This is a genomic window from Microbacterium shimangi, from assembly GCF_043556445.1.
Lineage (GTDB): Bacteria > Actinomycetota > Actinomycetes > Actinomycetales > Microbacteriaceae > Microbacterium.
Window position 1 is genome coordinate 1 of the sequence record NZ_JBIGII010000006.1, and the last position, 56,920, is coordinate 56,920.

General features: G+C 69.2%; 51 protein-coding genes and 2 tRNA genes (1 of these 53 cut by a window edge). 40 read left to right on the forward strand and 13 right to left on the reverse strand.

Going from position 1 to position 56,920, the window contains the following annotated elements; all coding sequences use genetic code 11:
- The first annotated feature begins 74 nt into the window (after positions 1 to 74).
- Positions 75 to 2,075, forward strand: a complete 2,001-nt coding sequence (locus tag ACFXQA_RS12915; RefSeq protein WP_394520281.1) for an alpha-galactosidase — start codon at positions 75 to 77, stop codon at positions 2,073 to 2,075.
- Between the two features lie 3 nt (positions 2,076 to 2,078).
- Here ACFXQA_RS12915 and ACFXQA_RS12920 read toward each other — a convergent pair whose 3' ends face one another.
- Positions 2,079 to 3,449 (reverse strand): cryptochrome/photolyase family protein, encoded by a 1,371-nt coding sequence (locus ACFXQA_RS12920; protein WP_394520282.1) that lies wholly within the window; start codon positions 3,447 to 3,449, stop codon positions 2,079 to 2,081.
- A 314-nt stretch (positions 3,450 to 3,763) separates the two neighbouring features.
- Complete coding sequence (locus tag ACFXQA_RS12925; RefSeq protein ID WP_394520283.1) at positions 3,764 to 4,984, reverse strand: diacylglycerol/lipid kinase family protein; 1,221 nt, start codon at positions 4,982 to 4,984, stop codon at positions 3,764 to 3,766.
- Between the two features lie 96 nt (positions 4,985 to 5,080).
- Between ACFXQA_RS12925 and serS the strand changes: the two genes are divergently transcribed.
- The 6 genes from serS to ACFXQA_RS12955 all read left to right on the forward strand — a co-directional run bounded on the left by serS (position 5,081) and on the right by ACFXQA_RS12955 (position 10,096).
- Positions 5,081 to 6,361, forward strand: coding sequence for a serine--tRNA ligase (gene serS / locus ACFXQA_RS12930; protein WP_394520284.1), 1,281 nt, complete (start codon positions 5,081 to 5,083; stop codon positions 6,359 to 6,361).
- Positions 6,362 to 6,453: 92 nt separating this feature from the next.
- A complete protein-coding gene (locus tag ACFXQA_RS12935; protein WP_394520394.1) occupies positions 6,454 to 7,245 on the forward strand; it encodes an HAD family hydrolase in 792 nt (263 codons plus the stop codon).
- Between the two features lie 123 nt (positions 7,246 to 7,368).
- Positions 7,369 to 7,453 (forward strand) — tRNA-Ser (locus tag ACFXQA_RS12940).
- Positions 7,454 to 7,517: 64 nt separating this feature from the next.
- Positions 7,518 to 8,789, forward strand: coding sequence for an LCP family protein (locus ACFXQA_RS12945; protein WP_394520285.1), 1,272 nt, complete (start codon positions 7,518 to 7,520; stop codon positions 8,787 to 8,789).
- A 199-nt stretch (positions 8,790 to 8,988) separates the two neighbouring features.
- A tRNA-Ser gene (locus ACFXQA_RS12950) sits at positions 8,989 to 9,080 on the forward strand.
- Positions 9,081 to 9,202: 122 nt separating this feature from the next.
- A complete protein-coding gene (locus tag ACFXQA_RS12955; RefSeq protein WP_394520286.1) occupies positions 9,203 to 10,096 on the forward strand; it encodes a DUF808 domain-containing protein in 894 nt (297 codons plus the stop codon).
- A gap of 89 nt (positions 10,097 to 10,185) precedes the next feature.
- Here ACFXQA_RS12955 and hxlA read toward each other — a convergent pair whose 3' ends face one another.
- Positions 10,186 to 10,812 carry a 3-hexulose-6-phosphate synthase gene (gene hxlA / locus ACFXQA_RS12960; protein ID WP_394520287.1) on the reverse strand — a complete coding sequence of 209 codons (627 nt, stop codon included), beginning with the start codon at positions 10,810 to 10,812 and terminating at the stop codon, positions 10,186 to 10,188.
- A gap of 40 nt (positions 10,813 to 10,852) precedes the next feature.
- Positions 10,853 to 11,431 carry a 6-phospho-3-hexuloisomerase gene (hxlB, locus tag ACFXQA_RS12965; RefSeq protein WP_394520288.1) on the reverse strand — a complete coding sequence of 193 codons (579 nt, stop codon included), beginning with the start codon at positions 11,429 to 11,431 and terminating at the stop codon, positions 10,853 to 10,855.
- Between the two features lie 100 nt (positions 11,432 to 11,531).
- On the opposite strand from hxlB, the gene ACFXQA_RS12970 reads away from it, so the two are divergent.
- From ACFXQA_RS12970 to ACFXQA_RS12995, 6 genes are all read left to right on the forward strand, one after another.
- The gene (locus tag ACFXQA_RS12970) at positions 11,532 to 12,356 is read left to right on the forward strand and encodes a helix-turn-helix transcriptional regulator (RefSeq protein WP_394520289.1); all 825 of its coding nucleotides are present in this window, start codon (positions 11,532 to 11,534) and stop codon (positions 12,354 to 12,356) included.
- Between the two features lie 63 nt (positions 12,357 to 12,419).
- Entirely contained in the window at positions 12,420 to 13,562 is a 1,143-nt protein-coding gene (locus ACFXQA_RS12975; RefSeq protein ID WP_394520290.1) for a 3-oxoacyl-[acyl-carrier-protein] synthase III C-terminal domain-containing protein, read from the forward strand.
- Positions 13,559 to 14,260, forward strand: a complete 702-nt coding sequence (locus ACFXQA_RS12980; RefSeq protein WP_394520291.1) for an iron-containing redox enzyme family protein — start codon at positions 13,559 to 13,561, stop codon at positions 14,258 to 14,260. The genes ACFXQA_RS12975 and ACFXQA_RS12980 overlap by 4 nt, the downstream gene beginning before the upstream one ends.
- A 1-nt stretch (position 14,261) precedes the next feature.
- Positions 14,262 to 15,086: a DUF6999 family protein gene (locus ACFXQA_RS12985; RefSeq protein WP_394520292.1), complete on the forward strand. Its 825-nt coding sequence runs from the start codon at positions 14,262 to 14,264 to the stop codon at positions 15,084 to 15,086.
- A 346-nt stretch (positions 15,087 to 15,432) separates the two neighbouring features.
- A complete protein-coding gene (locus ACFXQA_RS12990; RefSeq protein ID WP_394520293.1) occupies positions 15,433 to 17,037 on the forward strand; it encodes a ThuA domain-containing protein in 1,605 nt (534 codons plus the stop codon).
- Between the two features lie 98 nt (positions 17,038 to 17,135).
- Positions 17,136 to 18,242 carry a hypothetical protein gene (locus tag ACFXQA_RS12995; protein WP_394520294.1) on the forward strand — a complete coding sequence of 369 codons (1,107 nt, stop codon included), beginning with the start codon at positions 17,136 to 17,138 and terminating at the stop codon, positions 18,240 to 18,242.
- A 6-nt stretch (positions 18,243 to 18,248) separates the two neighbouring features.
- Here the strand turns inward: ACFXQA_RS12995 and ACFXQA_RS13000 are convergent, their stop codons facing one another.
- Positions 18,249 to 19,016, reverse strand: coding sequence for a class II glutamine amidotransferase (locus ACFXQA_RS13000; protein WP_481825246.1), 768 nt, complete (start codon positions 19,014 to 19,016; stop codon positions 18,249 to 18,251).
- A gap of 74 nt (positions 19,017 to 19,090) precedes the next feature.
- Here ACFXQA_RS13000 and ACFXQA_RS13005 point away from each other — a divergent pair, with 74 nt between their 5' ends.
- The 5 genes from ACFXQA_RS13005 to ACFXQA_RS13025 are packed head-to-tail and all read left to right on the forward strand — an operon-like array spanning position 19,091 to position 25,493.
- Complete coding sequence (locus tag ACFXQA_RS13005) at positions 19,091 to 20,353, forward strand: aminotransferase class V-fold PLP-dependent enzyme (protein ID WP_394520296.1); 1,263 nt, start codon at positions 19,091 to 19,093, stop codon at positions 20,351 to 20,353.
- Positions 20,350 to 21,444: an N-methyl-L-tryptophan oxidase gene (gene solA / locus ACFXQA_RS13010; RefSeq protein ID WP_394520297.1), complete on the forward strand. Its 1,095-nt coding sequence runs from the start codon at positions 20,350 to 20,352 to the stop codon at positions 21,442 to 21,444. Before ACFXQA_RS13005 ends, solA begins: the two co-directional genes overlap by 4 nt.
- Position 21,445: 1 nt before the next feature.
- Positions 21,446 to 22,954, forward strand: a complete 1,509-nt coding sequence (locus tag ACFXQA_RS13015; RefSeq protein WP_394520298.1) for a gamma-glutamyltransferase — start codon at positions 21,446 to 21,448, stop codon at positions 22,952 to 22,954.
- 17 nt (positions 22,955 to 22,971) lie between these two features.
- Positions 22,972 to 24,987: a primary-amine oxidase gene (locus ACFXQA_RS13020; RefSeq protein WP_394520299.1), complete on the forward strand. Its 2,016-nt coding sequence runs from the start codon at positions 22,972 to 22,974 to the stop codon at positions 24,985 to 24,987.
- Positions 24,987 to 25,493 (forward strand): hypothetical protein, encoded by a 507-nt coding sequence (locus ACFXQA_RS13025; protein WP_394520300.1) that lies wholly within the window; start codon positions 24,987 to 24,989, stop codon positions 25,491 to 25,493. Before ACFXQA_RS13020 ends, ACFXQA_RS13025 begins: the two co-directional genes overlap by 1 nt.
- 9 nt (positions 25,494 to 25,502) lie before the next feature.
- On the opposite strand, the gene ACFXQA_RS13030 is transcribed toward ACFXQA_RS13025, so the two are convergent.
- Together ACFXQA_RS13030 and ACFXQA_RS13035 are read right to left on the reverse strand one after the other, a co-directional pair.
- The gene (locus tag ACFXQA_RS13030) at positions 25,503 to 26,852 is read right to left on the reverse strand and encodes an HNH endonuclease signature motif containing protein (RefSeq protein ID WP_394520301.1); all 1,350 of its coding nucleotides are present in this window, start codon (positions 26,850 to 26,852) and stop codon (positions 25,503 to 25,505) included.
- Positions 26,853 to 26,933: 81 nt separating this feature from the next.
- On the reverse strand, positions 26,934 to 27,647 hold the full coding sequence (locus tag ACFXQA_RS13035; RefSeq protein ID WP_394520302.1) for a GntR family transcriptional regulator: 714 nt from the start codon (positions 27,645 to 27,647) through the stop codon (positions 26,934 to 26,936).
- A gap of 141 nt (positions 27,648 to 27,788) precedes the next feature.
- Here ACFXQA_RS13035 and ACFXQA_RS13040 point away from each other — a divergent pair, with 141 nt between their 5' ends.
- From ACFXQA_RS13040 to ACFXQA_RS13080, 9 genes are read left to right on the forward strand one after another with little or no spacing between them, the layout of a single operon-like run.
- Positions 27,789 to 28,733, forward strand: a complete 945-nt coding sequence (locus ACFXQA_RS13040; RefSeq protein ID WP_394520303.1) for a PDR/VanB family oxidoreductase — start codon at positions 27,789 to 27,791, stop codon at positions 28,731 to 28,733.
- A 41-nt stretch (positions 28,734 to 28,774) separates the two neighbouring features.
- Complete coding sequence (locus tag ACFXQA_RS13045) at positions 28,775 to 30,112, forward strand: Rieske 2Fe-2S domain-containing protein (protein WP_394520304.1); 1,338 nt, start codon at positions 28,775 to 28,777, stop codon at positions 30,110 to 30,112.
- Positions 30,105 to 31,634: a glutamine synthetase family protein gene (locus tag ACFXQA_RS13050; RefSeq protein ID WP_394520305.1), complete on the forward strand. Its 1,530-nt coding sequence runs from the start codon at positions 30,105 to 30,107 to the stop codon at positions 31,632 to 31,634. The genes ACFXQA_RS13045 and ACFXQA_RS13050 overlap by 8 nt, the downstream gene beginning before the upstream one ends.
- A 24-nt stretch (positions 31,635 to 31,658) precedes the next feature.
- The gene (locus ACFXQA_RS13055; protein WP_394520306.1) at positions 31,659 to 33,116 is read left to right on the forward strand and encodes an aldehyde dehydrogenase family protein; all 1,458 of its coding nucleotides are present in this window, start codon (positions 31,659 to 31,661) and stop codon (positions 33,114 to 33,116) included.
- A 26-nt stretch (positions 33,117 to 33,142) separates the two neighbouring features.
- Positions 33,143 to 34,156, forward strand: a complete 1,014-nt coding sequence (locus ACFXQA_RS13060) for a phosphotriesterase family protein (RefSeq protein WP_394520307.1) — start codon at positions 33,143 to 33,145, stop codon at positions 34,154 to 34,156.
- A gap of 3 nt (positions 34,157 to 34,159) precedes the next feature.
- Positions 34,160 to 35,176 carry a phosphotriesterase family protein gene (locus ACFXQA_RS13065; RefSeq protein WP_394520308.1) on the forward strand — a complete coding sequence of 339 codons (1,017 nt, stop codon included), beginning with the start codon at positions 34,160 to 34,162 and terminating at the stop codon, positions 35,174 to 35,176.
- Positions 35,173 to 35,826 (forward strand): cysteine hydrolase family protein, encoded by a 654-nt coding sequence (locus ACFXQA_RS13070; RefSeq protein ID WP_394520309.1) that lies wholly within the window; start codon positions 35,173 to 35,175, stop codon positions 35,824 to 35,826. The genes ACFXQA_RS13065 and ACFXQA_RS13070 overlap by 4 nt, the downstream gene beginning before the upstream one ends.
- Entirely contained in the window at positions 35,823 to 37,343 is a 1,521-nt protein-coding gene (locus tag ACFXQA_RS13075; RefSeq protein WP_394520310.1) for a GMC family oxidoreductase, read from the forward strand. The genes ACFXQA_RS13070 and ACFXQA_RS13075 overlap by 4 nt, the downstream gene beginning before the upstream one ends.
- Positions 37,340 to 38,752: an amidase family protein gene (locus tag ACFXQA_RS13080; protein ID WP_394520311.1), complete on the forward strand. Its 1,413-nt coding sequence runs from the start codon at positions 37,340 to 37,342 to the stop codon at positions 38,750 to 38,752. The genes ACFXQA_RS13075 and ACFXQA_RS13080 overlap by 4 nt, the downstream gene beginning before the upstream one ends.
- A 54-nt stretch (positions 38,753 to 38,806) precedes the next feature.
- Here the strand turns inward: ACFXQA_RS13080 and ACFXQA_RS13085 are convergent, their stop codons facing one another.
- Positions 38,807 to 39,868, reverse strand: a complete 1,062-nt coding sequence (locus ACFXQA_RS13085) for an extracellular solute-binding protein (RefSeq protein WP_394520312.1) — start codon at positions 39,866 to 39,868, stop codon at positions 38,807 to 38,809.
- A 105-nt stretch (positions 39,869 to 39,973) separates the two neighbouring features.
- Here ACFXQA_RS13085 and ACFXQA_RS13090 point away from each other — a divergent pair, with 105 nt between their 5' ends.
- The 8 genes from ACFXQA_RS13090 (at position 39,974) to ACFXQA_RS13125 (ending at position 48,772) form a co-directional block, all read left to right on the forward strand.
- Positions 39,974 to 41,155, forward strand: a complete 1,182-nt coding sequence (locus tag ACFXQA_RS13090) for a M24 family metallopeptidase (RefSeq protein WP_394520313.1) — start codon at positions 39,974 to 39,976, stop codon at positions 41,153 to 41,155.
- A 38-nt stretch (positions 41,156 to 41,193) separates the two neighbouring features.
- The gene (locus tag ACFXQA_RS13095) at positions 41,194 to 42,528 is read left to right on the forward strand and encodes an amidohydrolase (RefSeq protein ID WP_394520314.1); all 1,335 of its coding nucleotides are present in this window, start codon (positions 41,194 to 41,196) and stop codon (positions 42,526 to 42,528) included.
- On the forward strand, positions 42,525 to 43,958 hold the full coding sequence (locus ACFXQA_RS13100; protein ID WP_394520315.1) for an amidase: 1,434 nt from the start codon (positions 42,525 to 42,527) through the stop codon (positions 43,956 to 43,958). Before ACFXQA_RS13095 ends, ACFXQA_RS13100 begins: the two co-directional genes overlap by 4 nt.
- A gap of 12 nt (positions 43,959 to 43,970) precedes the next feature.
- Positions 43,971 to 44,570: a hypothetical protein gene (locus ACFXQA_RS13105; protein ID WP_394520316.1), complete on the forward strand. Its 600-nt coding sequence runs from the start codon at positions 43,971 to 43,973 to the stop codon at positions 44,568 to 44,570.
- Positions 44,571 to 44,695: 125 nt separating this feature from the next.
- A complete protein-coding gene (locus ACFXQA_RS13110) occupies positions 44,696 to 45,778 on the forward strand; it encodes an extracellular solute-binding protein (RefSeq protein WP_394520317.1) in 1,083 nt (360 codons plus the stop codon).
- Between the two features lie 183 nt (positions 45,779 to 45,961).
- Positions 45,962 to 46,840 (forward strand): ABC transporter permease, encoded by an 879-nt coding sequence (locus ACFXQA_RS13115; protein ID WP_394520318.1) that lies wholly within the window; start codon positions 45,962 to 45,964, stop codon positions 46,838 to 46,840.
- A 4-nt stretch (positions 46,841 to 46,844) separates the two neighbouring features.
- Positions 46,845 to 47,717 carry an ABC transporter permease gene (locus tag ACFXQA_RS13120; protein ID WP_394520319.1) on the forward strand — a complete coding sequence of 291 codons (873 nt, stop codon included), beginning with the start codon at positions 46,845 to 46,847 and terminating at the stop codon, positions 47,715 to 47,717.
- Complete coding sequence (locus tag ACFXQA_RS13125; RefSeq protein WP_394520320.1) at positions 47,714 to 48,772, forward strand: ABC transporter ATP-binding protein; 1,059 nt, start codon at positions 47,714 to 47,716, stop codon at positions 48,770 to 48,772. The genes ACFXQA_RS13120 and ACFXQA_RS13125 overlap by 4 nt, the downstream gene beginning before the upstream one ends.
- Positions 48,773 to 48,774: 2 nt before the next feature.
- Here the strand turns inward: ACFXQA_RS13125 and ACFXQA_RS13130 are convergent, their stop codons facing one another.
- Positions 48,775 to 49,782, reverse strand: a complete 1,008-nt coding sequence (locus ACFXQA_RS13130; protein ID WP_394520321.1) for a phosphotriesterase family protein — start codon at positions 49,780 to 49,782, stop codon at positions 48,775 to 48,777.
- Positions 49,783 to 49,855: 73 nt separating this feature from the next.
- Here ACFXQA_RS13130 and ACFXQA_RS13135 point away from each other — a divergent pair, with 73 nt between their 5' ends.
- Together ACFXQA_RS13135 and ACFXQA_RS13140 are read left to right on the forward strand one after the other, a co-directional pair.
- Positions 49,856 to 50,623, forward strand: coding sequence for an amidohydrolase family protein (locus ACFXQA_RS13135; RefSeq protein ID WP_394520322.1), 768 nt, complete (start codon positions 49,856 to 49,858; stop codon positions 50,621 to 50,623).
- Positions 50,620 to 51,054 (forward strand): cytidine/deoxycytidylate deaminase family protein, encoded by a 435-nt coding sequence (locus ACFXQA_RS13140; protein WP_394520323.1) that lies wholly within the window; start codon positions 50,620 to 50,622, stop codon positions 51,052 to 51,054. Before ACFXQA_RS13135 ends, ACFXQA_RS13140 begins: the two co-directional genes overlap by 4 nt.
- 61 nt (positions 51,055 to 51,115) lie before the next feature.
- Here ACFXQA_RS13140 and ACFXQA_RS13145 read toward each other — a convergent pair whose 3' ends face one another.
- Entirely contained in the window at positions 51,116 to 52,393 is a 1,278-nt protein-coding gene (locus tag ACFXQA_RS13145) for an MFS transporter (RefSeq protein ID WP_394520324.1), read from the reverse strand.
- Entirely contained in the window at positions 52,369 to 52,866 is a 498-nt protein-coding gene (locus tag ACFXQA_RS13150; protein WP_394520325.1) for a RidA family protein, read from the reverse strand. The genes ACFXQA_RS13145 and ACFXQA_RS13150 overlap by 25 nt, the downstream gene beginning before the upstream one ends.
- 71 nt (positions 52,867 to 52,937) lie before the next feature.
- On the opposite strand from ACFXQA_RS13150, the gene ACFXQA_RS13155 reads away from it, so the two are divergent.
- Entirely contained in the window at positions 52,938 to 53,447 is a 510-nt protein-coding gene (locus tag ACFXQA_RS13155) for a RidA family protein (protein ID WP_394520326.1), read from the forward strand.
- Positions 53,444 to 54,355, forward strand: coding sequence for an amidohydrolase family protein (locus tag ACFXQA_RS13160; protein ID WP_394520327.1), 912 nt, complete (start codon positions 53,444 to 53,446; stop codon positions 54,353 to 54,355). The genes ACFXQA_RS13155 and ACFXQA_RS13160 overlap by 4 nt, the downstream gene beginning before the upstream one ends.
- 103 nt (positions 54,356 to 54,458) lie before the next feature.
- Here ACFXQA_RS13160 and ACFXQA_RS13165 read toward each other — a convergent pair whose 3' ends face one another.
- A complete protein-coding gene (locus ACFXQA_RS13165) occupies positions 54,459 to 55,544 on the reverse strand; it encodes an LLM class flavin-dependent oxidoreductase (protein WP_394520328.1) in 1,086 nt (361 codons plus the stop codon).
- 6 nt (positions 55,545 to 55,550) lie between these two features.
- The gene (locus ACFXQA_RS13170; RefSeq protein WP_394520329.1) at positions 55,551 to 55,910 is read right to left on the reverse strand and encodes a cupin domain-containing protein; all 360 of its coding nucleotides are present in this window, start codon (positions 55,908 to 55,910) and stop codon (positions 55,551 to 55,553) included.
- Positions 55,911 to 55,933: 23 nt separating this feature from the next.
- Between ACFXQA_RS13170 and ACFXQA_RS13175 the strand changes: the two genes are divergently transcribed.
- Positions 55,934 to 56,920, forward strand: partial view of a phosphotriesterase family protein gene (locus ACFXQA_RS13175; RefSeq protein ID WP_394520330.1) — the 5' portion only. The gene runs 60 nt beyond the window's last position; only the first 987 of its 1,047 coding nucleotides appear in the window; its start codon is at positions 55,934 to 55,936; the stop codon falls past the right edge of the window.

Consider the following 56,920-nt stretch of genomic DNA (forward strand, 5'->3'; position numbering starts at 1 on the left):
AAGGAAGCCCCTTCTCCCCCCCCCCCCCCCTTCCCCTCCCCCCCCCCCCCCCCCCCCCTCCCCCCACCACGGGGGTGCCTTGTCTCCTCCACTGGGGTTCCGACCTCGGCGACCTCTCGCAAGACGAGCTGGTCTCGCTGGCCGACGCGCTCGTCCCCGCCGTCGGGCCGAGTTCGATCGACACTCCGCTGCGGCTGAGCCTGCTTCCCGCGCTCGCCGACGGCTGGTCGGGACGCCCCGCGCTGGGCCTGCCCCGCTCCGGCGCTCGCGCACACCTTCTCTCTGTCCGGCGCGACGGCTCTCGCCTCGAGATCAGCTCCCGAGCGGGCGACGCCACCATCACCTCCTCCCTCGTGCTGACCCCCGAGGGAGTCCTCCTGGTGCGGCATGAGCTGCGCAACGACGGCTCTTCTGTCCTGCCGCTCACGTCGGCCGGTGTCGTGCTCCCGCTTCCTGACCGCACGGTCGAGGTGCTCGACTTCACCGGTCGATGGGCGCGCGAACGTTGGCCGCAGCGCCTACGCCCCGGGCACGGCACCTGGCTGCGCGAGTCGCGCCACGGCCGGGGCGGCCACGACGACGCCTTTCTCTTCGCCGCGGGCACGCCCGACTTCGGCTTCCGCTCGGGCGAGGTCTGGGCGACCCACGTCGCGTGGAGCGGCGACACCGCTTCGTGGTTCGAGCGCACGGCCCTCGGCCGCACCGTCATCGGCGGCGGCGAGCGTCTCGGGCTCGTCGAGCTGGCGCCGGGCGAGAGCTACACGACGCCGACCGTCGTCGGTGCGTGGTCGGGCGACGGACTCGACGGCGTCTCGGATCGCCTCCACCCCTGGGTTCGCTCGTGGTCGACGATCCGAAAGGCCCGTCCGCTCACCCTCAACACGTGGGAGGCGGTCTACTTCGACCAGTCCCTCGAGCGGCTCACCCCGCTGATCGACCGCGCCGCCGAGGTCGGCGTCGAGCGTTTCGTCCTCGACGACGGCTGGTTCCGCGGTCGCACCGACGACCGCCGCGCCCTCGGCGACTGGACCGTCGACCTCCGCACCTGGCCCGACGACCTCACCCCGCTCATAGAGCGCGTGAGGTCGGCAGGCATGGAGTTCGGCCTGTGGGTCGAGCCCGAGATGGTCAGCCTCGACTCCGACCTCGCACGCCAGCACCCGGAATGGATGCTGACTCCCGCCGACGGCGTGACGTGGCGCTGGCAGCACGTGCTCGACCTCTCGCAGCCGGCCGTGCGCGCCTACCTCTTCGAGCGCCTCGATGCGCTGCTGACCCAGCATCCGATCGCCTTCCTCAAGTGGGACCACAACCGCGACCTCCTCGTCGAGGACTCCCACGCCCAGGTCGTCGCGGTGTATGCGCTCATCGACGACCTCCGTGCGGCGCACCCGGGCGTCGAGATCGAGTCGTGCGCGTCGGGCGGGGCGCGCATCGATCTCGAGATGCTCCGTCGAACCGATCGGGTCTGGGCGAGCGACACGAACGACCCGCTCGAGCGGCAGGCCGTGCAGCGGTGGACCGGGGTGCTCGTGCCGCCCGAGTACGTCGGCTCGCATCTGGGCGACGCGCACGCGCACACGACGGGTCGAGCGTCTTCGCTGTCGTTCCGCCTCGCCACGGCGCTCTTCGCGAGCGCGGGCATCGAGTGGGATCTCACGCGCGCGACCGAAGCCGAGCTCGCTGCGGTACGCACCTGGGCCGACCGCTACCGGCAGTATCGCGGGTTACTCCACTCGGGTCGCACGGTGCGCGCCGACATGCCCGAGCCCGGCGTGCTGGTGCACGGCGTCGTCTCGCTCGACGCGCGGGAGGCGGTCGCGGCGTACGTCGTGACGGACGGCGCTCACGCAGCGCTCCCGCCGCGGTTCGTGCTCCCGGGCCTCGACCCGGCACTGCGCTACCGCGTCGAGGCCATCGATCTGGGTGCTGCCCCGCTGGTCCTGCAGGATGCGCCGCCGCCGTGGCTGGCCGAGGGCGCCGTGCTCTCCGGCGCCGTGCTCTCGGGCGTCGGGCTGCCGATGCCACTGCTGCTTCCCGGCAACGCGCTCGTGCTCTCGCTCGTCGCCGAGTGAGCCTCAGCGCGCGCGCTTGACCTCTTCGTAGGCGGCGAGGGCCTGCCGACGCGAGTCGCCCAGGTCGACCAGCGGTTTCGGCGCGTCACCGTCGAGGTATTCCGGAGCCCAGCGCCGCACGTACTCGTCGTGCTTGTCGAACTTCTGGCGCTGCAGCTCGGGATTGAAGATGCGGAAGTAGGGCGCAGCATCCGCCCCCGATCCTGCGACCCACTGCCAGTTGAACGGATTGCTCGCGCCGTCGGCGTCGACGAGGGTGTCCCAGAACCATCGTTCGCCCTCGCGCCAGTCGATGAGCAGGTTCTTGATGAGGTACGACGCCGTCACCATGCGCACGCGGTTGTGCATGGCTCCGGAGTGCCAGAGTTCGCGCATACCGGCGTCGACGAGAGCGACGCCGGTGCGCCCCTGCTGCCACGCCGCGAGGTGCTCTCGATCGAGATCGGGCCAGGGGAACGCGTCGAAGGCGCTCCGCAGGTTCTTCGTCGCCAGCTCGGGGAAGTGGTAGAGCGTATGGGCGGCGAACTCGCGCCAGCCGACCTCGGAGAGGAAGCGGGAGGCGGATGCTGCGTGCGCACCCGTGCCGCGGTGCTTCACTGTTTCGTGCCAGACCTGGTACGGGCTGACCTCGCCCCATCGGAGGTGAGGCGACAAGTGGGAGGTCGACTCGCCGGCCGGCTCGTCACGCGAACGGTCGTAGTCGCCGAGATCCTCGTCGAGGAAGCCCTTCAGCCGCCGGAGTGCGGCCGGTTCTCCGGGCTCCCAGGCGTCGCGCAAACCGCCGGCCCAGTCGGGCTTCGTGGGCAGCAGCTCCCACGCGTCGAGGTCGTCGGAGTCGGGCAGGGTCTTCGGCGAGGAGATCTCGCGCGGCTCCGGCAGGGGCGCGCGCGGTGCGGGCATGTTCTGGCAGGCGCGCCAGAAGGGCGTGAAGACCGAGAACGGGGTGCCCGATCCGGTCTGGACCGTCCAGGGCTCGAAGAGGAGCGACGCGGCGAACGAGGCGACCTCGACGTCGTCCTCGCGGAGGGCGGACTTGAGGCCCGCGTCGATCTCCCGCTCGGCTCCGCCGTAACGGCGGTTCCAGAAGACGGCGCCCGCCGCAGCATCCGCCACCACCGCCGGCACGACGTCGGCGGCGCGGCCCCGTCGAAGGAGGAGTGCGCCACCCCGTTCGCGCAGGCGCTCGCCCAGAGAGGTCAGACTGCCGTGCAGCCACCACTGCGCCGCACCTCCGAGCGCCCGCATGCCGTCGGCGTCGCCCTCGAGCACGTAGAGGCCGATGATCGGCTCGCCGCGGTCGATCGCCGCGCGCAGAGCCGGGTTGTCGGCGATCCTCAGGTCGTCGCGGAACCAGACGATCGAGGGACTCACCATCCCGCCACGTTATCGACCCGGATCTGCCGCGTTCGCGGGCTTGACACCCGGAGCCGCTGCGCCGTGCTGGTCGGGTCGTGCTCTGGGAACTCGCCGAAGTCGCCCAACCCCGGGCGTGTCCCACTTTCCGCAACCCGGAGGCGGGATCCTTGCCGAATTCGGGACATGGCCTGAAGCATGTCCCACTTTCCGCAACTCTGGGGTGGAATCGTTGCGGAATTCGGGACATGGCCTGGGGTGTGTCCCACTTTCCGCAACATTAGGGCGGAATTCTTGCGGAATTCGGGACATGGCGGGTACCCGGGCGGGGTCCTCTACAGCTTCGAGGTGTCGTGGCCCTTCGGCACGACGATCTTCAGGCCGCCCGCCACGATGCGGCAGTGGATGCGGGTGGCCTCGCCGAATTCGTCGCCGTCGAGCTCGACGGGCTGCGCGGGCATCGTCGCCGTCTCGATCTCGCGGCCGCGCAGGTAGCGCACCGAGGTGTCGCGGCCGCGTCGCTCGAGCACGCGTCGGCCGGCGCGGAAGCGGCGGAGGACGGAGTTGTCCCACGCGACCTTCCGCCAGACGCCCAGCCAGCCGAAGGGGCCGGTGGGCTGGATGATCGCGACGTCCATGAGGCCGTCCCCGATCGAGGCGCCCGGGATGAGCTCGATCCCCGCCGGCAGCGTGCCGCAGTTGGCGAACAGGATGCTCTGGATCTTGGCGCCGTGCAGGCGGTGGTCGTCGAGCTGGTACATGATGCGGAACGGCTTGGCGTTCACCAGCGATCGCGCGGCACCGTCGACGTACGCGACCCAGCCGACGGTCCTCTTCAACTGGGCGCTCGTGTTCGCGATCATGGCCGCGTCGAGCCCCATGCCCGCCATCACCACGAAGCCGTGCTCTTCGGTGCTGCCGTCGGGGCGGCGCAGGCGCGCGACCCCCGCGTCGGTGGAGTGGATGTCGCCGTGGAACGTGGCCCGGATCATCGCGTCGGGGTCGGCGAGCGGCAGGTTGAGGTTTCGGGCCAGCAGGTTGCCGGTTCCGCTCGGCACGATCGACAGGGGCATACCCGTGTCGGTGAGGGCTTCGGCGACCGCGCGTACGGTGCCGTCGCCGCCCGCGACGAGGATCGCGTCGACCCCGCCGACGACTGCGCCGCGGGTGGCGTCACCGCCGAGGTCGTCGACGGTCGTCTCGAAGAAGAGCGGGGCATCCCACCCCGCCTCGGCCGACAGCCGCGAGACGCGGGAGCGAAGTGTCGCCGGCACCACCTTGGTGGGGTTGTAGACGAGGGCCGCGCGCTTTCCGGTGCGCTCGGGGGCGGCCATCGACGTCGTCTCGCCGTCCGCGTCGACGCGGCGGGCTTCGCCTCGGGGCGCGGCCGCGCTGTCGGGTGCGACGTCGTCGGACTGGCGGATGACGTCGTCCGGCGCCGCGGCCTCGAGGGGATCGGGCGCGTCGGTGTCGGCGCCCCGCGGTCCGGGAGCCCCTTCGGATCCGTGCGCGGCGCTCTCGTGGTCGGCGGGCGGATCGAGGGGTGCGGCGGGCATGGCTACCACCATAGGGGGGCTCAAACGGAACCCCGTCGGTGGCCCCACGCGCCGACCGGCGGCGAGGGGGCCGCCCGCGGACTCTAGACTGATCGCGTGATCGACGTGACCCTGCTTCGTGAGGATCCTGAGCTCGTCAAGCGCTCCCAGATCGCCCGAGGGGAGTCTGCCGAGAGCGTCGACGACGCCCTGGCGGCCGACCGATCGCGCCGTGCCGCGATCACGACCTTCGAAGAACTGCGCGCGGCCCAGAACGCGCACGGCAAGCGCGTCGCCCAGGCGCCGAAAGAGGAGAAGGCCGCCCTCGTGGCCGAGGCCAAGGAGCTCAGCGAGCGCGTGAAGGCGGCGCAGCACGCGGTGACCGAGGCCGAAGCATCCGCGGATCTGGCCCTGTCGAAGATCGAGAACATCGTCATCGACGGCGTGCCCGCGGGAGGCGAGGCCAACTTCGTGACGCTGCGCACCCACGGCGACGTGCCGACCTACGACTTCGAGCCGCTCGACCACCTCGCCCTCGGTGAGAAGCTCGGCGCCATCGACATGGAGCGAGGCACGAAGGTCTCGGGCAGCCGCTTCTACTTCCTCACAGGCATCGGCGCGCGTCTCGAGCTCGCGCTCATGACCCTCGCCCTCGATCGTGCGCTCACCGCCGGCTTCACCCCGATGATCCCGCCGACGCTCGTGCGTCCGGAGGTCATGCGCGGCACCGGGTTCCTCGGGCAGCACAACGACGAGGTCTACCACCTCGCCGAAGACGACCTCTACCTCGTCGGCACCAGCGAGGTTCCCCTCGCCGGGTACCACATGGACGAGATCCTCGACTTCGAGCGCGGACCCAAGCGCTACGCCGGCTGGTCGACCTGCTACCGCCGCGAGGCGGGGTCGTACGGCAAAGACACGCGCGGCATCATCCGCGTGCACCAGTTCAACAAGCTCGAGATGTTCGTCTACACCGAGCCCGAGAAAGCCGAGGCCGAGCACCTGCGCCTCGTCGAGATGCAGGAGCGGATGCTGCAAGACCTCGGGCTCGCGTACCGCGTGATCGACGTGGCCGCCGGCGACCTCGGTTCGAGCGCGGCGCGCAAGTACGACATCGAGGCGTGGGTGCCGACGCAGGACGCCTACCGCGAGCTCACCTCGACCTCGAACTGCACGACGTACCAGGCGCGACGCCTCAACACCCGGTACCGGTCGTCGGTCGAAGACGGCGGCACCGGCAAGACGCAGCCGGTCGCCACGCTGAACGGCACCCTGGCCACCACCCGGTGGATCGTCGCGCTGCTGGAGACGCACCAGCGTGCCGACGGAACGGTGGCCGTGCCCGAAGTGCTCCGCCCCTACCTCGGCGGCCTCGAAGTGATCGAGCCGGTCGCGTGACCCTCCCAGAAACGGGCAGCGTCGACGTCGTGCAGCAGGAAGACGCCGCCGAGCTCGTCGAAGACCTCGCAGAAGACGGCCTCGTCGAGCGGATGCTGATCGCGCTCGACGTCGACGGAACGGTCATCCTCGAAGACGAGTCGCTCTCGCCGGGCGTCGTGGAGGCGGTCGAATACGCGCGGGAGCGCGGACACGAGGTGATGCTCGCCACGGGTCGCAGCTGGGACAGCACCCATACGATCATGGACCGCCTGGGCATCTGGCCCGAGTACGCGGTCTGCTCGAACGGCGCCATCGTCATGAAGCGTGTCGGCGAGGGCACGGCTGCGGGGTACGAGCGCGCGCACACCGAGACGTTCGACGCGTCAGAGGTGTTGTCGTTGTTGCGGGAGCACCTGACCGACGCGCGGTACATGGTCGAGCTGCCCGACGGCTCGCGGCTGTACACCGAGTACCTCGAGGACTGGAACCTCCGGGGCGCCGGCCACGTCAGCTTCGAAGAACTCACCCACCAGCCGGTCTGCCGCGTGGTGGTGGTCTCACCCGGCAAGACCGACGAAGACTTCGTCGACCTCGTCGCCCGTATCGGGCTGAACCAGGTCTCGTACGCGATCGGCTGGACCGCCTGGCTCGACATCGCCCCGATGGGCGTCGACAAGTCCACCGCCCTCGAACTCGTGCGCGGGTGGCTCGACATCGAGCCCGAGCACGTCCTCGTCATGGGTGACGGACGCAACGACATCGGAATGATGCAGTGGGCGGTCAAGCAGGGCGGTCGGGCCATCGCCATGCAGCAGGGGCCGGCCGAAGTGCACGAGGCCGCGAGCGAAGTCGGCCTCTCGGTCAGTGAGGGCGGCGTCGCCGCGATCCTGCGCACCCTGTAGGGCCGACGCAGCACCCGCTCGTTTGGCGTGTCTATCAGGGCTTGTCCAGACGCGTTGGCCACAATGGCCCGCAGGGACTCGGGTAGACTCCTCGATCGTCGTGTGCTGTTGGGCACGTCATCGGGAGGGTTGTCCGAGCGGCCGATGGACCTGGTCTTGAAAACCAGTGGGCAGAGATGTCCCGTGGGTTCGAATCCCACACCCTCCGCACAGCTGATGCACTCTCCGCCGCACCTGGGGTCGGCGGGCCTGACCCGCCCGAGAGGATCCGAGTGAGTTCGATCAAAGCCCCCCGTGGCCGCCGCCCGGTGGCACGTCACGGACGCCTCACGTCGCCGCACCCGTTCGCGCAGCTGATGAAGATGCTCGGCGTGGCCATGGCGGTCGTGCTCGTCGCGGGCCTCGGCGTCGGCGGTTTCGTGCTCTACGACCTCACGTCGAACTTCACCGCAGACGCCACTGAGCTCGAGGGCCAAGAAGCGGCACCGCCCGACATCGGCGCGATCGAGGGCGGCGTGAACCTCTTCATCGCCGGCACCGACAAGTGCGAGCCCGAGTACGCCGACATCTTCGGCGATCGGTGCACCGGCCCCGACGCGGGCGGCGAACTCAACGACGTCAACATGCTCGTCCACATCTCGGACGAGCCGCGACGCGTTACGGTCATCTCGTTTCCGCGCGACCTGATGGTGCCGATCCCCTCATGCACCGACGAACACGGCACCACCACGTCGGCGATGAGCAAGCAGCAGATCAACTCGACGTTCACCTACGGCGGCCTCTCGTGCACGGTGAAGACCGTGTCGGAGCTGAGCGGGCAGAACATCCCGTTCGCCGCGACCGTGACCTGGGGCGGCGTCATCGAGATCACCAACGCGGTCGGCGGTGTCGACGTGTGCGTCTCCGGCGGCATTCGCGACCGTTACACCGGTCTCGACCTCACTCCCGGGATGCACACCATCCAGGGCGTCGAGGCACTGCAGTTCCTGCGTACCCGGCACGGTGTCGGCGACGGGGGAGACCTCGGCCGCATTTCGAACCAGCAGCAGTACATGTCGCGGCTGGTGAAGAAGCTCGTGAGTGAGCAGGTGCTCTCGAACCCGGCGACCCTCTACAAGCTCGCGTCGACCGCGCTCAGCAGCATCGATCCGTCGACGTCGCTCACCAATCCGCTGACGCTCGCGCAGATCGGGCTCGCCGTGAAAGACGTGCCGTTCGACGAGATCACGTTCATCCAGTACCCGACCCTCGCCGACCCCGCCGACGCGAACCGGGTGGTGCCCAACAAGACGGCCGCGGCGGCGCTGTGGGCCGCCCTCGAGTCGAACCAGCCGCTGGAGCTCACGGGCGATGCGAGCCAGGGCGACGGCGTCGTGCTGGTGGAACCCACCGACGCGCCGACCGAAGCCGCGCCTGCCCCTACCGAAGCCGCGACCGAGACTCCCGCACCTTCTGAAACCGCCGTCGCCCTCCCCGAGTCGATCTCGGGCGTGACGGCGGCGCAAGAGACCTGCTCGAACGGCAACCTGACCGGCATCGGCTGAGTCGCGCCGCCGCGGCGGCGGTTGCGGAGGCGAAATCAGTTTCGGAGGGCTGGTGCGCAGCATCCGCTCCTCCGAACGTGAATTCTCCTCCGAAACCGGTGACCGGATGCTGCCCCCCACCCGAAAGCGCGGGTTCGAGCAGACCGGCGGTACCGGTTAGGATGGGTGAGCGCGTCCGTCGTTTCGACGTCGGATGCCTGGAGACGTCGCATAGTCCGGCCTAGTGCACCACCCTGCTAAGGTGGAGTCCCCTTACGGGGACCGAGAGTTCAAATCTCTCCGTCTCCGCCATTCTTCGGCTGTTTCGACGCCTTCTTGCGTTCAGTTGTTCATGGCATGGTGGGATCTGGTCGGCCGGTGGCCGGTGCAGTGTGAGCGAGCGAAGAGAGCTCGCATGACAGGGAGAACGCACAATGTCAGTCGGACTGCTCGCCGTCGTTGACGACATCTTGACCGCGGCTCTCAAGGCCAGCGCGAAGACCGCGGGGGTCGTCATCGACGACGCCGCGGTGACGCCCCAGTACGTGCAGGGGATCACACCGGCTCGCGAGCTGCCGGTCGTCTGGAAGATCGCCCTCGGCAGTCTCGTCAACAAGTTCGTCATCATCATCCCGATCGCGCTGCTCCTGTCGGCCTTCGCGCCGTGGGTGCTGCCATTCCTGCTCATCATCGGTGGCGGCTTCTTGTGCTTCGAGGGCGCCGAGAAGGTTCTCGAGTGGTTCGGTGTGCACCACGAGAAGGCCGACGACGGTCCTCGTGACGAGAAGAAGCTCGTTCTCGGCGCGGTCCGTACCGACCTGATCCTCAGCACCGAGATCATGCTCATCGCCCTCGCGAGCCTCGATCCCGACTTCGGCATCTGGATGACGCTCGGTGCGCTGGCCGTCATCGGCCTGGCAATGACGACGCTCGTCTACGGCGCCGTCGCCCTGCTCGTGAAGATCGACGACGTCGGCCTGCGACTCATGAAGAGCCCGGCGCGGCAGATTCGACGCACCGGTGCGCGCATCGTCGCGGCCATGCCGGCCGTCTTCCGGGTCATCAGCATCGTCGGCACGGTCGCGATGCTGTGGGTCGGAGGCCACCTCGTGATCGAGAACCTCCATGAGACGTTCTGGGCGGGTCCGTACGATGTCGTCCACGCCGTCACGCACACCATCGAAGCGGCGGGGCCCGTCATCATCTGGATCGTCGACACGGCGATGTCGGCCGTCTTCGGCCTCGCGCTCGGACTCATCATCGTCGCCATCGTCATGGGCATCTCGCGTGTCGTCTCGCGCAAGCAGCCCGTCGACGCCGCGCACTGACGTCTGACTCGCCGACCCGGGCGTGCACCCAGGAAACACGGAGAAAGCCCTGACCCGCAGTGCGGATCAGGGCTTTCTCACGCGATGACTCAGGCGGTGACGGCGGCCCTGAGCGCCGCTGCGGCCGCCGAGACGTCGTCGGCACCGTAGATGGCACCGCCGGCGACGGCGATCTGCGCTCCGGAGGCCTGAACGGCGGCGATCGAGTCGACGTTCACGCCGCCCGCGACCGAGAAGGGCACGCCCGAGGCGCGACCTGCGGTCAGCAGACCGTCGAGGGTGTAGCCCTCCTGAGCCTGCTCGTCGAGGCCCGAGTGCATCTCGACGAATTCGGCGCCGAGGGCGACGACCTCTTTGGCGCGAGCGGCCTTGTCTGCGACGCCGATGAGGTCGACCACGATGCCCTTGCCGTGCTTCGTGGCGGCCTTGACGGCTCCGACGATGGTGCTGTCATCGGCGACGCCGAGCACCGTGACGAGGTCGGCGCCGGCGGCGAAGGCGATATCGGCCTCGAGCTCGCCCGCATCCATCGTCTTCATGTCGGCGAACACGATCTTGTCGGGGTGAGCTTCTTTCATCGCGGTGACGACCGAGAGGCCTGCGCTCTTGATCAGCGGAGTGCCGAGCTCGAGGATGTCGACCGAGTCGGCCGCTGCTGCGGCGAGTTCGAGAGCGGCCTCAGTGGTGAGGGTGTCCATGGCGAACTGGATCTTCATGTTCCTGCTTTCGTTGGGCGGGGCCGGGAAGGCTCCAGGGTCATTCGAGGTTGGCGTGGCGGGGCCACATGTCGTCGGCGCTCTGCCCGCTCCGCTTCCACAGCACGTGGAAGAGGGAATCGCCCAGGAGGACGACGATCTGCTCGAACAGGCCGCCGGCGTATTGCGCGGATGCTGCGCCCGAGCGATCGAGCTTGTCTGCCGCCGGAGCGATCACGGCCACGTCGGCGGCGGCCGCCAGCGGCGAGTCGGGGGCGGTCGTGATCGCGACGACGGTGCCACCGACCTCGCGCGTGGTCGTCGCGGCGCGGACGATGCCGGCGGTCGTGCCCGATCCGCTCGCGGTCAACAGGAGATCGCCGGTCTCGATGGCGGGGGTCGTGGTGTCGCCGACCACGAAGACGGTCTTGCCGAGATGCATGAGGCGCATCGCGGTCATCCGCAACGCCAGGCCTGATCGGCCGGCGCCGAAGACGAAGACGCGGTCAGCCGCGGCGATCGCGTCGACCATCGCGGCGAGCTGATCCTGCTGGGTTTCGGCGAGGAGGCCGAGGGTGCGCGACACCTCGTCGTCGAGCTGCCGCAGGGTCGCGTCCAAGGATTCAGGAGTCGGAGTCACGCTTCGATCCTCCGCGTGTGCCCGCGCTGGCGCCCCCCGCTGAACGGCGAGACCTACTAGCCGTTCGGGTAGCGCTAGCCGCGCGGGTAGTGTGAGGCCGGTGCCTCAGCATCCGCCCTCTCCGGTCGACACCCGCGCCCGTGTGTCCGATCGCGCCCGCGCCCTCGCCGAGCAATCCGATCGGCATGCGGTGACGTTGGAAGCGTTGCTCGCGGCGTTGCGTTCGCCGCGACTCGATGATCGGGCCGCCCGCCACGCGGCGATCGACGTCGCCGCCAACGCCCTCGTCCAGCTGCGCACCGCCGCGGACGAACGTCAGCACGACCTGCTCGAGCCGGTGGTGGGCGCCTTCGCGCGCGTGAAGAGCGACCTGCGCCCGCTCGTGCGGTTCGGCGACCTCGATGTGCAGTTCATCGAACCGCCCGCGAACGGCCGCGCGCTCCCGGGCGACGTCGCGCAGGCGGCGCGAGCCATCGTGCGCAACGCCGTCCTCGCCTCGATCGGAGACGCCGCGGCGAAGCGGGTACGCATCCAGTGGGACTGCGACGGGCTCAATCTCCTCATCGGCATCCGCGACGATGGCGACGGCCAGTTGCGCGCCCACGACGACGCGCTACGCCCGATCGCCGAGCACGTCTCGGCTCTGGATGGGCACATGCACGTCGCGTCCACCCCCGGGTGGGGAACCGACGTCGAGATCTCGATCCCGCTCGATCCGGCGCCGGTGCCCTCGCCCGTCGACGACCTCACGACGCTCAGCGACCGCGAGCGCGAAGTGCTGCGCGAGGTCGCCGCCGGTGCGCGAAACGCCGAGATCGCACAGACGGTGGGCATCAGCCCGCACACGGTGAAGTTCCACGTCTCGAAGCTGTTGCGCAAGACCGGGACACGAAACCGCGCCGAGCTGGCCGCGTTGCTGCGCTGAGGCAGACGGACGGCTGTCCACACGGGGTCGGACGGCGCCACCGCCTGGCCTAGTCTCGTTCCCATGGGGTCGACGGCGAACGCGTATCTCACGGGGTTCGGCAGCTACCTTCCCGGGGATCCGGTCGACAACGCCGGCATCGTCGCGAGGCTCGGGGGAGACGACCCGGTCACCGAGCGCATCCGTCGCCGAATCCTCGACTCGAACGGCATAAAGCAGCGCCACTACGCGCTCGACGAGCACGGTGAGCCGACCGAGCTGAACGAGGAACTCGCCGTCAAGGCGCTGCGCGGCGCACTCGATGACCGGGGGATCGCGGCATCCGATCTGCGGATGCTGGCCACGGCGACGACGATGGGCGACGTCCTCGTGCCGGGTTTCGCCTCGATGGTGCACGGCCGGCTGGGCGGCGGGCCGATGCAGTTGCTCTCGGCGTCGGGCGTGTGTGCGTCGAGTCTCGCGGCGCTCGATGCCGTGGTGAGCAAGATCCGGCTCGGCGACCATCCGCGCGGCGCCGTCGTCGGTTCGGAACTACCGAGCCGGAGCCTCCGTCAGCGTCGGTACGAGGGAATCCGCGCGGGCATGGACGCGCACTTTCTGCGGTGGATGCTGTCGGACGGCGCGGGTGCCGTCGTCGTCGAGTTCCAGCCGCACCCGTCCAAGCCGTCGTTGCGCGTCGACTGGGTGCGTCAGGTCTCGCTCGCCCACGAGAACGACGTGTGCATGCGGGCGGGCATGGACGGGACCGAACCCGCGGTCGGTAAGACGTGGCAAGACGTCGGCATCGCCGAGGCGGAGGCTGTCGGCATGTTCCTCCTGCGGCAAGACGTCAGCGTGCTCGACGACCTGGCGCGGACGGGGATCCGGCAGTTCGAAGAGCTCGTCGACATCGGGCTCGTCGATGTCCGCCATCTCGACCACGTCGTCTGTCACTACAGCACGAACATGTTCCGCGACGTCGCGTTCGAGGCGCTGCGCCGCCGCATCCCGACCCTCGACACCGACCGCTGGTACTCGAACCTCGAGACCCGCGGCAACACCGGGTCGGCGAGCATCTTCATCGCCCTCGAAGAGGCCTGGAGCACCGGACGCTTCGCCCCCGGCGAGACGGTGCTGCTCGCGGTGCCCGAGTCGGGCCGATTCTCGTTCGCTTTCGCCCACCTCACCGTGGTGGCCCCGCCCGCACAGCAAGGAGCACCGACATGACGACCACCGACATGACGACCACCGGAGAAACGCAACCCGCGGGTGTGGACTCGCTCTTCGAGCGCCTCGCCGACGTGTGGGTCGAGCTCGAGGAGCGCCTCTCGCAGGTACCCGTGCTGAGCCGGCTCGCCGAGGGCACCGTGACCCTCCACGACTATCAGCGGCTTCTGTTCAACCTGCGGCAGCAGGTCGTCGACGGATCGCCGTGGATCTCGCGCGCAGCATCCAGCTTCGACATCGACCACTTCGAACTGCGCTCGGCGGCCATCCGTCACGCCGAAGAGGAGCACCGCGACTACCTCATGATCGAACGTGACTATGTCGCCGTCGGCGGGTCGCTCGACGAGCTGCGCCAGGGCCGCAAGAACCTCGGATCCGAAGCGCTGTCGGGGTACATGTTCCACTACGCCGCGCAGCCGAATCCGGTCGGGCTGCTGGGGGCGATGTTCATCATCGAGGGGCTCGGAGCCAAGCGCGCCGCCGGGTGGGCGGCTCGCTTCCAGGAGGTGTTGGGGCTCGCCGACAGCCAGGTGCACTTCATGCGTTACCACCAGGATGCGGACGCGGAGCACACCGGCAACCTCGAGGCGATCCTGACCTCCGGGCTCATCGACGACGCCGCAGCCGAAGAGGTCGTACGTTGCGCGCAGGTGGTCGCGCGGCTCTACGCGCTGCAGCTCGAAGAGCTGGACCGCTGACGTGAAGGAGTCGGCCGGCTCCGACCCGGACATGTGGGAGGCCGTCTACGCCGACCCCGCCGTTCCCCTCGATCGCGCGCTGGTGCGCCAGATCATCGGCGACCAGCAACGCCCGTCACGGAAGTGGCTGTATCCGATCGCTCGCGTGCTGTCCCGCGCCGTCGTCACCGTCGTCTCGATCGTCAAGCGCGTGCTCCCGTTCCGTTGGATGCCACTGGCGACGATGGATCGACTGTGCGTGTGGTTTCTGCGGCGGTTCGTCTCGCCCGACGCGGTCGAGCTGCTCATCCGGCACTTCGTCGTCGAGACGAACCTCATCAACTTCGTCATCCGCAACACCCCGGCCGCGATGGAACCCGTGACCCTGCGGCCGACCAGCCTCTCGGGCCTCGGCGACAACGCCGTCGTCGAGCACGACATCAACGTCTACGACGTGCTCATCGCGCTCGACGGGGTTCCGCTGGCACGCCCCGAGGCGCTCGACTTCGCCCAGCTCGACGTCCCGCGCCTCGACGCCGAGCGGGGGAGGCGTCGCACGCTGCGGCTCGATATCCAGACTGCGCTGTGCCTCATGAACATCCCGTTCTCGATCGCCCTGTCGTCGGAGGAGTACCGCCGCGCGGTGCACTCCATGCGGTTCGACGACTCGTTGCTCGAGATCCTCGCGATCGTCAGCGGCGACGACACCTTTCGGCGGTGGCAGCCGGGCGTGCTGAGTCTGTGGATGGATTCGAACGTCGATGTGCCCCGCATGGTCTACCGCCACGCGATCCTCTGCGAGTACGCGCACGCGCACTTGGTGAAGGTCGCCGCTTCGCACCGTTGAGCGTCGCCTGACCGCACAGCACTTCTCGTTTTACGGCGGGCGCGCGGGTGTCGGCGGAGCGCAGAAGTCGGGGGTCTTCTGAACGGGTCGGGGCGCCTGGGGGGCTCCGCGCGAGCCTCTGTGGTGGCGAGAGCGCCGCTTCACGCGGCGATTTCCGCCGGGTGGAAATGTTCTGCTGTGCCCCGACGGGCCGGTGAGAGACCGCCGGCGAAAGACGGTACAGGTGCGGGCTTCCGCATCTTTGACGGCCTCCGGACGGTGGTGCTAACCTCGCAACCACCAATATGTCGGGTGAAACAACATAATCAGCCCGATGGTTCCTGTCATGCACTCAAGGGAGATTGCAATGAATCGATCCGTTTACCGATGGGGAGCCGTGGCGACAGCCGCCGGCGTCGCCCTCGGCCTCGGAGTCACCGCGGCGCCCGCTCTGGCCGCACCGGCCGATGAGGACTACAAGGTCCTCGTCGTCGGAAAGACTCTCGGGTTCCGTCACTCGCACATCGACGACACCACGAACGCCCTCATCAAGCTCGGGCAAGAGAACGGTTTCACGGTCGATGTCTGGGACCCGGCGATCGGGCGCTCGCCCGGGCAGCCCGAGCTGTCGATGACGACGACCCCCTTCACGAGTACGGCCGACCTCGAGGAGTACGCGACCATCGTGTTCGCCTCTCCGGTCGACGGCACCAACAGCCAGAACCCGACGAGCCCCCGACTGCTCGACGACACCGAACTCGCCGCCTTCCAGGGCTACATCCGCGGCGGCGGCGGATACGTCGGTCTGCACGCTGCCACCGACGCGATGCACGCCGTGCCGTGGTACAGCGAGCTGACCGGTGGCGGCGCGCGGTTCCGCAGTCACCCGGCGCAGCAGCAGGCCACGATGCGGGTCGAGAACCCCGGCCACCCTTCGACGACGATGCTCCCGGCCGAGTGGTCGCGGTACGACGAGTGGTACAACTTCACCACCAACCCGCGCGAAGACGTGCACGTGTTGATCACGCTCGACGAGACCACCTACAGCCCGGGCAACGGCGCGATGGGCGCCGACCACCCGCTGGCCTGGTGCCAGAACTTCGAGGGCGGGCGATCCTGGTACGAAGGCGCGGGTCACGTCGATTCCGCGTGGACCGACCCGATCTTCCTCGAGCACATCCTGCGGGGCCTCGAATGGACCGCCGGACTCGTGTCGGGCGGCGGCGATTGCGTCACCTTCCCCGAGGTCGACGGCGTGCTCGCCTCTGCCGCCGGCGAAGAGTCGGCGAAGGCGGAGGTGCAGGGTCACCTCGCCGCGGCGAAGGCTGCGGATGCGGCCGACACGCATGCCGACGCGATCACCGCGCTTCTGCTCGCCCAGCGCTCGGCGGCTTCGCTCGAGAACGACGCGCTCGACGCCAAGATCGCCGACCTGATCGAGTGGCAGCGCGGACTCACCGCTGACGGCCCGACCGATGCCGACGGCGTGCCGATCGACGTCTCGATCGTCGATGCGCCGGGTGCGCTCGCGCTGACCGTCGCCGATTTCGGTGACGCCGTTCGCCTGAACCAAGAGGCGGGCTTCACCGATCGCTGGCGCTTCACCGCCGGGCTTCCGACCGTCAAGGTGTCGGATTCGCGCAACGCCACTCAGGCGGGTGACAGCGGCTGGGCGGCTTCCGGGCAGTCGTCGGCCTTCACCTCGGGCGACTCCACGCTCGGAGCCGAGAACCTCGGGTGGGCACCGAACCTCCTCACCGCCCGCGAGGGAGTGGCCGCGGGGCCGCAGGTCGCCACCGCCACCGACGGCGGCACCGGGCTCGCCGTCGCGTCGCTGCTGGCGTCGGCGACGCCGGAGGGGCGCCGCGGGGTGACCGACGTCAACGCGTGGCTCTACCTCGATGCGCCGCTCGGAACCGCGGAGGGTGACTACTCCGCGCGACTGACGCTGTCGCTGTTCCCGACCGACTGATCGATCGACGCGGGGGTGGGGCCGTCATCCGGCTCCACCCCGCGCTTTCCCGTTCCGGGTCGCGCTCCCGCCGGCCCGGAAAGACAGGAGAACCGCGGATGCTGCGAAGCCGCCCCGCCCTCACCGTCGCCCTCGTCTGGGCGGCGGTGTTCGCCGCGTCCCCCGCCGCGAACGCGCTCGAGTCGCCCGCAGCCGCGAACACCGACCCGCCAGCGGGTACGACCTGGGCCGTCGCGCCGTCGTCCGCCGAGGGCCCCGACGGGCGCGTGTCGTTCCGTCACACGATCGACCCGGGCGCCGGCGTCGACGAGTTCGTCGCGGTGACGAACTTCAGCTCGGCACCCGCTCCGTTCGCCGTCTACGCCAGCGATGGCGTCGTGACCGAGGCCGGCAATTTCGACCTGCTCCCGTCCGGCGAGCAGCCGGTCGACAGCGGCGCCTGGGTCGATATCGGAGCGGTAGATGGGTCGACCGCACGCGATGGCGGCGGCATCTTGATCGAGGTGCCCGCATCGTCGACGACGGTGGTGCCCATCCGGGTCGACGTTCCCGCCGACGCGACCCCGGGCGACCACCCGGCCGGCGTCGTCGCCGAGCTGGCGACGGGCGACGACGGTGCCGTTCAGGTGACCTCCCGCGTCGGTGTGCGGCTGCATCTTCGCGTGGCCGGCGACGTGGTCGCGTCGGTCGTGCCCGAATCGGTCTCGGCGTCGTACACGCCGTCATGGAATCCGTTCGCCCCGGGAACCCTGGTCGTCGATTACGTGATCTCCAACTCCGGCAACGTGCGCCTGGGCTCGACGACGAATACTCAGGCCGCAGGTCTCCTGGGCGTCGGCGGCGCGAGCTCGTCGGGGGAGCACCGTGAGATCCTGCCGCGTCAGCAGACCTCCGCGTCCACGACCCTCGCGGTCTGGCCGCTCTTCTTCGCGTGGGGCGAAGTGACCGCTGTGCCCTCCGTTGTCGGAGACGATGCCGTGCAAGCGGCGCTCCTGCCGTCGACGACGTCGTTCACCGCGTGGGCGATCCCCTGGTCCCAGCTGGTTCTGCTCGCCCTGCTGGCGCTGGTCGTCGTGCTCGTCGTTCGTCTGCGCGCCCGCGCAGAGACGCGGGTGCAGGCGCGAATCGCCGCGGCGGTGACGGCGGCGGCTCATGAGCCGACGTCGAGCGAGGGGCAGCCGACGGAGAACGCCGCCGCGCGCTGATGCGGGTCAGCGCGTGATCGGGGTCGACCGCGTCGTGCCGTCGGCCCCGAAGGCGTAGACGGTGTCGTTCGCGAGCGGCGTCCACCCCGTCTGATCCACGCCGGTGGTCGCGACGACCCGTGCGCCGGAGCGGAGCGCCGCCGTCGACAGCAGGTTGTAGTCGTCACCGTGCCCGACCGGCAGGCGGGCGCCGACAGTCCCGCGGCGGGAGAAGGCGGCCAGCGGCGGCGCGACGGTGCCGCTCGAGTGGACGACCACCAGGTCATCGCCGTCGAGCAGCATCGCGTTCAGGCAGGCGGAGGGATAGAGGGAACGCACGAGGGCGACGGCGCCGGCCACGGACTCTTCGATCGGCTCGTCGTCGATGCGATCGCGCCGGGCGAGGGCGAAATAGACCTCGCTGTCGGTTGTCCCTCGAAGGGCGTGCAGCTCGTCGAAAGACAGTGCGGACGCTCCGATGCTGAGCGGGGCCAGTGCGCCGTTGTGGGCGAAAGCAAGGCCGTCGGCGGCGAACGGCTGCAGATTCTCTTTCGACACGGCGCTGTCCGCGCTCGCGAAGCGCAGATAGAGAATGCCGGAGCGCCCGGATATCTCTCGCGACGCGGGCCAGCCGTCTGCGACGGAGGAGAGACCCGTCGCGACCCGTATGGGCGGAGCGGTCGCGATTCCCCAGCCGTCTGCGTGCAGGTGCGAGAGGTTGCGGAACTCCTCCAGGAGATCCGCGCCCAGAGCCTCGACCGGTGTCATCGAGAGGCCCGAAACGAAGCCCAGCATCCGGGACACGGGCACCTCCTGGCATTGGATCCACTTGTGTTACGTTTGGATCCTACCTGGATCCTGGAAGGCCCATGAACTCGATTCCCGCGGCGAATTCGCTCTCGACGACGTCCGATTCCGTCGCTCCGCCGCGACCGATCGACGTCGCCCACGAGCGGGCAGAGACCGCCGGATCGCGGAACGCCCGGCATTTCAATGCGGCGGGGGCAGCGCTTCCCTCGCGGCAGGTCGTCGCGACGACGGTCGAGCATCTGCATCTCGAAGAGGCCGTGGGCGGGTACGAAGCAGCGAACGAGGTGCGTCCTCGCCTCGAAGCGGTCTACGACTCGGCGGCGCGCCTGATCGGCGCGGAACGGCATGAGATCGCGCTTCTCGACAGTGCCTCGACCGGGCTTCGCGTCGTTCTCGAGGCGCTCCGACTCCGCTCGGGGTCGCGCATCATCGCCACGCGCAGCACCTACGTGAGTCATGCCCTGCATCTGATGACGCTCGCCCGCGAAGCGGGAGTCGACCTCGAGATCGTGCCCACGGGGAACGACCGGCTGGTCGACACCGAGGCGCTCGAGCGGATGCTCGCCGAGGGGCCGCCGGCAATCGTGACCGCGGCCCATATTCCGACCTCTTCGGGGCTCGTCGAGCCGGCGGCCGCGATCGGCGCCCTCGTGCGCTCGTACGGTGGCTTCTACCTGCTCGATGCGACGCAGTCGGTCGGTCACCTCGATACCGACGTGAATGAACTCGCCTGCGACGTACTCGTCACGACGGGGCGGAAGTTCCTCCGCGCACCTCGCGGAACCGGGTTCGCCTACGTCAGTGCCGGGGCCTTCGAACGCCTTCTGCCGACGGCGCCCGACGTACGCGCGTCGCAGTGGACCTCAGCATCCGAGTGGAGTGTCGATGAGTCTGCGAGACGGTTCGAGACATGGGAGACGTCGGTCGCAGGACGCCTCGGCCTCGGCATCGCGATCGATGAGGCGCTCGAGCGAGGCATGCCCGCGACCGAGGCATGGCTGTCCGAGGCGGGTCGGGCTCTGCGCCTCGCGCTCGCCGATATCGAGGGCGTCGCGCTCGCGGAGGGCGTCGACACCCCGTCGGCCATCGTTACCTTCGTCATCGAGGGCGTGGCTGCCGCGACGGTCGTGAACGAGCTCGCCCGTGAACGCGTGAGGCTGGTGTCGGTGCCCGCGACCCACGGTCAGTGGGACCTCGGCGACCGCGGGATCTCGGCCGTGGTGCGTGCGTCGATTCACGTGTACAACGATGAGAACGACGTCGCGGCGCTCGTCGACGGCGTCGCGAGCATTGCTCGCAGTCGCCCGGCGGGAGGATCATGAGCACCGTGGAGACGGACGTCGTCGTTCTCGGACTGGGGGTGCACGGCAGCGCCGTCGCCGCCAGCCTCGCCCGGCGCGGGCATCGCGTGGTGGGGCTCGAGCGTTTCGATGACGGACACTCTCGCGGCTCGTCGCACGGTCGCACACGAATGATCCGCCGGGCGTACCCGAACCCGGCCTGGAACGGCTTCGTCGCACGGGCCTACGCTGCGTGGGCCGACCTCGAGCGTGAGAGCGGCGAGGTGCTGATCCATCGCACCGGCGGCGTGTACGCGCACGCCGGCGCTTCGCAGCTGCAAGGGCCCGACTGCGTGGCCCTCGATGATGCGGCTGCGGTCGCCGAGCTGATGCCGGCACTGCGCATCCCCGACGGCTACGGCGCGGTGTACGACCCGAACGCGGGCGTGCTCGAAGCGGGTCGGGCGCTCGGTGCCCTCCGCCGCAGCGCCGTGTCGCGCGGCGCCGACCTGCGCTTCGGAGTGCAGGTCGACGGGTGGGAGCCCGCGTCGACCGGTGTCGTCGTCCGAACGGGTGACGACGAGATCCGCGCGCAACGGCTCATCGTCGCGGCGGGACCGTGGGCGGGACGGATGCTGCCCTCCCTTGCGCCGTTGCTGGACGTCTGGCGCATCCTGACCCTCACGGTGGCCGCGGGGCAGCCGGCCGGCGCGCCGCCGCAGCTCGGCGCCTTCTCGATCGACCGCCCGGAAGGACTCGTCTTCGGCATTCCCGACGCCGAGGGGAACGGTCTCAAAATCGGTGTCGACGCGGGGCCGGTGTGGGACCCCGAGGTACCCGTCGCGCCTGCCACCGCCGAAGAGGTGCACCAGCTGCGAACGCTGATGACGACGTACGTACCGGGGATCGACGTGTCGAAGATCGACGCCGTCGCGTGCCTGTACACGATGACCGAAGACAAGAGATTCATTCTCGGGCCTCTGGCTGCGGCGCCCGAAGTGATCGCGGTCTCGGCGTGCTCCGGGCACGGGTTCAAATTCGGCGCCGCCGTCGGCGAGGCCATCGCCGATCTGCACGAGGGTGTGCCTCGCCCCGACCTCGATTTCGTCTCGACCGCCCGCAGGGGGCTCTGACATGCCCGTCGCCCTCGCCGCCCCGCACCTCGCTGCCGTCGCCGCCGGCGAGCGCGCTTTCGCCGCGGGCGGCAACGCACTCGATGCGGCGCTGGCCGCGGCGGTCATGCTCACCGTCGTCTACCCCCACCAGTGCGCGATCGGCGGCGACCTCATCGCCCTCGTGCGCGATCCCGACGGAGAGACGACCGCCGTCATCGCCGCCGGAACCGCGCCCGCAGCGATCGGTGACGTCTCGGGCGGATGGGAAAGCGTCCCCCGCCAGGGCGCCCACGCGGTCACGGTGCCCGGCATGGTCGCGGGCTGGCAGGCGATCGCGGCCCGCGGCGCGGTGCACGATCTGAGTTCCGCGTTGCACGGAGCCGCCGCCACCGCGCGTGAGGGGGCGCGGGTCAGCGCAGGACTCGCGCGCGCGCTCGAATCGCGAACCGACGGCATCCTCGCCGATCCCGGACTCTCCCGGGTGTTCGCCGCAGAGGGGATGCCGCTCGCGGAGGGCGAGCTCTTCGTGCAGCCCGCGCTGGCCGACACGCTCGATCGACTCGCCGCCGACCCCGGCGATTTCTACACCGGGGTGACGGCCGCCCGCCTCGTCGCAGCTCTGCAGCGCGCGGGCGGCGTCCACACTCTCGCGGACTTCGCCGGCTACGCGCCGGAGGAGCTTCCCGCGCTCACCGCGGAGGTCGGCGGCCGCACCTGGTCGGTCGCTCCGCCGCCCTCGGCGGGAGCCCTCGTGCCCGGCACGGTCTCCGGCGGCCTCGACCGCGACGGGAACGCGGATGCCGCGGCCCTCGTTTCCGCGGCGGTGCGGGGCGTCGCCGCCCGTGGTGCGCATCTCGGTGACCCGCGGGTCGGGCCGATCGATGTCGCGGCCCTGCTGAACCTCGCGGCGACCGCCGACACCGCCGGCCGTCTCGAAGCGCGCGCGAGCGGCGACACCGCATCGGTCGTCGCGATCGACGATGAGGGCTGGGCGGTCACGATCGTGCAGAGCGTGTACTTCACCTTCGGCGCGGGCCTGCTCGACCCCGAGACGGGGGTGCTCTTCCACAACCGCGGGAGCGCCTTCACCATCGACGCGCGGTCGCCCTCGCGCCTGAGCGCCGGCGCACGTCCGCCCCACACGCTCTGCCCCCTCATCGTCGAGGACGCGTCGGCGCTCATCGTCGCGGGCTGTCAGGGCGGACGCGCCCAGCCATGGATTCTCGCCCAGCTCTTCGCCGACCGGTGTTCGATGACCGAGCCGCTGGATCGTCTTCTCGCCCGCCCGCGGTGGATCGTCGGTGACGTCGATCTCGGCTTCTCGCGCCTCACGCTCGCGGCCGAGCACGGTGTCGAAGCCGCTGCTCTCGAAGGCGCCCGGGCCGCGGGGGTGCCGATCGCGGAGCTCCCGCCCCTCGCCGACGTGGCGGGCCACGTGCAACTCGTTCGACGAACCACGGGTGTCGATAGCCTCGATGCCGCGAGCGACCCCCGCGCCGACGGCGCCGGCGTCGTCTTCACCCCCTGACCCTGGAGGAGAACCTCATGACTTCACGTATCTGGAGCGACCCGATCACTCCGGCGGAGATCGCCGAGTTCACGGCGCTCGTCCGCGCCGACGCGCGCATCGGCGAGCGACCCCGGTTCTGGGGGATCGCGGTGGAGGAGGGTCTCGCTCGTGCTCTCGCCCCCGACCAGGGGCGACCGGTGCGGACGGTGGTCATGAACCCCGACGCTCACGCTGCGTGGGAGGTCACCGGGTGGACGTCGGGTGCCGACCGTGAAGCGGTGATCTCGGGATGGGCCGACGTCGACGCGAAGCGGCCCGGTGTTTCGTCGGACGAGGCGCGCGCCATCGCGCAGTCGGCCCGCAACCATCCGCTCATCGTCGAAGCACTGGCCAAGCGCGGTATCCATGACACCTCGCTCGTATGGGTCGATCCCGAGTCGATCACCGGCTTCGAACCCGAGGACCTCGCCGATCGCCGCCTGTCATGGGGGACCGTCTGGTACCGCGAGAGCGTCGACGACAACGGCTACGCGCGTCCGGTCGCGGGTCTCGTGCCGATTCTCGACCTCGAGACGCTCGACGTGATCCGCATCGAGGACCACGGTGTCATCCCGATGGCGAGCGAGTCGGGCAACTACCGTTCGGGCACATGGGGACCCGACCGCGAGGTCGCCCCGCTCGACATCACCCAGTCGGAGGGCCCGGGCTTCCACGTCGACGGGCACAGGGTCACCTGGCAGAACTGGTCGTTCAACATCGGCTTCACCCACCGCGAGGGCCTCGTGCTCCACGACATCGCCTACCGCGACGGTGCCGTCGACCGCTCGGTGATGCGCCGAGCATCGATCAACGAGATGTACGTGCCGTACCTGGACTCCGACCCGACCGCGTACCGCAAGAATTTCTTCGACTGGGGCGAGTACGGCGCGGGCCCGCTCACGGCATCGCTCGAGCTCGGTTGCGACTGCCTCGGCGAGATCCGCTACTTCGACGCGCACGTGCTCGATGGCAACGGCGAGGCGATGACCATTCCGAACGGCATCTGCCTGCACGAGGAAGACCACTCCATCCTCTGGAAGCACGTGAACACGCGCACCGGCGAGGCTGACGTGCGCCGCTCCCGGCGTCTGGTGATCTCGTTCTTCGCCACGGTCGCGAACTACGACTACGGCTTCTACTGGTCGCTCTACCAGGACGGCAACATCGAGCTCGAGATCAAGCTGACCGGCATCCTGTCGGTCTCGGGCATCGACGACGGCAAGATGCCCGCGTTCGGGCGCATGGTCAGCCCCAACGTGCAGGCACCCACGCACCAGCACTATTTCGCGGTGCGTCTGGATGCCGCGGTCGACGGCCCCGTCAACCGCCTGGTCGAGGTGCACGCCGAGGTCGAAGAGGACGACGAGCTCAACCCCTGGGGCAATGCCGTGAAGATGGTGGCCCAGACGATCGCGTCGGAGAAGGACGCGGGACGCCTGGCGGATGCCTCTCGCGCCCTGCACTGGAGGATCGAGAACACCGAGAAGACCAACCGTTTCGGTGAATCGACGGCGTACCGCCTGTCGGTGCTCAACACCACGCGACTGTTCGCCAAGCCCGGAAGCGTCGTGGCGCGGAAGGCCCCGTTCGTCGCCAAACACCTGTGGGCCACCGCCTACGATGCCTCCGAGCGGTTCATCGCGGGGGAGTACCCGAACCAGGCGCCGCTGGAAGCCGAAGGGATCACCGCCTGGCAGCAGGCCGACCGGCCGCTCGATGGCGCCGAACTTGTGGTGTGGCCGATCATCGGCGTGCACCACTACCCGAAGCCGGAGGAATGGCCGATCATGCCGGCCCACAAGATCGGGTTGCGCCTCGAGCCCGACGGATTCTTCACGCGCAACCCCTCTCTCGACGTGCCCGAGTCGTCGAGCGCGAGCTGCCACGCCCCGTCGGGCGGGCATGGTCATGAGGGGCACGGTCACGAGGGGCACGGTCACGAGGGGCACGGTCACGTTCATCACGGCAGCGACGACCCGCACGCGCATCACCACGACCACGATCACCACTGATGGTCGCCGACCTGCTGCACGCGGGGGCGCTGGGGGCCACGGGGCTCGGAACCTGCTGCGTGGCGCTCGACCGTCCGCGACCGCGGCTGCGCGAGCTGTCGCTGTCGATCGTGATGTTCCTGGCGATGCTCGACGTCATCACCGGAGCACACCTCGTGCCGGTGGTCGGGTGGAGCGCGGTGACCACTGCTCTCGCGATGGCCCTCGGCGCGAGGCGACGTCGCTCGGCCGAACCCCCGGCGGTCTCGGGGATGCGCGTGCACGCGGCGATCGGGGCGATCCTCATGGCGGGCCTGATGCTCGCAATGTCGGGCGGTCTGGTCGTCGACACCGGGTCGCACCACGGGGCATCAGCTGTTTCGCTCGTGCTACTGCTGGTCGCGGCAACGGGCGTGTATGCGGCCTGGTCGGCGACCCGGCTGCGCCACGCCCATCTGCTCGAGCGGGTGCAGTACGTCAGCATGGCCGTCTCGCTCCTCCTCCTCGCGGGCGCGGTCGCCGCCTGAGTCCGAAGCTTAGAAGGGTGCGTCTCCGCGGTAGGTGGGGTCGGGCGCGGGTCGGAACATCGGGACTGTGCGTTCCGGTTGCACGAGGAACCGCCTCCCGCCCGGGGACAGCCACTCGATGACACCACCACTGCCTTCCACCTGGGTCACTCGCCACCCGCCGTGATGCTTGACCGTGTGATGCCCCACACACAACGGAGTCAGGTTCGTGAGTTCGGTTCTGCCGCCGTCCTCCCACGCGATCTGATGATCGATCTGGCATCTCGCGGCGGGGATCGCGCACCCGGGACCCGAACACCTTTCTGCTCGCCACCGCACCAACCGTTGCAACGGTTTCGGGGGACGGTACAGATCCCGGCCCACCGACAGAACCATCCCGGTTTCGGGGTGGATGAGGACCCGCATCCACCCCTCCGCACCCCCACACAACTCCCGGGCCTCGGCGATCGGGATCGGCCCCACCCCCTCCACCACCGCCGGCTCCGTCCCCGCGTGCTCATCGTCCAGGAGAGACAACACCGGCACCGTGACGGCGACGGTCGCACGGATTCCCCGCGCCGCCCCCGGATGCGTGGGCACGTCCCCATCGACGAGGAGATCGACGACGACGTCAGCGCGCAACTCGTCGACCGTGCGTTCTTCGCCGTCTCGGGTGGCCAAGATCTTCGCGGTCGCGGTGGCACGGTTATGGATCGCGGTGATCTTCACCATGGAAGCGTGCACACCGAGCCAGCCCATACCGTCTTCGCCCGGTTCCACCACTACCCGCCGCTTCCGCACCGCCTCCGCATGACGCTCAGCCACCGTCGCTGCCCGGACCGTGTCCACCAGTCTCCGCAACTCACGCCGGAACGTCCCCACCGCGTGAGTCACCGCCAGCTCGACCGCGGCCGGAACAACCTTCTCGCGCAACTCCGGTTCCACCGTGTCGACGAGTTCCACGAACGCTTCGGCGTGCCGTTCCGTGGTGCGGGCATGAGACAACGCGTCGAGCATCGTGGGGTACCGGTTCACGAGACCGTCGGCGGTGACCAGCATCCGCTCCGCCGTGTTCTCCGTCACCTGCAACGCCGCCGCGAGCTCCAACCGCAGGGACCGCCAGACGATCTCCGTCGTCGCACCCCGAGACCGGTCGGCTTCGACCATCGCGTCACGACGTAACCGCTCAACCCGCCGAAACCGTTGCGCAGCGAACGTCGACATCAACGTCGACACATCCAACACATCATCCAAAGCATCCCGCTCACCCGCCGGGGCGTTGGCGCCGCCCGCGTCGAACCACTCATCCCGCTCCGACACCGAGGCGTCGGCATCATGCCGCGCCTCACCGTCAGCAGGGGTGTCGTCGTTCTCGAGCATGGCTCCAGTTTAGAACATACGTACGACACCCGAACGGAAACTGAACGCCCTGTAGAAACTCGGCGGACTCCGAACGCCCCGTCAGCCCGTATAGACGGTGGAGCTGCGGCGCTCGTACCACCGGGCGAGTTGCTCGCCGGCGCCGAGGACGTGAGCGCGCATCTGCGCGCTGGCGGCTTCGGCATCGCCCGCCTCGAGGGCCTCGAGGATGCGGAGGTGCTCCTGGTAGTTCTCTTCGCGGTGACGATCGTCGTTGACGAGCAACTGCGCCGACACGTTTCTGGGGAACGTCTCGTTGATCTCATCGATCGCCCGACCGAGGCGGGCATTCGCCGAGGCCATCGCGATCGTGTTGTGGAAGATGTCGTTCTCTTGGCGGCTGTCGAGCGCGCGCGTCTCGCCCGCGCCGTCGGCTCCGACCGAACGGTCGTACATGTCCTGGTTCGCCGCCCGGAGGCGGTCGAGGTCGGCGTGCGAGATTCGGCTCACCGCGCGCGCGGCGGCGAGGGCTTCGAGCTCGGCGCGCACCTCGTAGGCCTCGCGCACCTCCCACGGTGCGGGGACGCGCACCACGGCGCCGCGGTTGGGGACCACGTCGATCAGGCCACCGGTCTGCAGCTGCCGCAGCGCTTCACGGACGGGCGTGCGGCTGACGCCGAAGTCGCTCGCGAGCTCTGCCTGTCGCAATTGCGCACCGATGGGAATGTCGCCGCTCATGATGCGGGCGCGGATCTTCGCGGCGATCTCGTCGACCAGTGCGTGCGCCGACGACGCCTGGATCGTCTCACCGTCCATGAACGTGATTCCTCCCCGGCGCAGAAGGGCTGCGGCACCTGGGGAACGGTAGCAGAACCCGCCCTCGTGGACCCAGAACATCCGCGCTCGGCGCCCAGATGCGTCATATTGGATCCATACACGTCATGTTAGGATCCACATATGTCTCCCCAGCCAGAGATCTCGGACATCCACGTCCGAGTGCGCGGGCTCGTTCGCGAGGCCGAGGGAGTGCTGTCGGTCGAGCTGGAGCCACTCTCCGGTGCTCTGCCGTCGTGGACGCCCGGCGCCCACATCGATCTCCTCCTCCCCGGCGCACCGGTGCGGCAGTACTCCCTCTGCGGCGACCCTTCGGCCCCGCGCTACCGGATCGCCGTGCTGCGCGAGAGCGAGAGTCGCGGGGGCTCCCGTGCCATCCACGAACGGCTGCGCCCGGGCGACGAGGTGGTCCTCCGCGAGCCCAAGAACCACTTCGCTCTCGAGCCGGCGCCGGAGTACCTCTTCATCGCCGGCGGCATCGGGATCACTCCGCTCCTGCCGATGGTGCGCCGGGCGCAGGCGGCCGGGGTGCGGTGGCGGCTGCTCTACCTCGGCGGCTCCCGCACCCGCATGCCTTTCCTCGAAGAGCTCGACGCCCTGGGCGGCGACGTCACCGTCATCGCCCGAGACGAGGGCACCCGAGCCGACCTGATCGTCGAGGTCGCGGCATCCCCCGCCGCTCTCGTCTACGCGTGCGGACCGGAGCGGATGCTGTCGGCCCTCGCCGAAGCAGTGCCCGACGCCGAGACGCGTCTCCGGCTCGAGTATTTCTCGGCGCCCGAGGTCGAGTACGAGCCGGGCGGCCCATTCCGCATCCGTCTCGACCGCAGCGGGCTCGAGCTCGACGTCACCCCCGGCGAGTCGATCCTCGAGGTCATGCGCGGCGCCGGTGTCGAGGTGCTCTCCGACTGCGAGGAGGGCATCTGCGGCAGCTGCGAGACCCGCGTGCTCGACGGTGAACCCGAGCATCGCGACTTCGTTCTCACGGCGCAGGAGAAGACGCGCGGCGACTGCCTGATGGTCTGCGTCTCTCGTGCCGCCTGCCCCCTGCTCGTGCTCGACGCCTAGCAATCAACCCCCGACCGATTCGCACTGAAGGAGCGCACCGCATGCTCAAGCAGGAAGACAACGAGAAGATCACCCGGTCGGGTCCTGGCACGCCGCTCGGCAACCTGCTGCGCTCCTACTGGCAGCCCGCGGCCCTCGTCTCGGAGATGCCCGGCGAGCGACCGGTCAAGCAGGTGCGCATCATGAGCGAAGACCTCGTGCTCTTCAAGAAGCGCGAGGGATGGGGCTTGATCAGCCGCTACTGCGCTCATCGCGGCGTCGACCTCTCTTACGGACGCCTCGAGGAAGACGGCATCCGCTGCCTCTATCACGGGTGGCTCTACAACGGCGAAGGTCGCTGCGTCGAGCAGCCCGCCGAACCCGACCACAGCCAGTTCCTCGGCAAGGTGCGGATCGCCAACTACCCCTGCGTCGAGCGCAACGGCATCATCTTCACCTACATGGGGGCCGGTGACCCGCCCCCGTTCCCGCACTACGACTGCTTCGTCGCCCCCGAGGAGTACACCTTCGCGTTCAAGGGCCTCTGGGAGTGCAACTGGCTTCAGGGCCTCGAGGGCGGCATCGACCCGAGCCACGTGTCGTTCCTGCACCGCTTCATCGAGGAGGACCCCCGCGAGATGTACGGTCAGCAGTTCGCCGAAGAGGTGGAGGGCACCGGCAAGAAGCTCTCGATCCTCGTGGGCGAGAGCTACCGCCCCGACATCGAGGTGGAGAGCGCCGAGCACGGACTCCGGGTGTACGCCCTCCGTCAGCTCACCGAAGACATCAAGCACGTGCGGGTGACGAACCTCATGTTCCCGAACGCCTTCGTCGTGCCGTTCGGCAACTCGAAGGTCTTCACCCAGTGGCACGTGCCGATCGACGACGTGACCTCTTACTGGTACATGATCTGGTACGACTTCGCCGAGACCACCGACAAAGACACGCTGCTGCAACAGCGCCTCGACGGGGTGAGCCTGCCCGACTACCGGCCGCTGCGGAACCGCAGCAACAACTGGGGGTTCGATCCCCAGGAGCAGAAAGAGGTCACCTACACGGGGATGGGCCTCGACATCAACGTGCACGACCAGTGGGCCGTTGAAAGCATGGGCGCGATCCAAGATCGCACGGTGGAGCGCCTCGGCATCTCCGACCGGGCGGTCAGCGCCAATCGACGCTTGCTGCTGCGCGCGATCGAGGCGTTCGCGGCGGGCGGGCAGACTCCCTCGCACCCCATCAGCGAGGCGGACGCCGCTGCGCTGACCGGCCCTCTCGCCATGGATACGATCGCGGCGAACGACACCTGGCAGACGCGCTGGATCGAGCGCGAAGACGAACGACGCGCCGCGTCGCCGTGGGCGGGCCCGCACGCGACGGCGGAGGCGACCGTTGATGCGTGAGCGCAACGTCGACGAGCGACCCGTCTCCGAGAACGGCGGAGGCGTGTCGGCTCGCCCCATGCTCGCCGGCGAACGCGACGGCTTCATCGCCCGCCACGACCTCTGGTCGGAGACCCAATATGCGGCGGCCGGCCAAATGCGCCGGGTCATGGACGAGATCGGCATCGAGATGGTGCGTTTCTCGTTCGTCGACCAGCACGGGATCCTCCGCGGCAAGACGATCACGCGCGCCGGGATCGCCGGGGTCATGCGCTCCGGACTCACCGTGCCGAGCTCGCTGCTGCTGAAGGACACATCCGGCCAGTCGGTGTTCTCGGTCTTCTCCTCCGATACGGGAGTGGGCGTCGACGGTTTCAGCGGCGCGGGCGACATCGTGCTCGTGCCCGACCCCGAGACGTTCCGTGTGCTGCCCTGGACCGAGAACACGGCGTGGATCCTGTGCGACCTCCGCTTCCCCGACGGGGCCCCGGTGCCGTTCTGTACGCGGTCGATCCTGCGGACGGAGCTGGCGACGCTCGCCTCGCGGGGCTACGGCATGACCGTGGGCGCGGAGCTCGAATTCCATGTCTTCCGACTCTCCGACGAGGAGCTCTCCCCGCATCACGTGGCCGCCCCCGGCCGCCCAGGAGCAGCTCTCGCCTCGGCGCCGACCACGCGCGGCGCCCAACTGCTGCACGAAGAATCGCTCGACGCGATGCAACCGCTCGTCGACGCGCTCTACCGCAGCCTCACCCTCCTCGACCTGCCGCTGCGATCGATCGAACTCGAGTTCGGGCACAGCCAGTTCGAGATCACGATGGAGGCGGGGGATGCTGCGCGCATCGCCGATGCGATCATCCTGTGCCGCATGGCGGTGCGGCGAGTGGCGCGCAGCCTCGGGTACCACGCCACCTTCATGTCGCGTCCGCAGGGTGCCGAGGGCGCGTCGACCGGGTGGCATCTGCACCAATCGCTCTACGACCTCGCCACGGGCGCGCCCGCGTTCATCCCCGACGACGGCGGTCAGACCCTCAGCGCGGTCGCGTCGTCGTACCTCGCGGGGCTCCTCGCGCACGCACCCGCTGCTGCGGCGTTCACCACCCCGACCGTCAACGGCTACAAGCGCTACCAGCCGTACTCGCTCGCACCGGATCGGGTCGCGTGGGGGATCGACAACAAGGGCGCCATGATCCGTGCGGTGGGCGGGGTCGGTGACCCCGCGACTCGGCTCGAGAACAGGTCGGGCGAGCCGGCGGCGAACCCCTACCTCTACATCGCGTCGCAACTGATCAGCGGAATGGACGGCATGGAACGCGGACTCGAGCCGCCGGCCCCCACCACCGACCCCTACGGCGCGGATGCCCCGCCGCTTCCGGCCTCGCTCGGCGACGCGGTCATCGCGCTCGCTGCCGACACGGCATTCCGGACGGCGCTCGGGTCGGCCGTCGTCCAGTGGTACGTCACCATCAAGCGCGCCGAATTCGATCGTTACCTGCGTCACGTCTCCGACTGGGAGCAGCGCGAGTACTTCGGGATCTTCTGATCCCGCACGAAGAGAGAGCATCACATGAGCATCAGATCCCGCGTCGGCGCTCTGCCGTCGTACACCCCCTTCGTCCTCGCGGGTGAGCCGGTCGCGGCGGGTGATCGGGTCTTGCGAGACGTCGTCGATCCCGCCACCCAAGAGGTGCTCACGACCGTCGCCGACGCGACCGTCGCCGACGTCGACAGGGCGGTGGCCGCCGCCGTCGCCGCGCACGCCGATCGTCGGTGGCGGGGCGTGGCACCGCTCGACCGTGCCCGCATCCTGAACCGCGTCGCCGATCTCATCGAGGCCGACCTCGAAGACCTCGCGATCCTCGAGACGCGCGACAACGGCAAGCCGATCGAGCGTTCGCGCGCCGACACCGCGAGCGCCGCCCGCACGTTCCGGCATTTCGCCGGGGCGCCGTCGCGCCTGGGCGGCACCGTCATTCCCATCGACGGGGGCGGTCACCACGTCTACACGGTGCTCGAGCCGGTCGGACCAGTGGCGATCATCCTGCCCTGGAACTTCCCGATCATGACGGCCGCCTTCAAGCTCGCGCCGGCGCTCGCCGCGGGGTGCCCGGTGATCGCCAAACCCGCCGAAGACACACCCCTCACCCTGCTGCGTCTCGCCGAGATCCTGCAGCGCGCAGGGGTGCCCGACGGCGTAGTGAGCGTGCTCACGGGCGACGGAGCGGTGGGCGCGGCCCTCTCGACGCACCCCGATATCGCGAAGATCAGCTTCACCGGCTCGACCGAAGTCGGTCGGATCATCGCGCACGCCGCGGCGGACGACTTCACCCGCGTGACGCTCGAGCTCGGCGGGAAGAGCCCCAACATCGTGTTCGAGGACGCCGATCTCGACGCAGCGGTGCTCACCGCCATGCGGGCCTCCTTCGGTCACTCGGGCCAGATGTGCACGGCGGGCAGCCGCCTCCTCGTGCAGCGCTCCATCCTCGACGAGATGACCGAGCGGCTCGCGGCGGCCGTCCGCCGAGTCCCCGTCGGCGACGGTCTCGACGGCGGCATCACCGTGGGTCCTCTGGTGTCAGAGGAGCAGCGCGAGCGCGTGCTCGGCTACATCCGCAAGGGCGTCGAAGAGGGCGCGACCCTCGTCGCGGGCGGCGGCACACGCGAGCCGGGGTTCTACGTCGAGCCGGCCCTGTTCGCAGGCGTCACCAACGACATGACCATCGCTCGAGAAGAGATCTTCGGACCCGTCGTGGGAATCATCCCGTTCGACGACGAGGCGGATGCGGTGCGCATCGCCAACGACACGCGGTACGGCCTCGCGGCGGGCGTCTGGACGAGGGACCTCTCGCGCGCACATCGCATGGCCGCCGCCATCTCGGCCGGCACGGTGTGGATCAACACCTACAACGTCTTCGACCCGGCCTTGCCCTTCGGTGGGGTGGGGGAGTCGGGCCTCGGCCGAGACCTGGGCGACGAGGGACTCCTCGGCTTCTGCGAGCCGAAGAGCGTCGTCATCGCGATCTAGAAGCCGAAAGGCGGAGAGGGGCATTCGTGGTCGACACGGTGCACACGGTCACAGGGCCGATCGGGCCCACGGGCCTCGGCGTCACGCTCCCGCACGAGCACGTCTACATCAACATGACCCACACGACTCCGCAGGACGGCTACCTCAATGTCGCCGACGAGGCAGCCGGTGAGCTCGCGTTGTTCGCCGCCGCGGGCGGAACGACGCTGATCGACATGACCAATGGCGAGCTCAGCGACTATGCCGCGCCCATCGGGTGGAGCGACGACCTCCGGGTGATGCAGCAGAACTCCGACACCGGGTCGCGGTCGATCGCGAACGTCCTCGCGACGAAGGAGATGTCGGAGCGCACCGGGGTGCAGGTGATCCTGGGCACGGGCCACTACTACGAGGCGTATCTGGATAGGCGGTGGTTCGACCGCAACTCGACGAACACCATCGCCGATTACCTCATCGCCGACCTGCTCGACGAGATCCCGGGCACGGGGGTGCGGGCCGGGATCATCGGCGAGATCGCTTCGGACCTCTCGCACATCAGCGCCGTGGAGGAGCGATCGTTCCGCGCCGCCGGGCGAGCCAGTCGCGAAACCGGCGCGATGGTGTCGACGCACGCGGCCTCCTTCCCGACCGGGCTCGCGCAGCTCGAGATCCTCGTGGAGGAGGGAGTGGACCCCTCACGCGTCGTCATCGGCCACGCCGATACGGTCAAGAGCGTCGACTATTCGCTCGAGATCGCACGGCGCGGAGCATTCGTGGAGTTCGACTGCCTCATGACCTGCCGGGTCGGAGGCTTCCTCGTGCGTCCGCAGATCGATCGCCGCCTCGCCTACCTGAAGCAGATCATCGACGCGGGCTACGCCGGCAGCGTCCTGCTCTCGCACGACGTCTGTCAGCGCTCGCACATGCGGGCGCTCGGTGGGCCGGGATACACCTTTCTCTTCGACGAATTCCGCGCGCTCGCCGTCGAGTCGGGCATCGCCGCCGAAACGCTCGACGCCATCCATCGCGACAACCCTCGTCGCGCCGTCTTCGGGGAGTAGAAGATGCCCATCCACACCGTTCTCGGCCCCATCGCCCCGACAGACCTCGGCCCGACGTCGATGCACGAGCACCTTCTCAGCGACCTGCGCATCTGGGCGAAGCCGCCGAAAGAGCTGCCCCCCGAGGGGGTCCCGATGGGCCCGGAGCTCATGGCCCACCTGCGGTGGAACTTCCTCTCGATCCCCGAGAACATCGTGCTCCACGACCCCGAGGTCGCCGCGGCCGAGCTCGCTCACGTCCGCACCGCGGGGGGTTCGGGAGTCGTCGAGCTGACACTCGACGGCATGGGGCGCCGACTGGCCGAACTGCCCGAAATCTCGCGCCGATCCGGCGTTCACGTCATGGTCGGGTCGGGGTTCTACGTCGAGGACACGATGGCCGACGACGTCAAGACGGCGTCGATCGACGATCTCGCCGCGAGGTTGATCGTCGAGCTGACCGACGGGATCGGCGACACCGGCATCCGTCCCGCCCTTCTCGGCGAGATCGGCACGAGCTGGCCGGTGACCGACGCCGAATGGCGTGTCGTTCGCGCGGCCGCACGCGCCGGTGTCGAGACGGGGGCCGCGGTCTACACTCACCAGTCTTTCCGCGGGAAGGGCGGCACGGCCGTGCTCGAGGCCATCCTCGACGAGGGGCTGAGCCCCGACCGCGTGATCATCGGCCACCTCGACGAGTTCTGGGACCCGGGCTACCACCGTGAGATCGCGCAGGCCGGGGCGGTGCTCGCCTACGACACGTTCGGATCCGACTTCGCGTACGGCAGCCCGAAGCTCCGCAACCCCACCGACGGGGAGCGTCTCGACATGGTCGAGTGGCTCCTCTCCGAGGGATACGGCTCGCAGCTCGTCATCGCGCAAGACGTCTGGGCCCAGGCCAACCTCCGCCGCAACGGGGGCAACGGCTACGATCACCTCTTCCGACGTATCGGCCCCGCGATCGCCGACATCGCCGGCGATCCCGCGGCGGCGGATCAGATCCTCATCCACACCCCGAGACGACTCCTGGAGCGACCATGACCACCCCTCTCGCATCGAACGCTCCCGAGCGCGCGCACGTCATCGGGCAACCCGTGCTCGTCGTCGTCGACATCCAGGGCGGCTCGGGACAGTCCGCGCCGGGCGAAGGCGGAATCCCGATCATGGGCGGCCGTGCGGAGCGGGGGCCGCGCCAGCGAGCGCTGGTCGACGCAGCCCGCGACGCCGGGGTGCCCGTCGTGTTCATCCAGGAGGTGCACAAAGCATCCCTCGTCGACATCGGTCGCGAGCTCGACGGCGTGGAGGGTCCGCACTGCATCGAAGGCGACGACGGGACCGAGCTCGCCGCCTGGCTGGAGCCGCGACCGGAGGAGTTCGTCGTGCGCAAACGCCGTTACTCCGCGTTCTTCGGCACCGAACTCGAGATCGTCCTGAAGGCCTACAAGGCCGAGACCCTGATTCTCATCGGCGGGCTCACCGACGTCTGCATCCACTACACGTTCGTCGACGCTCATCAGCACGACTACCGCGTTCGCGTCATCCGAGACGCCGTGGGCGGGTCGAGCGAACGCGCTCACACCGCGTCTCTCGAGGCGATCGAGTACCTCCAGCGCGATGCCCTCGTCGACACGGCCGACGTGTTGGCTTTCTTCGCAGCGCGGGCCGGCGCGGAGCCGGCTCTGAGCCGATGACGGCGATGCTGCCCGAAGCCGCCGAGTACATCGTCGTCGGCGGCGGAACCGCCGGCAGCGTGGTGGCCGCACGACTGGCGGAGTCGGGGCACGACGTGCTGCTGCTCGAAGCCGGACCCGACTTCGGACCCGAGGGCGACCCCTCATGGCCCGCCGACTTCGTCGACGCGACCCGGCTGGGCCGCTCGCACGACTGGGGATACGACTCGGGCGACACCTACCCGTGGACCGTCGGGTTCGAGCGCGCCCGGGCGATCGGCGGCAGCTCCGACGTCAACGGCTGCACGCAGACCTGGGGCCACCGTCGTGATTACGACGCCTGGGCCGAGGCGGGCCTCGACGGCTGGGCTGCCGACGATCTCGTGCCGCTGTTCGAAGAGGGTATGCGCCGCATGCGGGTGCGGCAGTTCACCGCGATCGAGCTGACACCTTGGCAGCACACCTGGTACGACGCCGCACCGACGGTCGGCATGCCGCGGCTGTCGACTCTGAACGACCTCGACGAGGCCGCCGGCTTCGCGCCCGAGGCGATGAACATCCAGGACGGCGTGCGGGTCAACGCCGCCTTCGCGTACCTCGATCCTGTGCGGTCGCTGCCGAACCTCCGCATCGTCGGCGATGCGCTCGTCGATCGCGTCGTGGTCGACCGCGGGGTCGCGACCGGTGTCGTGGTGCGCCATCGCGGCGAGGTCGTCGTCGTCCGGGCGGGTACCGTCGTGCTCGCGGGCGGTGCCTACAACTCTCCGACGATCCTCCAGCGGTCGGGGATCGGGGCGTTCGCGCACCTCGCGCCCCTCGACCTCCCGCTCGTGCATCACCTGCCGGGTGTCGGCGAGAACCTGCACGATCAGCCCTTTCTGCTGATGAGTTTCGCCGGCTCCGATCGCATGACGAGCGAAATGCGTGCCGCACGCGAGGCCGGCTGGACCCCCGACGAGCAGGCGATGGGCAAGGCGGCCTCGCGTTTCGAGACCGAGGCGTTCGACCTGCACTTCCTGCCCTACAGTCCGACGCACCGCGGTGACGAGAAGCGGTGGAGCGTCGGTACCTCGGCGCTGCTGCCGCGCTCGCGCGGCTTCGTGCGCGTCACGAGCGCCGATCCCGAGGCGAAGCCGTGGATCGACCACCGCTTCCTCTCCGACCCCGAGGGCATCGATGCGGCGATGCTCGCCGAGGGTGCGGGCATCCTCCGGGAGCTGGCTGCGTCGCCCGCCATGGCCGGGCTCGTCGGTGCAGAGATCCACCCCGGACCCTCGACCTTCACGCGCCAGGCGCTCACGGCTCACCTCTACCGTCATCCCGACAACTACTGGCACCCCGTGGGCAGCTGCCGTATGGGCGTCGCCGGTGACCCGTTGGCGGTGGTCGACGCGCGAGCCCGCGTGCACGGGATCGAGGGTCTGCGCGTCGCCGACGCGTCGATCATGCCGCGCATCCCGCGCGCGACGACGGCGATGCCGACGATCGTGGTCGGTGAGAACGTCGCGCGGATGATGCTCGAGGAGGCGACGCCATGACCGACGACATCACGACCCTCAGTGCCAGGGAGCTCGCCGCCGCGATCCGCACGCGACGGTTGTCGTCGGAGGAGGTCGTCGCCGCGCACCTCGGTCGCATCGACGCGATCAACCCGACCGTCAACGCGATCGTCTCGTACCAGCCGGAGATCGCGCTCGAGACGGCCCGCGACCGCGATCGCGAGCTCGCCCGTGGCGTCATCCGCGGCCCGATGCACGGCCTGCCGATCGCGGTCAAAGACCTCATGGACGTCGAAGGGCTCCCCACGAGTCACGGATCGCGCATCTACGCCGGCCGGGTCGCGGCGAACGACAGCGTCATCTCGTCTCGGCTGCGCGCGGCGGGCGTCGTCTTCGTCGGTAAGACGAACACGCCGGAGTTCGGAGCCGGTTCCCACACCTTCAACGAGGTGTTCGGCGCGACGCGCAACCCCTTCGACCTGTCGCGGAGCGCCGGCGGCAGTAGCGGGGGAGCCGCTGCGGCGGTCACGACCGGCATGCTGCCCTTCGCCGACGGATCGGATCTCGGCGGCAGCATCCGAAATCCTGCGTCGTTCGGCAACCTCGTGGGGCTTCGACCGACGGCCGGGCGTGTGGCGTCTGCCCGCCCCGGAAACGCGTGGGATCCGGGTTCGGTGCTCGGCGGTCTCACTCGTGACGTCGCCGACACCGCGCTGTTCCTGTCGGTGATCTCCGGCCCCGAGCCGCGGGCGCCGCTGTCGATCGATGAGGACCCCTCGCTCTTCCTCTCGATCGCGCCGCGTTCGTTCCAGGGGGCGCGCATCGCCTACTCGCCCGACCTCGGCGGGCTCCCGCTCGACCCCGAAGTCCGCGAGGCGACCGCCGCCGCCGCCCGCCTGGCCGAAGCGCTCGGCGCCGAGGTCGTCGAGGTCGACCTCGACCTGTCGGAGGCCGACCTGGTCTTCGAGACGTTCCGGTCGCTGGAGTTCCTCGACGGGCACGGTGAGGATGCTGTGCAGCATCCCGATCTCGTTAAGCAGACCGTTCGCGACGACGTCTCGTGGGCGGGTGCCATCGATGCCCCGCTGCTGAACCGCGCCGCCGGCGCCCGGACGCAGCTGTTCCGCCGCCTGCAGGCGCTCTTCGGGGAGTACGACATGCTCCTCGCGCCCACCTCCCAGGTGCTTCCGTTTCCGATCGAGTGGGAGTACCCCACCGAGATCGACGGCGTCGCCATGGACAGGTATTACACGTGGCAGCGCTCGTGCAGCCGCATCACCGCGACCGCCATGCCCGCTCTGTCGATGCCGATGACGTTCTCGCGGGGAGGGCTGCCGATCGGCGTGCAGTTCGTCGGCCCGTACCGCGGTGACCGGCCTCTGCTCGAATTCGCTCTGACGTGGGAGAGCGCCGTCGGAGACGTGATGGCGAGGCGCCCCGGCCTGTGATCGAACGACGCAGCGGCCGGACGAGACCGGCCGCTGCGTCGTTCGTCTCCGGCGTCAGCTGGTGAGCCACGCGGTGTAGCGGTCGTTCATCTCGTCGTAGAGTTCGGCCCGGTTGTCGGCGTCCGCCCAGATGATGTCGGTGTGCTCCGGGGCGTTCGGCAGCGCCGCGATCTCGTCGTCGCTGAGATGCTCGAACGCGGCCGAACTCGAGGGACCGTAGTTCGTGCGTCGTGAGAAATCGGCCTGCAGCTCGGGGTCCGCCAGAATCTGCGCGAGCGCGAAAGTGGCTTCCTGGTTCTGTGCGCTCGACGGAACGACAAAGGGGTTGGCCTCGACGAGTGCCTGGTCCCACGACACGGTGACGTCGAGCCCGGCGTTCTTCAGCGCCGCGAACTGACCGTTCGGAGAGAAGGCGATGGAGGCACCGCCGGCGCTCAGTAGCTGCTGCACCTGCGGATACTCGGTGTAGAAGACCATGTCGGGCTTCAACTCGTCGAGCTTCGCGGTGGCGCGGTCGAGGTCGAGCGGGTACAGCTCGTCCGGGGCCACGCCGTCGGCGAGCAGCGCCGCCTCGAACATGAAGTCGGAGTACTCGCCCGGCACCGCGCGCTTGCCGGGGAACGTCTCGGTGTCCCAGAAATCCGCCCACGTCTGCGGACCGCCGTCGGGGAAGGTCTCGGTGAGATAGCCCTGGGCGTACCCGATGATCGGTGTTGCGATCGTGTACTCCGCGACGTCGGCCGAGAGCTGGTCCGAGCGGGGAATGCCTGCGGGCAGCGTGACGAGATTGTCGGAGTAGAGCACGACCTCAGCCATACCGGTCATCATCGTGTCGTAGTCGCCCGCGCCCCCCTCGAGCATCTCGTACTGCACGCTCGCGGCCAGGGTCGTGGGGACGACCTCGACACCGGTCTGCTCGGTGAAGGGTGCGAAGAACACCTCCTGAAAAGCCTCGTTCGTCGGGCCCCCGTAGTCGGCCCACACGATCTGACCCGAGACCGCCGGATCGGCCGACCCGGCCGGAGCCGCCTCGTCGGCGGCGCAGGCCGTCACCGTGAATCCGATCATCGACAGCGCGCTGACGATCACCATCCCGCGTAGCTTCTTCTTCCCCACGACACTCTCCTTTTGTTGGATCCAACACCGCAATGTTAGGATCCAATCTGTTTCCCGCGGGTAACGTCGCATTGCGATCGGAATCCGCTCGACCGGAGGTGCGGCATGACGCGAATCGTTCCCGATGGCCTGCCGTTCGCCCTCGTCGAGTACGAAGCCCGCCACGAGGAACTCCGCAAGACGATGGCTGTGCGCGGCATCGATACCTTGTTCGTCACCTCGCCGGCGAATCTCTGCTACCTCACCGGGTACGTCGCGAGCTGGTACGCGCCGAGGCTGCCCATCGGAGCGCTGTTCCACGCTCGAACGCCCGAGATCGTGATCGTCGACTGGTCGCGTCACGTCGACTTCATCCCGTTGACGGCGATCCATGACGCGGTCGAGCTCATCGACTACGGAACCGCTGCCGACGAGGTCGTCGAGGCGATCCGCCGCAGGGGATGGCACGAGGGGGCGGTTGCGCTCGAGTGGCATGCCCCGAATCCGGTGGCGGGGATCGTTCGCGATCTCGCCGACGGCCTCCGGGCGATCGGTGCGGAGCTGGTCGACGGCGACTACCTCGTCGATGACCTGCGGGTCTACAAATCATCCGCAGAACAGGCGAAGGTCATCGCCGCCGGCGAGATGGTCGACGGAGCGTTCGAGGAATTGCGCGAGAAGCTCCGCCCGGGGATGACCGAACTCGAGGTGTCGGCGCTCATCACTTCGCTGCTGGCCGAGAGGGGGTCGGAGGTTCCGGCACAACACGCGCTGGTCTCTTCGGGCCCTACCGCGTGGGCGGACGTGCACGCATTCCCTTCTCGACGGGTCATAGAGCGCGGAGACATCGTGTCGGTCGATGCCTCCGGAGTCGTCGACCGGTACCACGCCAACCTCAGCCGCGCGTTCGTCGTGGACGGCTGGAACGACGCCGCCGAGGAGTATCTCCAGGCGGGCGCAGAAAGCCTGGCGACCCTGTGTCGCGAGGCACGGAACGGCGAAAGCCCCGCCGCAGCGATGGCAGCGGCCGAGCGGGTGCTGCGCGCGCGGGTTCCGAGTCGAAACATCTGGTGGGTCGGCGGCTACGGTTTCGGGTTGGCCTTTCCGCCCAGCTGGGTCGGCCACACCTACCTCGCCGATGACGGGCCCCACCGGGCGAACCTCGGGCCGGGGTACGTCTCGAACTTCGAGACCGTGTTGTTCGACCGCGTGGCCGGGTTCGAGGCCGCCGCGATCGATACTGTGCCGGCGACGAACGACGGCCTCGCTCCCCTTTCCCGCATTCCGCGAGGACTTCTCCGCACTTGACCGGCGGGCGCACTCACCACGCCCGAGTAAGGAACCCCGTGATCGACACCGTCGTATACCTCGCGCCGATCGTGACGATGGACCCCGACCGCCCCCGCGCGGAGGCCTTCGCTGTCGAGGGCGACCGGATCGTCGCGGTCGGAACGGTCGCGGAGGTGCGGGCGGTCGTACCCCCGGGAACGCGCGAAGAACGCCTCGACGGCGTCGTTCTGCCGGGCCTCATCGATGCGCATCTCCACATGGAGAGAGCGGGCCTGAAAGCCCTCGACCATCTGGTCGACGGTGACGGTGTCGACCGCTACATCGCGGCGATGCGCGACAGCTTCGACGACGACGGCCCGGTCGACCCGCCCTTCGAAGACCGAGTGCGCGCGCTGGAGCGCGTGCAGCCGCTGTTCCACGCGCTCGGCTTCACCGGTGTCGTCGATCCGGCGGTCACCATCGAAGAGATGCGCGGCTATCAGGAGACCCACCGGCGCGGCGGGCTGACCATGCGGACGGTCGCGATGCCCTACCTCGAGATCGGATCCGACGCGACCCCCGACGTCGACGCGGTCATCGCCCACCTGGACGGTACGGGGGTGTCGACCGGGTTCGGCGACGAGTTTCTGCGGATCGGTGCGATCAAGGTCTACCTCGACGGCGAGGCACTGAAGGGACAGGCGCTGCTGGAAGAGCCGTGGGATGCCGCGGGGTACCGCGGCGAGCAACGGCTCTCGACGGCCGACTTCGACCGCTTGGTCGACTGGTGCGCCGAGAACGCCTGGGGCGTGGGCACGCACGCGGTCGGATCCGCCGCGATCGCCATCGTCGCCGCCGCCTACGAGAGGGCGGGGGAGTCCACGCGCGAGCGGCGCTCTCAGTTCATCCACGCCTACCTCGAGCCGAGTGACGAGAGCATCGCCGCGGGAGCGCGGTCGGGGGCGATCGCCTCGCTGCAACCCTCGATCATCTGGCACAACGGCGCCGGGCTCCGCCGCACGTTGGGGGAGCGCGCCGAGCGCGCCAACCCGGTGCGCAGCTGGATCGACGCCGGGGCGACCGTGGCGTTCGGCTCGGACGGCCCCTTCTTCGCCTTCGACCCGCGTTTTCTCATGTGGCAGTCGGTCACCCGTCGGGTCGCGGACGAGGAGCAGCCGCTCAGCCTGGGCGAAGCGATCACCGTGCACGAGGCTCTCGCCGCCTATACGACCGGGGCGGCCGTCGCGGCCTTCGCCGAGCACCATCGCGGCATGATCCGTGCGGGGTACCTCGCCGACTGGGCGCTCTGGGCAGAGGACCCTCTCGCCGTGCCGATCGACGACCTTCTACACATCCCCGTGCGACGCACCGACGTCGGCGGCCGTACCGTTCACCTCCTGGAGACGACATGACCACTGCCCCCGCCCTCCACACCTGGTCGGCCCGCGACCTCGCCGCCGCCGTCGCGACACGAAAGGTGTCGGCGGTCGAGGTCATGCGCGCCCACCTCGCCCGCATCGAGGAGTTCGAGGGGCGGATCGCCGCGTTCGTCTCGCTCCTCCCCGATTCCGAATCGCTCGCCCTCGCTGAGCGCGCCGACGAGGCCGTCGCGCGCGGCGACGAGCTGGGTGTCCTGCACGGGCTCCCGACGGGGGTGAAAGACCTGATGGACGTCGCCGGTCTTCCGACCTCGCAGGGTTCGGCGGCCTACGCATCGGAGCCCCCGGCGACCCGCGACAGCGTGCTGGCCGAACACCTCCGCCGTGCCGGGGCGCTCATCATCGGCAAGACCAACACCCCCGAGATCGGACTCGGGACCCTCACCTTCAACCCGGTGCGCGGCATATGCCGCAATCCCTGGGATCTCGACCGGCACGCGGGCGGGTCGAGCGGTGGGGCGGCAGCGGCGGTGGCCGCCGGAATGCTGCCGATCGCCGACGGATCCGACAGCGGCGGCAGCATCCGCTATCCCTCGTCCTTCTGCAACACGGTGGGCCTGCGCCCGACGCCGGGCATGGTCCCGAGCGGCCGGATCGGCAACGGCTGGGACCCCCACGGCGTCGCGGGCCCGATGGCGCGCAGTTCGGCCGACGCTGCACTGATGCTCGCCGGTATCGCGGGGCACGATCGTCGGTGGCCGATCTCGTGGGTCGACGAGCCGCGCGCGCTCGCCGACCTCGATGACGTGGATGCGTCGGGGCTGCGCCTCGGGTGGAGCCCCGACGTGTGGGGTCTCCCGATCGATGCCGAGGTGCGGCGGGTGCTCGGTGATGCGCGGCGACGACTCGAGCGGGCCGGTGTCACGGTCGTCGACGTCGAACCCGATCTCGACGGCGCCGACGAGGCGTGGCAGGTGATCGAGATGTTCGGTTTCGCCGGCGATGCCCGCGGCCGCTTCGCCGAGGGGCGCACCGGTTTCCGCGACGACTATCTCCGGAACGTGCGGGAGGGCATGGCGCTGTCGGCCGGTGAGCTGATGGATGCTTTCGCCCATCGCACCGAACTCTTCCGCCGCACCGCCGCGGTGCTGCAGGGTGTCGACGCGATCATCTACCCGGCTGCGCCGGTCGCTGCTCCCCCCGCCGAAGTGGAATGGGTCGCCGAAGTCGACGGGGTCGAGTTCGACCGGTACTTCCTCTGGCAGCGTGCCGCGTGCCGCCTGACCGTCACGGGGCACCCCGTTCTCGCGACGCCGGCAGGCTTCACCGAGGGCGGATTGCCCGTGGGCATGCAACTGGTCGGGCCGTCGCGCGGCGACTCCCGCCTGCTGGCGATCGGTGCGGCGATCGAGGATGTGCTCGGGCTCGTCGGCGCGGAGCCGACGGGGATCGCGGCACGTTAGGTGCCCGTCGACGTGATCGACGCACCCTACGTGCGGGTCGACCGGGCTCCCTCGGTGGGGGCAGCGGGGATCTTGGTGATCGTGGAGGTGCGCCCGGCGACGCCGGTCGGATACGGACCCCAGGCAGCACTCGCCCACGCCCTCGACGCGGCCGGGTGGTGGATCGGCGTCGGTGACGACGGCCGCGCGACGGTGGGTATGGGAACGACTGCCGGGCCGGTGAGTATCGCCGCCGGCGACCCTCTCGAGGCCGGCGAGCGGGTCGAGCTGGTCGCCCGCATTCCGGGACGCGCGGGTGGCCGCCTCGAGATCACGGTGCGTCCGGCTGACGCGGTCGGGGAGTCGCCGATCGCCGCGCGCAGCGCCGTGATCGGGGCTCCTCTCGTGCCCTCGCCCGGACCCCTGCTGTGGGGGTGCCGAGCGCTTCGTGATCGCTCGGTACCGGAGCACTCGTTCGTCGGCGAGGTGGGCCGTGTCGTCGTTGCGACAGACAGCGCCGCCCCCGACGATCGCGCTCGCCTCGCATGGCACCCCGTCGGCCTGTTCGTCTGGGACCGCGTCGCGCGCATTAATGCTGCGCGAGGCGCTGCGCAGCATCCGGTCTCCTGGTGACTGTTACACATCCGAAACACGGGAGACACGGCGGAGGGATCCATATGCTGCAATATTGGATCCACGCACTGCAGGGACTACCCCACCCGCGCACCCCCGCATTTCTTCGAGAGGAACCACAGCACATGCCTTCCCTGAACGGATACCGGCGCGGAGCGACCATTGCGGTCGCGATCGGCGCCATTGCTGCCCTTGCCACCGGCTGTGCCGGAGCATCACCCACCGAGGGGTCGAGCTCCGGCGGCGACGACACCGCGATCAGCGGCCAGGTGGTCTGGGCCGACTTCGGCGGACCGACCAACGAGAGCCGTCAGGTCGCGTACTTCGACGGGTTCATCGACGAGACCGGGGTCGACGTCGTGTCTTCCTCGATCGAGGACGCCATCTACTACCCGATGCTCGAAGGGGAAGCCGGCGACTACGACGTCTTCCAGGTCAGCACGGCCGACGTTCTGGCATACCCCGACCACATCCAGGAGATCCCCGAGGATGCCCAGGGAGACCTCATCGACGAGAGCCTCCGGCCCTACGTCGTCGGCGGTTTCTACATCGGCATCGGCCAGGGATGGCTGACCGAGACCTTCCCCGACGGTGGACCGCAGGACTGGGTCGACTTCTTCGACACCGAGAAGTACCCGGGCAAGCGCGCGTGGCCGGGATCGCCCGGATTCTTCGACGGTTCCTACGAGCTGGCGCTCATCGCAGACGGTGTGGCACCCGAAGACCTCTACCCGCTCGACCTCGACCGCGCGACGGCGAAACTGAACACGATCCGCGACGACTTGGTCTTCTACCAGTCCTACCCCGAGGTGCAGCAGCTGCTCTCCAGCGGCAGCGCGTCGATCGCCGTGTCGGTCACCGGTCAGTTCAAGGCGCTCCAGAACTCCGGTCTCGACGTGACCGTGCAGTGGAACCAGGCCTTCCAGGCTCTCAACGGCTTCGTGATCCCGGAGCAGTCGAACAACCCGGAGGCCGTCAAGGCTCTCGCCTCGTGGATCAACCAGCCCGAGAACCAGGCGGTCTTCACCGAGCGCACCGGGTACGGTCCCGTCAACTCCGCGGTGTTCGACGAGATCTCGGACGACGTCGCGAAGAACGTCGTCAACTCGCCGGACCATGCGGATGGACTGCTGCAGTGGGACGAGCAATGGCGAGCCGACAACAAGGACTTGCTCATCGACTCCTACACGGCCTGGCTCGCGGGCTGAACCCCCCTCATCCCGCGGTGGGGAGGCCCTCGATCCTCGGATCGGGGGCCTTTCCCATGTTCGCGTAACGACCCGGAAACCAAAGGGCAATACGTTCGGATCCAGAACGCGCTAGATTGGATCCATGCCCGAAATGAAGGCACCGGAAACACCCGTGCAACGTCGATCCTGGAGCATGACGCAGTGAGTACTTCGATGGTCGCGACCGATGTCAGGCCCACGCCGACGCCGAAGCGAGGAGCCCTCGGTGTCTCGCGGGCGGAGTTCCGGTGGCTGATGTGGCCTCCGCTGGCATTCTTCGTGGTGGCGCTCGGGCTACCCATGTTCACGCTGATCATGCAGTCCCTGGAGGGCGGGGGGAGTGCGTACTCCGGCATGTTCGCGGTGCCCGCGTTCATCGGATCGCTCTGGCGCACCCTGCTGATGGCCCTCGTGACGATGGTGCTGACGATGGTGCTCGGCGCCGCCTACGGTCTTGCGATCGCGGCATCGCCGGCCTGGCTGCGACTCACGCTCCTGGCGGCTCTCATGCTGTCGTTGTGGACCTCCGTGATGGTGCGGTCGTTCGGATGGATGCTTCTCGAACTCCCCAAGGGAGGGCTCTATTGGTTCTTGGGGTTGTTCGGTCTCGCCGATCAGCCGCTGGAGATCTACCAGACGACGTTCGGGATGTACCCGGCGATGGTCGCCGTCATGCTCCCGTTCGCGGTCCTCCCCGTCATGAGCGCGCTCCAGTCGATCGATCGCGAGCAACTGAACGCCGCTTCGGTCTTCGGTGCGGGTCCGATGCTGACCTTCCGCATCGTCACCTGGCCGCAGATGCTCCCCTCGGTGATCAGCGGCGGCGTCCTCGTCTTCGTGATGTCACTCGGCTTCTACGTGACCCCGCTGCTTCTCGGCGGGCCTTCGAACATGACGGTCTCGGGTGTCATCAACCAGCAGCTGAACACCGCGAACAGGCCCGACCTGGGGGCGGCGATGAGCATCCTGCTCGTGGGAGGAACGATGCTCATCTACCTCGTCGCCGACCGACTGTTCAAGGTCAGCGAGAAGTGGGGCTGATCGCATGAGCACCACCGTCGGACGCAGTCTCGGAGCTTTCCGCCTCCCCATCATCGTCGTCGCGCTCCTGGCGAGCCTGCTGTTGATCGTCCCGTTCCTGATCCTGGTCGCCACGTCGTGGACCTCGGGGAGCTTCATCCTCTTCCCGCCCGAGGGCTTCTCGCTGCAGTGGTACGGCGAGGTCCTCGGCGACCGGCGCTGGATGGGCTCGTTCTGGCTCTCGGTCTGGGAGAGCCTCATCGCGACGATCATCGCGACCATGCTCGGTGTCGCCGGGGCCATCGGGCTCACGCGCGTCAGATCGAAGCAGGCGCAGCGATGGGTGCGAACGCTCTTCATCGTGCCGATCGCTCTTCCGCCCATCGCCTACGCCGTCGGCCTGTACGGCGTGAACATGGACTTCGGCTTTCTCCGCGGCACTCTGGTCACCCTCGTGATCGGACACTCGCTGATCGCGATGCCGTACGTCTTCGTGATCGTCTCGGGCGGGATCGCCCGGATCGACCCGGCGCTGCGGCCCGCCGCGTGGACTCTCGGTGCGCGGTGGCCGCTCATCCTGTGGAAGATCGAACTCCCCGCGCTTCTCCCGTACGTGCTGTCGGGAGCCCTGTTCGCGTTCATCGTCGTCTTCGACGAGGTCGTGCTGGCGGTGTTCCTGCTCCCGCCGGGGGTTCAGACCCTGCCGCTGAAGATGCTGAGCGCCGCGTCCGAGGCGTTCTCACCCGAGCTCACCGCAGCATCCACCCTCGTCTCGGTCCTCGCGATCGTGCTCCTCGCGTTCGTCCCCCTCATCACCTCGCGCCTCTCGCGGCGCAACCGCCCCAGCCGGCGCCGGGCCCCCGTGGTCCCCGCCGTCGCGGAAGGAGTCCCCGAATGACCGTCGCCCTCTCCATCTCGGACGTGCACGTCACGCTCGGCGCCAACCACGTCTTGAAAGGTGTCTCGCTCGACGTCGCACCGGGCGAGTTCGTGACTCTGCTCGGCGCGAGCGGCAGTGGCAAATCGACGCTGCTCAACGTCATCGCCGGCCTGCAGTCGGCCGACGGCGGACACGTCGCCTTCGACGGCACCAACGTCGAGAAGCGGTCGCCGCAGAAGCGCAACGTGGGGGTGGTGTTCCAGTCGTACGCGCTCTTTCCGCACATGACGATCGGCGAGAACGTCGCCTTCCCGCTCCTGGCAGCTCGCCGCCCCGCGAAAGAGCGTCGCGCGACCGCCGAGGAGATGCTGGCACTCGTTCAGCTGCCGGGAATGACCGACCGTGAGCCCTCGTCGCTCTCGGGCGGCCAGCGTCAGCGCGTGGCCCTGGCCCGAGCGCTTGCGGCCAACCCCGGCATCCTGCTGCTCGACGAGCCGATGGCGGCGCTCGACAAGCAACTCCGCGAGCACATGCAGGTCGAGATCACCCGCATTCAGCGCAAGGTCGGCATCACGACGGTGTCGGTGACGCACGACCAGACCGAGGCTCTGACGATGTCCGACCGGGTGGCGATCATGCACGAGGGGCAGCTCGTGCAGGTGGCGAGCCCGGAAGATCTCTATCGACGCCCGATCAACGCCTATGTGGCCAGCTTCCTGGGGGAGGCGAACCTCCTCCCCACCTCCGACGACCGCCTGGTCGACGACGCGACGGGTGTGCTCGTCGACGGCACGGCGGTGCTGCGCCCCGAAGACATGAGCATCGTCGCCCCGCACGAGGCGGCCCCCGCATGGTCGATCGAGGGCACGGTGCGCCTCGTCAGCTTCCAGGGTGCGCGCTACCGACTCGAGATCGCCACCGACTACGGTCGCAAGGTGGTTGCCTCGCTCTCGCCGTCGGCCGACATCTCGGCGCTCGGCGTCGGAGAACGCGTGCGTCTCGCGTGCCGCAACTCCGACCGGGTGCACGTGATCGAGGCCGTCGCGACCGCGGCGATCCCGGTTCCCGCCTGAAGCTACCCGCGGTCGAGCAGGCGGGCGGGGGTGCGCACGAGCATGTCGTCGAGCACCTGGGCGGGAACGCCCGCGCGACCGAGGGCGGGCACGATGCGACGGACGACGTGGGCATAGCCCATCCCGCCGTGCCGGGAGAGCTGACCCTTCGTCCACACCGAGGTCGACATCGTCACGGCCGCCGTGGGGTGATCCTCGAGCAGCCGCACCAGGAACGCGAGTCGTTCGCCGTCGGTGGCGTCGCGCGCGCCGTCGGCGAAGTAGTTCTCGCTGCCGAAAGCGAATTCGACCACCGCGCCGGTGTCGGCGACGTCGCCGACGTAGGCAGCATCCAGCACCTTGTCCATGTTGCAGAACAGGATGCGCCGCGCCGAAAGGCCCTGGCCGGTCAGGATCTCGACGACCTCGGGCGCGCGGCGCGCGGCGCCGTCGAGTCGGATGCTGACGGCCGCCCCGGCAGCGTGGGCCGCACGGCCGGCGGCCCTGAGCCCTCGACGCTCGGCGGGCGTGATCTCGGCGCTCGTCCCGAGGAGGCCGAGGAGTCCCGCGCGGAAGCCGGTGCCCGGTACCGCGACGGTGAGAGCGGTCGTGTAGGCGTTCTCGAGATCGTCTTCGCTCTGGTCGCGCCACCACGCGGGCAGGGTCTTGTCGATGTAGCCGCCATAGGCCGCGACGATGTTGACGCCGCTTCGACGAGCGATGTCGGGGAGTTCTGCGTGCCGGGGGCCCATGCCCCACGACGTGGCTTCGACGATCGTGTCGAGTCCGGCCGTTCGGGCGAGGGCGAGTTCGGCCACGGCGGTGTCGGGGTCGTCCAAGGTCAGATTGTCGGAGAGCGACATGTAGCTCCACCGCAGATCGCCGACGATGTCGGGACGCATGAGGCCCTCCAGCTGCAGACCCTCCCGAGTCGGTCGTTGCAGATGCCGGGAGTCGGTGAGGACGTGCTCGTTCGTCGATACCCGCCCGAGTGCATCGGCGGGCACGGCTCCGCCCACGGTTTCAATCACGGGAGTGCCCTTCGAAGTGGATCCGAAACATCGTAGAATGGATCCTAACTGACGCGCCTAAGGAGTTCCCCTGATGATCATCGATGCCTACAACACGACGCAAGACGTTCGAGGGCGCTCCGACTATCTCACCGGTGCCCGTCCGGGTGAGGAGCCGCCCGCGTACACGCCGTTCGACCCGGCGCGCATTCTCACGCGCATGGATGCCGCGGGTGTCGACATGGCGATGGTCTGCTCTCTCGCCCAGCGCATCGAGAACGACTTCATCATCGGGCTGCAAGACAGCTACCCCGACCGGCTCATCGGCTTCGGGCAGGTGCGGCCGCAGGACGACGACGCGCTCGACGAGATCCGCCGCCTGGCAGAGGCCGGCATCCGCGGGCTGAAGCTGCACCCGAGCATGCACGGTTACCACGTTGCCGATCACGGGCTGCTCGATCCGGTCTTCCGCGAGTGCGCACGGCACGGCATGGCCGTGATCATCAACGCGCTCGACGATGCCTTCTGTGCGCCGTTCTCGATCGAGGAGATCGTGAAGGACCACCCCGATGTGCCGACGATCATCGCCCACATGGGCGCGGTGTGGAACGTGCCCGAGGCGATCATCGTCGCCGAGCGCCGAGAGAACGTCTACCTCGAGACGTCGGCGACCCTCATGGCCGACGTCAAGCGCGCGTACGCCCGCGTCGGCGCCGAGAAGATCCTCCTGGGGTCGGAATGGCCGGGCTCCGACTTCGACCTCGAGCGCATGAAGATCGCGAAGGCGATTCCGGATGCTGCGGACCGCGCTCTCGTCGAGGGGGGCAACTACGCCAAGCTCCTGCGCTTGGACGTCGCGTGACCGACCGGCCCCCGCTTGCGCGCCCCGCCGGGATGGGCGACGACGACGCAGAGCTGATGGCGACCGCGCGCACCCTGCTCGACACGGTCTATCGCGAGGGAAGGCACGAGGTGGTCGCGGCTCTCCGGTTGCGCGACGAGTCGATCGTCACCGGGGTGCACGTCGACGGCTCCGCCCGCCGCAGTGCGGTGTGCGCCGAAGGAGTCGCCGCCGGCAACGCGATCGCCCGCGGCGAGGTCGTGGTGGCGGCGGTGAGCGTGCTGCGGCGCCCGGGGGGAACCGAGCACGTCATCGAGCCGTGCGGCGTCTGCGCCGAGCTTCTTTCTGACTACTGGCCCGACGCTCGGGTGTGGGTCACCGAGGGCGATGAGACGGTGCCGTCGACGTTCGCTGAGCTGCTTCCGGCCAAACGCCGGCGGGGCCACTGGTGACGCCCGCGCCCGCGATGACGGGAAGGACGTCACGCCTCCGCGCGAGCGCAGCGGTGCCGGGCTAGGCGGCAGGGTCTCGGACTTCTCCGGTCACGTCGCGCACCCGCGGCGATTCGTCGCGAGTGAACGCGGTGAGTATCGCCAGGGCGACGAGCTGCAGCGCGGCCACGATCAGGAAGGCGGTGGTCGACGATGCGACGGCGATCACGAAGCCGCCGAGAAGAGCCCCTCCGCCGTAGCCGATGCTGGTGAAGCTCGAGAAGAGGCCCAGTCCGAGAGCGCGGTTCTGCGTGCCGAGTCCGCGCGTGGCGAGCATCGTCAAGGAGGGATAGAGGGGAGCGAAGCCCACCCCGATGAAGGCGGCGCCGAGGCTCGCGAGCCAGAAGCTCTGCGCGAAGGCGATGATCGTGAGTCCCACCGTGAGGGACGACAGGGCGATGGCGGTGGCGCGGAGCGGTCCGATGCGATCGGGTAGCGAGGCGAGCGCGAGGCGGGCGACGATGACGCTGACGGCGAAGACCGTGTAGACGGATGCTGCGCCCGCAAACCCGCCGGCGGGAACCCCGCCGCCGACCAGGTGGACGATGAGGAACGCGATCATGATGCCTTCGCCGCACCAGGCGGCCGCGGCCGCGACACCGGGAGCCCAGACGGCGCGGAGCGCGCGCCAGAACGCGGCGACCGCACCGCGCGGCACGACGATCGGACCTGTCGTGGTGGGCACCGACGACGCCCGGGGGCGGGGGAGCGCGATGATGACCGCGACCGTGGCGAGTTCGAGCGCCGCGCAGACGAAGAAGACCGTGGTGGCCCCGCCCGCGACCTCGACCGCTGTCCCGAGCTGCGGGCCGATGGCGACGCCGAGCCAGACGCTCAGGCCGAAGTAGCTCAGCGCTCGTCCGCGCTGGGCCGTGGGGGTGAGGGCGATGAGCCATGCCATGACCAGAGTCATCGCGGCGGCGTTGCCGAGACCGAACAGCACGCGGCTGACGCTCGCGCCGGCCAACGAGGGAAGCAGGGCGAGCGAAAGCATCCCTACGACCGCGATGACGCCGCCCACCACCGCGATCAGACGATACCCGCGGCGGTCGCCCAGTGCGCCCGCGGCGGGCATCGCGACGACCGATGCCAGCGCGGCGATCGCCACGACGACCCCGGCGAGGGCGCTGTCGCCGCCGAGAACCTGCTCCACGTAGCCCGGGATGATCGGGGTGCTCGCCGAGTTCGTGATGCCGCCGAGCGTCGACGCGACGAAGATGAGCCAGAACGGCAGAGTGCGAACGATGTCGCGGGGTGCGGCTGCCGCCGCATCCGTCACGGGGTCGACTCCGGAAGGCACTCCAGGCTGAGCCACAGTTCGAAGCAGTTGTTGCGCGAGAGGGTGGTCGCCCCGATCGAGGCGCGTCCGATGCTGCCCGCCTCCTCGCCGAAGACGTCGAGGAACAGGTCGGTCGCACCGTTGGAGACGAGGTGGAGGTCTTCGAATCCCGGAGGGCAGACCACGAAGCAGAGTCCGCGCGAGAGGCTCTTGACGTTGTCGAGGGAGCCGAGGGCGAAGCGGATCATGCCGAGCGTGTGGACCGCGGTCAGTCGCGCCGCGGCAAACCCCTCCTCGATCGTGACGTCGACGCCGACGATTCCGGGGTGGAGGCGATCGCCGACCCGGTTCTCGGGGGTGAGGCCGCTGAGTTCCAGTAGGTTGCCGATGCGGTGGAACGGCTTCATGCGTCCGTAGCGGCGACCGTAGGGCGGGTCGGAGTAGTCGGGGATCTCGAGGCCCAGCTCGATCACCCTCTGCTCTGGCGTTGTCATCGCTCTGCTCCGATCAATCTGTATCCGATAGTGCTTAGAATGGATCCATTCTAGCTCAGGAGGAAGATCCCATGACGTGGAGTGCAGAACGGCGGGTCGCCGAGATGGGGCTCGTGATCCCCGACTACGCGAACCCTCCGTACGGCGAGCGATACGCCACCATGAAGGCGTTCCACCACCTCGGACGGGTACTGACCATCAGCGGGATCACGCCGGAGGACCGGCAGGGCAACAAAGTGCACCCCGGTCGGGTTGGAGACACGGTGACGCTCGACGAGGGGTACGCCGCCGCCCGCTACGCGGCGATCAACGTTCTCGGGCTGATCCGGTTCGCGGTCGGTTCGCTCGATGAGGTGACGGGGTTCATCCGCACCCTGACTTTCGTGGTGGTCGCCCCGGAGTTCACCGACGTCAACCTTGTCACCAACGGCGCCGCAGATCTTTTCGTCGAGGTGTTCGGTGACGAGATCGGTCGCTCCACCTCGGCCGGTATCGGCGTCTCGAGTCTCTCGGGCGGCAACGTGTTCGAGATGATCGCCGAGGTCGAGACCCGCACACCGTTCGAGGAGCGCACCGCATGAGAATCGACACCCACCTCCACATCTACGCCGACCCGGCCCGAGGTCTCTACGAGATCGAGAACTTCCCGATCGTCGAGTACGGAGACAAGGCCGACATCGTCTTGGCCGGCGTCGGCGGATCGGTCGACGACGCGCTCGCCGCTCTCGACGAAGCGGGCTTCGACTACGCCGCCGTGCTCGGCAGCTACGAGGTTCCCGGGTACCCCGACATCCCGGCGGGCCTCGAGCACTGGCCGGTGCCGCCGCATTACGGGCAGTATCGCGACGACCTCGTCGCGTACAACCGCTGGGTGTGCGAGATGGCCGCGCCGCACGAGAAGCTCCTCCCGTTCATCAGCGCGAACCCGGCCGTCATGACCTCCGACGAGTCGCGCGAGCACTTGGGCGAAGCCTTCGCCGAGTGGGGAGCCCGGGGCCTCAAACTCCACCCGATCGGCATTCGCGCCTACCCCCACGACCCCGGATTCGACGGGGTCTACGACGCCTGCATCGAGGCCGACGTGCCCATCGTCTTCCACAGCGGTCCCGACACCCGTGGTCGCGGATACTCCGAACCCGCCGTCTTCGGTGCGCTCGCCGCATCCCGTCCCGAGCTGAAGCTCGTCCTCGCCCACCTGGGCGGCGGTTCGTGGCGCGACACCGCCGCACTGGCCGCCGATCACCCGCAGCTCATGTTCGACCTCTCCGAGATCGTCATCTGGATCGGGGCGAGCGCCGGTCCCAGCGCCGACGACGTGGTGAGCCTCATCCGGTCGATCGGCGTCGACCGCGTCGTCACCGGATCCGACTTCCCCTGGTACACCCCGGGTGTCACGGCCGCGATCGTCGAGAGCCTGCCCGGCTTCTCGTCGTCCGAGAAGGCCGCCCTCCTCGGCGAGAACGCCGCCCGGCTGCTGAAGCTGGGTTGACCGCGGGCGCGGCCCGAGACCGCATTCTGCGGACGAGACCGCGGTCGTCAACCACGGTCTCGTCGCCCAGATGATGTCTCGCGGTCTGTGGCCGGCGGCGCACTCAGCGCGGGGCGCGCAGGCCGCGGGAGTCGAGGAGCGGCAGGATGCTGTCAGAGAAGCGCGCCATGCCCTCCTCCCACAGCGGCCAGCCGAGCAAGCATCCATCGATCCCCACGTCGGCGAGCCACTCCAGGCCGTCGGCCACCTGGGAGGGGGTGCCGATCAGCGGCACGCCGCCGTCGCCGGCGACCCAGCTGAAGCGGCGCGCCGCCGTGGAGTTGTCGCCCGCGACCTCGGCCTCGACGCCCATGATCTTGAGGGCGTTGATCGCGGCGTCGTGCATGCCGTTGTCCTGCGCGTAATAGTGCAGGAAGTCGCGGGCGGCCTCTTCGGTATCGCCGTCGACGACGTATCCGAAGGTCCACACCTCGATCTCGCGCCCGTAGCGCTCCCGCGCCTGGCGCTTCACGTTCGCCACGTGCGCGGTCGCCTGCTCGCGGTCGTCGCTGAGCTTCACGAACAGCTTGTCGGCGTGCTGCAGGGCGAACTCGAGCCCGCGACCCGACATGGCGGCGTTCATGATCTGGGGGCGAGCGCCGAGCGGCTTGGGTGCCGAGTAGGCGCCGGCGAGATGGAAGAAGTCCCCGTCGAAGTCGAACTCCGCGGGCTCCGTCCACAGGCGTTCGACGACGTCGATCCATTCGTCGGCGAGGTCGTAGCGACGGTCGTGCGCGAGCAGATCGGCGCCGAACATCTCCATTTCGGGGCGGTACCATCCGGCCAGCACGTTGACGCCCGCGCGCCCGCCGGTGACGTGATCGATCGTGGCCATCTGCTTCGCCGCCATGACCGGGTGCACCACCGGCATCGAGACGGTCGCGAAGATGCGCGCACTCTCTGTCACCGCGCCGACGGCCGCCGCCCACGTCAGGGTGTCGTAGGCGTCGGAATGCGGATTGTGCTCGCCGCCGTACCCTTTCCACCGCGAGATCGGCACGATGGCCTCGAACCCCATGCCCTCGGCGCGGCGAGCGAGATCTTTCACGCGAGACCAGTCGGTGGTCAAGGCGCCGGGAATCGTGGTGAAGGTGATGCCGGGCGCGAGATTCGTGCCGAAGGTGCCGAGCTGCAGGCGGTTCGTCGTCATCGCGGGCTACTTGTAGACCACGTAGAACTTACGGACCGGCTCGATGACCGTCCACTCGCCGGTCCACCCGAGGGGGAAGAACGCGGCGCTCCCGGCGGTGAGTTCGACCGGCGCCCCGTCGTCCTGCTGCACGGTCATGCGCCCGCTCAGGATGTGGACGATCTCGCCGCGGGTGAGGAACTCCCACCGCGACGTGCCCGGTTCGCTCTCCCAGATGCCCGAGATGATCGTGCGGTCGTCGTTGGCGAAGGCCACCTTGCCGCGAACGATGATCTCGCCGGAGAGGGGCTGGGCGCTGGGCGGCGCGAGGGGCTTCGCGTCGAGCTCGGCGGCATCGACCTCGGAGGGCCGGATCACAAGAGTCATAATTGGATCCTAAATAGTGTTGAATGGATCCGCAATCCGGAGGTGGCGGTGTGATCGAAACAGTGCGCGGGGCGATGGATGCCGCCGACCTCGGCGCGACCGTCATGCACGACCACCTGCTCAGCGACTCGTCGGCTCTGCAGCGCGCCGGCACCGTCCCCGCACCGGCCTCGGATCGCGTCGTGATCGAGTCGCTCGGCTACCTCCGCTGGAATGCGCTCGCGCTCGCCGACAACCTCGTGCTCGACGATGCAGGCCTCGCCGCAGAAGAACTCGCGCGGGCCGGTGTCGCGGGTCAGCGCGCCGTCGTCGAGTGCTCGTCGTGGGGCCTCGGGCCCCGGCACGCAGACCTGCCGGCGATATCGGCGGCCTCCGGGGTGACGATCATCAGCTCGTACGGTGCCTACGTGCCCCGCCTCGTCCCCGCGTGGGTGGCCGCGATGTCGGAGGGCGAGCTCGAGGAGCACTTCGTCGAGGCGTTGACCACCGCGATTCCGGGTACGGGCTTCCGGGCCGGGATGCTGGGGATCATGGGCACGACGGGAGCCCTCGAGCGCCGCGAGCGCGAGCAGCTGCGCGCCGCCGCCCGCGCCGCGGTACGGACGGGCGCGAGCGTGTCGGTGAGGCTGGACCCCGACGCATTCCGCGGACCCGAGGTGCTGCAGATCGTGGGCGCCGCCGGACTCGCTGCCGACCGGGTCGTGTTCTCGAACGTCGACGAGTACATGAATGCGGGGTACTGGACGGCGTTGTCCGACGCGGGCGCGGTGCTCGAGATGTGCTTCGGTACCGAGGCCGTCCACCCCGGCCGCGTCGACAATCCGTCCGACCGCGAGCGCCTCGCGTTCTTCCCGTCGTACGTCGCCGATCACCCCGGCGCGCGCTTCGTGCTGGGCGAATCGGTGTGGACGAAGGCCCAACTGCGCGCGTACGGCGGCCACGGCTACGCGTATCTGACCGAGCGGATCGTCCCGGAGCTGCGGGGGCTAGGGGTCGACCCCGTCCTCCTC

Excerpts from the sequence above, each read along its gene's own strand:
- ACFXQA_RS12920 (WP_394520282.1), bottom strand. The coding sequence starts at position 3,449 with ATGGTGAGTCCCTCGATCGTCTGGTTCCGCGACGACCTGAGGATCGCC.
- ACFXQA_RS12925 (WP_394520283.1), bottom strand. The coding sequence starts at position 4,984 with ATGCCCGCCGCACCCCTCGATCCGCCCGCCGACCACGAGAGCGCCGCG.
- ACFXQA_RS12935 (WP_394520394.1), top strand. The coding sequence starts at position 6,454 with ATGCTGATCGCGCTCGACGTCGACGGAACGGTCATCCTCGAAGACGAG.
- ACFXQA_RS12955 (WP_394520286.1), top strand. The coding sequence starts at position 9,203 with ATGTCAGTCGGACTGCTCGCCGTCGTTGACGACATCTTGACCGCGGCT.
- hxlA (WP_394520287.1), bottom strand. The coding sequence starts at position 10,812 with ATGAAGATCCAGTTCGCCATGGACACCCTCACCACTGAGGCCGCTCTC.
- ACFXQA_RS12975 (WP_394520290.1), top strand. The coding sequence starts at position 12,420 with ATGGGGTCGACGGCGAACGCGTATCTCACGGGGTTCGGCAGCTACCTT.
- ACFXQA_RS12980 (WP_394520291.1), top strand. The coding sequence starts at position 13,559 with ATGACGACCACCGACATGACGACCACCGGAGAAACGCAACCCGCGGGT.
- ACFXQA_RS12990 (WP_394520293.1), top strand. The coding sequence starts at position 15,433 with ATGAATCGATCCGTTTACCGATGGGGAGCCGTGGCGACAGCCGCCGGC.
- ACFXQA_RS12995 (WP_394520294.1), top strand. The coding sequence starts at position 17,136 with ATGCTGCGAAGCCGCCCCGCCCTCACCGTCGCCCTCGTCTGGGCGGCG.
- ACFXQA_RS13000 (WP_481825246.1), bottom strand. The coding sequence starts at position 19,016 with ATGCTGGGCTTCGTTTCGGGCCTCTCGATGACACCGGTCGAGGCTCTG.
- ACFXQA_RS13005 (WP_394520296.1), top strand. The coding sequence starts at position 19,091 with ATGAACTCGATTCCCGCGGCGAATTCGCTCTCGACGACGTCCGATTCC.
- solA (WP_394520297.1), top strand. The coding sequence starts at position 20,350 with ATGAGCACCGTGGAGACGGACGTCGTCGTTCTCGGACTGGGGGTGCAC.
- ACFXQA_RS13015 (WP_394520298.1), top strand. The coding sequence starts at position 21,446 with ATGCCCGTCGCCCTCGCCGCCCCGCACCTCGCTGCCGTCGCCGCCGGC.
- ACFXQA_RS13020 (WP_394520299.1), top strand. The coding sequence starts at position 22,972 with ATGACTTCACGTATCTGGAGCGACCCGATCACTCCGGCGGAGATCGCC.
- ACFXQA_RS13025 (WP_394520300.1), top strand. The coding sequence starts at position 24,987 with ATGGTCGCCGACCTGCTGCACGCGGGGGCGCTGGGGGCCACGGGGCTC.
- ACFXQA_RS13030 (WP_394520301.1), bottom strand. The coding sequence starts at position 26,852 with ATGCTCGAGAACGACGACACCCCTGCTGACGGTGAGGCGCGGCATGAT.
- ACFXQA_RS13035 (WP_394520302.1), bottom strand. The coding sequence starts at position 27,647 with ATGGACGGTGAGACGATCCAGGCGTCGTCGGCGCACGCACTGGTCGAC.
- ACFXQA_RS13040 (WP_394520303.1), top strand. The coding sequence starts at position 27,789 with ATGTCTCCCCAGCCAGAGATCTCGGACATCCACGTCCGAGTGCGCGGG.
- ACFXQA_RS13045 (WP_394520304.1), top strand. The coding sequence starts at position 28,775 with ATGCTCAAGCAGGAAGACAACGAGAAGATCACCCGGTCGGGTCCTGGC.
- ACFXQA_RS13050 (WP_394520305.1), top strand. The coding sequence starts at position 30,105 with ATGCGTGAGCGCAACGTCGACGAGCGACCCGTCTCCGAGAACGGCGGA.
- ACFXQA_RS13055 (WP_394520306.1), top strand. The coding sequence starts at position 31,659 with ATGAGCATCAGATCCCGCGTCGGCGCTCTGCCGTCGTACACCCCCTTC.
- ACFXQA_RS13065 (WP_394520308.1), top strand. The coding sequence starts at position 34,160 with ATGCCCATCCACACCGTTCTCGGCCCCATCGCCCCGACAGACCTCGGC.
- ACFXQA_RS13070 (WP_394520309.1), top strand. The coding sequence starts at position 35,173 with ATGACCACCCCTCTCGCATCGAACGCTCCCGAGCGCGCGCACGTCATC.
- ACFXQA_RS13075 (WP_394520310.1), top strand. The coding sequence starts at position 35,823 with ATGACGGCGATGCTGCCCGAAGCCGCCGAGTACATCGTCGTCGGCGGC.
- ACFXQA_RS13080 (WP_394520311.1), top strand. The coding sequence starts at position 37,340 with ATGACCGACGACATCACGACCCTCAGTGCCAGGGAGCTCGCCGCCGCG.
- ACFXQA_RS13090 (WP_394520313.1), top strand. The coding sequence starts at position 39,974 with ATGACGCGAATCGTTCCCGATGGCCTGCCGTTCGCCCTCGTCGAGTAC.
- ACFXQA_RS13100 (WP_394520315.1), top strand. The coding sequence starts at position 42,525 with ATGACCACTGCCCCCGCCCTCCACACCTGGTCGGCCCGCGACCTCGCC.
- ACFXQA_RS13110 (WP_394520317.1), top strand. The coding sequence starts at position 44,696 with ATGCCTTCCCTGAACGGATACCGGCGCGGAGCGACCATTGCGGTCGCG.
- ACFXQA_RS13120 (WP_394520319.1), top strand. The coding sequence starts at position 46,845 with ATGAGCACCACCGTCGGACGCAGTCTCGGAGCTTTCCGCCTCCCCATC.
- ACFXQA_RS13125 (WP_394520320.1), top strand. The coding sequence starts at position 47,714 with ATGACCGTCGCCCTCTCCATCTCGGACGTGCACGTCACGCTCGGCGCC.
- ACFXQA_RS13135 (WP_394520322.1), top strand. The coding sequence starts at position 49,856 with ATGATCATCGATGCCTACAACACGACGCAAGACGTTCGAGGGCGCTCC.
- ACFXQA_RS13150 (WP_394520325.1), bottom strand. The coding sequence starts at position 52,866 with ATGACAACGCCAGAGCAGAGGGTGATCGAGCTGGGCCTCGAGATCCCC.
- ACFXQA_RS13155 (WP_394520326.1), top strand. The coding sequence starts at position 52,938 with ATGACGTGGAGTGCAGAACGGCGGGTCGCCGAGATGGGGCTCGTGATC.
- ACFXQA_RS13160 (WP_394520327.1), top strand. The coding sequence starts at position 53,444 with ATGAGAATCGACACCCACCTCCACATCTACGCCGACCCGGCCCGAGGT.
- ACFXQA_RS13165 (WP_394520328.1), bottom strand. The coding sequence starts at position 55,544 with ATGACGACGAACCGCCTGCAGCTCGGCACCTTCGGCACGAATCTCGCG.
- ACFXQA_RS13170 (WP_394520329.1), bottom strand. The coding sequence starts at position 55,910 with ATGACTCTTGTGATCCGGCCCTCCGAGGTCGATGCCGCCGAGCTCGAC.